This window comes from Flavobacterium kochi (assembly GCF_048286715.1).
In the GTDB taxonomy this organism is placed as follows: Bacteria; Bacteroidota; Bacteroidia; order Flavobacteriales; family Flavobacteriaceae; genus Flavobacterium.
In genome coordinates this window covers 1-55,499 of the sequence record NZ_JBLVPW010000024.1, presented here as the reverse complement: position 1 = coordinate 55,499, position 55,499 = coordinate 1, and the positions used below count along the sequence as shown (strand labels likewise).

Below are 55,499 nucleotides of genomic sequence, written 5' to 3'. Positions count from 1 at the left end.
AAAAAAAAGAAGTGGCTACCACAAATTACATCCCTTTTGGCGGCGATAAATCGTACCGAATTGTAGTTAGCCGTTCCCTAAGAAACGACCAGCAAATCGACATGTTGTCGGGATGTCCTTATACTTATTATGGTATTATGACTAATAATATTGCCTATTCCAACAAGGAAATCATCGAGTTCTATAACGACAGAGGAGATGCAGAAAATTCTAATCGTTATTTACTCAATGATTTTAATGTGCATCATTTGCCTTTTCCGGACATGGATATGAATACTGTTTTCATCTACCTTATGGCAATGTGTTCTGTTCTATTTGAATGGACAAAAAAGATTTTGGTACAAAACAAAACCAAATACATCAAGCTCAATATGCGTGTTAAAGCAATTTGTTTTAATTACATAACCATCGCTTCAACCTTTGTAAATCACGCAAGACAAAGAACGCTACAGATATTCTCTGAACACGACTATAAAATATTACAAATTTAGAACATGAAATTACTGAAGTTACTTAAAAAACTCTGTAGGGTAAGGGGGTATTATGAACGTTTATGATTAAAAATGAGCCTATCTTGAAAAAAACAAAAATCTTTATCAGAACAAAAAATCTTTTTACCCAATAGTTTTGTTGCGACTTTTGGGTATTAACTAAGATTATTTATTTATAATTAGTGTAAATAAAATTTAGCTATTACTTTTGTCTCCGTAGAATTAATCTAAATAAGGATAAAAAAAATAATATTTGCGGGCGTGCTACTATTTTCTGTAATTGGAACAGCGCAAGAAATAAGAAAAGATAAATCGACAGCTTTAGAAGAAGTTGTCGTTAAAGGATACAAAACCGTTAATGGAATTGGTCATTTGCAAGACAGTAAAAACGGAATTATTTATGCCGGCAAAAAGAACGAAATTATCTTAGCAGATAGTTTGGATGCCAATAAAGCGGTTAACAATACCCGACAAATTCTTGGAAGAATACCCGGATTAAATATAGTCGAAACAGAGAGTAGCGGTTTTACGGCAAACGGAATAGCCACCCGAGGGTTGAATCCCTCCCAAAGCATAGAAATGAACACACGTCAAAACGGATATAACATCAGCGCCGACATATATGGTTATAACGAATCTTATTACCTACCTCCTATGGAAGGGGTAAGTCGTATAGAAATGGTTAGAGGAGCATCCTCCCTGCAATTTGGCTCCCAATTTGGAGGTCTCGTAAACTATGTTACTAAAGACGCTCCTGCAGACAAACCTTTTGAATTTACAACTTCGCAAACCATAGGAAGTTATGGATTATACAATTCGTTTAATTCGGTGGGCGGGAATTACAAAAAAATAAGCTACTACGGCTTTTTGCAATACCGCTACATGGAGGGCTGCAGACCTAATAGTGAGCAATCGCAACTTTCGGGATTTGGTAAAATTCAATACAATCATTCCGAAAAACTTAATTTCGGGGTAGAATATTCCATATTACGCAATAAAATAAGAATGCCCGGCGGATTGACAGACGAACAATTTAATTCGGACGCCAGACAATCAACCCGAGCACGAAATTGGCTAAAAAGCCCATGGAATATCATCACGGCTTACGCCAATTATACGCCTTCCGAAAACAGTACGCTATGCATTAAATCCAGTTATTTATTTAGCAATCGTTCTTTGGTTTGGAGAAATGAAGACGGTGGCCCCGAGGCAAATGATAATATAGACCCTGCAACCAATGCCTTTGCCCCAAGAGAAGTTGGTGTCGAAGACATGCACAACAGCACAACGGAGATTCGATATTCGCAAAACTATCGATTGGGCAATCAGAAATCAACCATTGCTACTGGAATTCGTTACAGCTACGCTTGGTTCAAACGTCAAGGCGGTGGGGAAGGAAGTACAAATAGCGATTTCGACTTATCCATAAGCGGAGATTGGGGTTATGATTTGGATTTTACCACGACCAATATTGCACCATTTGTTGAAAATATTTTTAAAATTTCAAAAAACTTTACTGTTATACCCGGTTTCAGATTCGAATACCTCAGAAGCACTTCCAAAGGACATAAAGAAGTGGATGGAGACATTCAAATATCCAATGAAGCCAGAAACAGGACTTTTGCCTTAGTGGGTCTTGGTTTAGAACTAAAACCAAGCAAGAATACAAGTATATATGGAAACCTTAGTCAGGCGTATCGGCCAATTGATTACAGCCAGTTAGAACCATTTGGAGTAACTTCAAAAATTGACCCCAACCTGAAAGATTCTAAAGGTTTTAATTCCGATTTGGGTTATAGAGGAACCATCAGAAACTACCTTAATTTTGACATCGGCGCATTCTACATGGCCTATGACAAACGCATTGGCGTTACCCTTGAAGCGGACCCAATCACTGGCGATCTTTATTCCATAAGAAAAAACATTGCCAATAGCGTTCACCAAGGTATCGAAAGTTATGTGGAATTTAATTTCATAAAATACTTAAATCCACAATCAAACTATGGTTTGAGCATTTTTAATTCCTTTGCTTATATCGATGCAAAATATACTTCAGGGGAATTTAAAGGAAAAAGAGTCGAAGCTGCAGCCAAAACCATAAATCGAGTGGGTTTGATTTTTGGAGCCAATAAATTCTCGACTACATTACAAGTAAATTATGTAGGTGATGCCTTTGGAGATGCGTCAAATGAACAGGCAATCAACGACAGCCCTGTCGTTGGCTATATCCCAGCCTATACAGTTATGGATTGGAGTGCCACTTACAAACTTGACCGCTTTGCCCTTAAGGCAGGCGCCAATAATCTAACCGACAAATCCTACTTTACTCGTAGAACTGATGAATATCCGGGACCTGGAATCATTCCGGCGGTTGGGCGAAGTTTTTATTTAGGGTTCACCGCAAAATTCTAATAAAATTAAAAGTATTCAAAATAACAAAGGCTGCCTTTAAAAGGAGGCCACTGAAAAAGTCTTTTTTAAGAATTAATTGTTAATGAAAAGGAGTAGAAATCAAAGTTTTCTACTCCTTTTTTCGTATTTTTAACTGTAATAAAGAAAAATGCGCATACATCTGTTGGCATCATTTCCGCCTTTTTATATCCACAATTAGGACAGCTTAAGGTTGATTTTAGTTCTACTGATTTACCGTTGTATATGGTGCAAGTTTCGCAAGAACCATGTGATTTATTCCTGTAATAATTGACTCCAGTTGCAATTAACAAGCCAAACATACCGACAGATAAAGTAAAAATTACTACTAAAATAGTACCCATACAAAATGAGTATTGCACTTGGAATAGCAAACAATAGGGTATAAAGAGAACGATGTTTTTGATAAGAAATGATTAAACCTGTGATTAAGATTAAAATGGACTGGCTATTCTATCAATTTTAGGTCGTTCTCTAGTTATCCATTTCATCTATAATTGTTTACCAGGTTTTTTATATAATACACCTTTTGTTTTACAGCGGGCGGAGGGAAAAACTCCGGTTAGCTAAAAAAAATCACCAAAAGGGTATGCTACTTGTTTGTGTTTTTTCAAATGTTTAGTCGTAAAAAAACACCCTTTAAATCCATTAGAAATAAGGGGGTGTTTTAACGAAATTAATAATTTATGCGAATCAAGGGGTAAAAAAAGTATAAAAAACCTTCAAAAAGTTAGTTTAAAAGCCTGATAATCAGTATGTTTAAAGTATGTCTAACGTACTTTTGAACATATGATTAATCACTCTAAAGCACTAAAATTAGTAAAAATTTACTTTTCAATCTGTGAAAGATTTGAAAAAGATTTAAAATATTCTTGCCAACGTTTCAGTAGTAACCTTGAACAAGATTTAACAGACCAGGAAATTATGACTATTTTGGTTTCCCAAACTTGGTTCGTATTCAGCATTCAATAATAGATTGAATAACTTATCCAAGGCATTTAAGCGTTTGTTAAGCGCATTGTTTATTGAGTATTTTCCAAATAATTGTTTTCCAAACCAGAGTTTATTGGATTCAATGCCGATAATAACTTGCTCTGGAAAACGATTAGGAAAAGTAGCCAAAGACTTGACCGATAAAGGATATTGTTCCACAAAAAGTTTGTATTATTTCGAAGTGAAATTTCACGCTTTAGCTTTTAGAAGAGAAAAGACAATTCCTTTTCCTGAGGAAATATTAATAACTCCAGCTTCTGTAAATGATTTAACAGTTTTTAAGGAAGCTTGGACAAACAAAGAAAATAGATTCTTTTTTGGCGACAAAATCTATCACAATCAAGAATTCTTTTCCGACCTTGAAAAAGAAAACAATTCGATAATGATGACGCCGGTTAAAGCCATTAAGGGAGAATGTCAAGAAATTAGGAACAGGAATAAAGCGGCGAATGACTTGTTTTCAATAGCAGTATCAAGGGTTAGACAGCCAATTGAGTCTTTTTTTAATTGGCTTATCGAGAAAACGAATATTCAAAAAGCAAGCAAAGTGAGGTCAAGCACAGGACTCCTGATTCATATATTTGGTAAAATTGCAGCCGCCTTTATATATCTAATTTTTTAACCCTTGATTCACATAATTTATAGTTTTACATTTGTCAAACAAAAAAAATCTACAATGGAAATCGTATTCATAATTCTTGTTATCTTTTTATTGTTTTATGTTCCTCAATATTTTAGAAAACGTAAATAATAGTACTTGATTTTAAAAAATATTTTCTGTCCATACTGTAAATTTATGTTTTTTATTCTTCCACATTCTTCATTTTCATTAAAAGTGAATATGCCCCTTTTATCACAATAGTTGCCTCATTCAAATCTTCTGAAATAATTTCAGTAAATCCATTTTCTGTATTTCCTGTTGTAACTTCTTTCATTTCAAATTGTTTGTTTTGTTTGGCAACAAAAATATAATTCTTGTTTTCATAATTCACAATAGCATCAGATGGCAACACATTTGATTGCTGGCTTTTTAATTCTATTTCGGCATTCATATACATTCCCGGTAAAAGTTCTTTGTCATAATCTGTAAAATGGCAGTGTATTTCTGTGCTTCTGTTTTCTGAAAAATCTTTGCCTATCAGAATAATTTTGCAAGGATATTTTTTCTCTGGATTGGTGTTGGTATACGCTAAAAGCGATTGACCGATAGCCAATTTATTGATGTCTTTTTCAAAAACAGTCAATGCCAAATGAATATCAGATGGATTTACAATCTCGAATAAAATATCGCTTGGGTTTACATATTTGCCAATATTTACGTTTACTTTAGATACATAACCGCTTATTGGCGAATAAATATTGATGCTTTTTGAAATGTTCTTTGTAGAAACATTACTCGGATTTATCCCTGCGAATTTTAATTTTTCTCCATACGATTGTACCATTACCGATAGTGAATTGTATTCTGATTGTGCTTGTTGATACACTTTATCGCTGCTGGCTTTGCTTCGGTTGAGTTCTTTTTGTCTTTCGAATTCGGCTTTTGCGTACCCTATTTTTGCTTTAGCCAAAAGGTAATCTTCCTGCAGTTGAATGTATTGTTGGTCTTCTACGACGCACAAAACCTGCCCTTTGGTTACATACATTCCTTCTAAAAGTTTGGTGTATTTTAAATAACCACCCATCGGCACACTTATGGACACTAAGTTTTGAGGTGGTACATCTATTTTGCCATTTAATTTTAAGGTAGATGAAATTTCTTTTTGCTCGATTTTCCCAGTTTCAATACCTGCATTTTTTATTTGTGCGTCGGTAAGTGTTGTCGTGTTTTCGATAGTTGGAGTGGCTTCTGTTTCACTTTCTGTTTTCTTGTCTCCACACGAAGAAAGGAATACTATTGCCAGTATTGTAATGATTGTATTTTTACTCATGATTGTATTTTTATTTTGGTGTTCGTGAATCTGCGATTTCATTTTATTTGAATATTAAGTGTTTGTTATTTAAAATTTCATTGCCATTGATAATCGGTTAGGCATCAATCTTAACGCGAAGGAGTTTTATGGAATTAATAAAGACTAAAGTGTCAGGAAGCAAATGAATCGCTGCTGCTTCAATCGGTCCAATTATTTTAAGCAATACAAGGGTAATTCCAATCACATGAACGACGCCAACCCCTACAAAAATATTTTCACGAATGGTTCGATAGGCTCTTTTACTAATAGCACGAGCCTTGGCGATTTTTTCCAACTTATCCTGCATCAGAACGATATCAGCCGCTTCCATTGCTGCTTCGGTTCCCATAGCACCCATTGCTATACCTATATTTGCTTGGACTAAAGCAGGCGCATCATTAATGCCGTCGCCCACCATTGCAATCTTAGAACCGTCTTTTTGCAATTCTTTTATGATATTTATTTTGTCTTCGGGCAATAAATTGGCTCTGAAATCGCTAATTCCTATCTGATTGGCAACGTGCTTGGCAGTTTCAGCATTATCACCGGTAAGCATAATTATATTTTGAATTCCGCTTTTTCTTAAACCTTCAATCATTTCTTTTGCACCTTCACGTATCGCATCGGATATATAAAAGATACCCGCCAATTTATTGTCAACTGAAAGATAAATAGCAGTATCGGTACTATTTTCTGAGGATTTCGACACAGGTACTTTACTTTCTTCCATAAAGAGCTTGTTCCCTAATAAAACTGATTTGCCATCTATTTTTGCGGAAACCCCCCGTCCTTTTACTACCTCGAAATTTTCAGGCTCGCCATAGATAAGTTTTAATTTATCGGCATAGCTTAAGATTGCTTTTGCTAATGGATGGCTGGAACGACGATCGACAGAAGCAGCAAATTGAACCAATTGGTTTTCATTATAAGCAGGATCTATTATTTTAACGGTATTCACAATAGGACTTCCAACGGTTAATGTGCCTGTTTTATCAAAAACAATGGTAGTTACTTTAGCAAGCTCTTCTAAAAATAAACCTCCTTTTATCAAAATACCTTCTCTCGCAGCACGTGCTATTGCCGCAATGGTCACAAGCGGTGTTGCCAAACCTAATTCGGCGGGGGAAGTAAAAATCAGCAATGCAATCACCAGTTTGACATCACGGGTAAAAAAGTAAACTGTACCAACAAAAATAAAGACCACAGGAATAAGCCAAGCCGCTACTTTGTCCGTGAATTTTTCAATAGGTGCCTGCTGGCTTTCTGCCTCTTCCACTAAGGATATAATACGTGAGAAAACAGTATCTAATCCTGCTTTAGTCATTTCTATATCAAGCGCACCTAATTCCAGTATGGTTCCGGCAAATACTTCACTTCCTATAATTTTTTCCTGCGGAACACTTTCGCCGGTTATGGGGGCCTGGTTCGCAGAACCTGATCCGCCAATTACTTTACCATCAACGGGGATTTTTTCTCCGGCTTTTACCAGAACAATATCACCGATTTTTAAATCGCTTATTTGCACTATTAATTCGGAGTTGTTCTTTTTTACTATCGCAGTCTTTGGAACAGAACCAATCAACTCTTTTATAGATGCTCTTGCTTTTTCGGTACTTGCACTTGCGATATATTCTGCAATAAGGATGATCATAAGTACGACAGCACCAGCCAAATATTCCTTACCAAGAACTGAAATTATTACCGCTATGGTTATAAACAATTCGGTACCTATTTTTCTTTCTTTTATGATATCCAGTACTGCGGTTTTTACTAATGAGTAAAGACCGAAAGCCATTGCGACTATCAAAACGGGTAATGGAATAATTTCAAAATAAAATAATAAACAGGCCATTCCCACTGTTATGATCCGTACAATTTCCCAAAGGAACTGTCGCGAAAAAAAGGTTTGTGTATAATTCATAATTAAAATTATTTATTTTGAAAATTAAAATTTGGCTTAAAAATAAAAACACATAAAATGGCTAAAGACAAGGTTAGAATCCCACCATATAAAAAGTCCGTTTTAGGGAACTGCGAACCTAAAAACCCAGCTATCGGATAGGCTATTGCCCACCATAGATGCGAAAAAGCAAAGTGTGAACCATAAACTTTTCCCTGATTTTCGGATGAAATGGTTTCGGCAATCAATGTTTCTGAAGGCATTTCAGCGAGACTTTGGCCTAAACCCGCAAAGAGCCATAAAACAAGAAGTGTAGGATATCCAGAATAATTAACTAAACAAATTGAAATTCCTAACAATAATGCACCACTGATTAATGATGTACTTCGTGTTTTAGATTTGTCTAAACTACCTAAAATAAAAGCTGAGATGGCTGCGCCAATTCCGAAAGTTGCCATGGCCCAACCATAATATTTATCGTCAAGCAACAAATCATTTTTGATGTGACTTATGGTATTTACCAAAATCATTGCACCGGCAATTGCAGAAACAAATTCGATACTCAAAGCAAATTGTAATATTTTATTACCAAACAATAAGCGTATCCCTTTTATTACATCGTTCCAAGTACTATTGGATTTTTTGGCTTTGTCACGCACCCCTTTTTGAAGATCGGTGCCGGAAATAGAAAGAATTAATATTCCTGCAATAACAAATGAAATTGCATCTAAAAAAAATATTTGTCTTACGCCAAACCAAACGGCTACAACTCCCGCTAATGCAGGGCCTAAAATCCCCAGTAATTGAAATGTTGCTGTAGATAATCCAATAGCTTCACGGAAATATTTATTTTCAATAATTTGTGGAATTATAGCACGGTAGGTTGGGGTAAAAAAAGCATTAAACACATTTAATAAAAATACTAAAACATAAATTTGCCATGCGGAGGTTATAAAAGGAAAATAACAAACAAGCGCCATTCGTATAAAATGGGTTACATATAGAATTTTTTTTCGTTGTACCTTATCAGCTAGAACTCCTGCAAACGGAGAGAAAAGTATAAATGCAGTAACCCGTAAAGTTAATGCTGTTGCGAGAATTATTGGTGAATTTGCTGCGTCTATTTGATAAGCTAATAAAGCCAACCCAACCCATGAAAACGCATCACCCAAAAGACTGATAGTTTGAGCCGTATACAACTTAGCAAAGGTTTTGTTTTCTAATACTTTGAAAGGTTCAACCAATATTTGTTTTAATTTCATAATCAATTAGATAGGAAATTAAGTTCAACAACACTTATATTCAATTTTCTAACGGCTTCAATGTAATTATTTTGAATTTCTGTACTTTGATTAATAAGCATTACCCATTCCAGATAATTGATGTCTCCATTGATAAATTTATCATTAGCAGCTTTAGTTACCAAATCAACATTTTTCAAGGCCTGACTTTCAAAATAGGCAATAGTTTCTTTGTGTTTTTTATATTCTTGGACTAATTCCTGATTCTTGATTTCCAGTTTTAGTTTTTCATTATTTAAATTATTTTCGGCAATTTGGGTGTTTATCTCCAAAGCCTTTTTCCTGTTATTTATTGCTGTATTGAATAACGGAATTGCCACTCCAAATTGTCCGTAAACACCATTATAACTGTCTTGAAATGCAATGTTTGTTTTGAAAGTCTGGTAATAAACACCACCAATTAATTCTGGTAATTTTTTAGATTTTTCAAGTGAAATTTCCGCTTTGCTGCTATTTACTTCTTGCTCAAATAATTTTATACTGGGTTGATTGCCAATAGCACTTTTATTTGAATTTTCGGTAAAATCCATTTTGAATTTATCTGAAACAGGGATAAAGTCTTTATCAGTATTAAGTAAATACTTGAATTGCGATTGCATTATTTTATAATCACTTTGTAATTCCAGAAGTTGAATTTTTATTTGTCCAGATTGGTTTTCAGCGGTTGCCTTTTCTAATATATTACTTTCGCCTTTGTCAAAACGAAGCGCTGTTTTTCTTAAAAATTCGGAATAAATACTATCGCTTTTTAGCAACAATTTTTCCTTTTCTTTTAGATACATCATTTCGTAAAATACGATTGTAACCTGTCTGGTCAATTCCTTTCTTTGCAAAGCTTCGTTCCATTGCCCTTTTTTGGCTTCTTCTATTAAAAGTTGTTGCCGCCTTTTGTAAACGGTTGGAAATTTTATGCTTTGTGAAATACCAATTTTAACATCATTTAGATTGCTGTTAAACTGACCGTATTCGCCAATAATTCCCGTGTTGGAAATGTCATAGCCTGTTTTGGTCATTTTTTGCAAGTACTCTGAATTTAGTTTTTCATTTTTAATTTTGATATTATTTGAAAGAGCCGTTTCAATGGCTTTCTCAATTGAAATTTTTTCCTGAGCATCTGCACTTTGAAAAGAAAAAAACAGTCCCAATATCATGATTGTTGTAATTGATTTTATCTTTTTTGGTTTTAATTTAATCCCTTTTTCAAACATGATATATAAAATTGGTAAAACAAATAAGGTCAAGAATGTGGCAATCAATAGACCGCCAATTACCACAGTTGCCAATGGTTTTTGAACTTCTGCACCTGAACCGTTGCTTAACGCCATCGGTAAAAAACCTAATGATGCCACGAATGCAGTCATTAAAACGGGTCGCAAACGTATCCTAGTTCCTTGTAAAACAATAGCTTTTAAATCGGTTTCACCTGATTTTCGAATGCTATTAAATTCTGCAATTAATACCAATCCATTCAGAACCGCTACACCAAATAAAGCAATAAAACCAACTCCGGCACTGATGCTAAACGGCATTCCCCGCATCGCTAAAAAGAAAACGCCTCCAATTGCCGAAAGTGGAATTGCGGAATAAATCAATAGCCCTTGTTTTACGGAATTGAATGCAAAATAAAGTAAAATGAATATTAATAGTAATGAAACCGGAACCGCAATCATCAAACGGTTTTTGGCTTCGTTTAAGTTTTCAAAAGCACCGCCATACGTAGGATAGTAACCCGCAGGAAATTTAATTTGAGTTTCAACTTTGCCTTGTAATTCTTTTACAATACTTTGTACATCACGGCCTCGAACATTAAAACCAACCACAATTCTACGTTTGGCATCTTCCCTTTGTATCTGATTTGGGCCTTCGGTAATTTCTACTTTTGCTAATTGAGATAAAGGAATTTGTGAACCAGTGGATGTTGGTATTAATAAGTTTTGAACATCCGCCAAATCCTGACGTTTTTCACTTGTTAAACGAACGACTAAATCAAATCGTTTTTCACCTTCGTAAACAACCCCAGTGCTTTGTCCTGCAAATGCGGTGTTTACTATTCGATTGATATCCTGAATGTTCAATCCGTATTGTGCAATTGATGCTCTGTTGTAGTCAATTACTACTTGAGGCATTCCGGTAACGGTTTCTACATAAAGGTCGGAAGTTCCCTCTACTGTATTTACAATTTTACCTAATTTATTGGCGTACAAAGCCAGTGTGTCTAAATTTTCTCCAAATATTTTACAGACTACATCTTGCCTTGCACCAGTCATTAATTCATTAAAACGCATTTGTACCGGATATTGGAAACCATAGGAAACACCTGGAACGGCTTCCAATTCCTTTGCCATTTTTTCTGATAATTCGTCAAAAGTTTTGGCTGAAGTCCATTTGCTTTTTTCCTTTAAAATAATCATCATATCGCTGGCATCAATTGGCATTGGATCAGTTGGTACTTCGCTGCTTCCTGTTTTGCCTACAATTTTCTGCACTTCGGGAAATTTTTCTATTAGTATTTTTGCACCCTGGGAAATAGCTGTCATTGAAGTTTGTAAATTACTTCCCGGTAAAACCCTTGTTTCTACAGCAAAATCGCCTTCTTCCAATGAGGGCATAAATTCGCCACCCATAAACGAAAGTGTAATCAGCGCTAAAACAAATAAACCCAAAGTTGTAGCAATAATTGTTCGAGGAATTCCTAATGCTTTGTTCAGAAGGGGTTGATAGAAATTTTCTAATTTTTCCATCATTCTATCTGAAAAAGTTTTTTTGTGGGATATATTTTTATTCAAAAATAAAGCGGTCATCATTGGAACATAAGTCAGTGACAATATAAAAGCGCCAAATAATGCAAATGCAATAGTTTGTGCCATTGGTAGAAACATTTTTCCTTCAATACCACGCAAAGTAAAAATGGGAATGTATACTATCAATATAATTAACTCACCAAAAACGGATACATTACGCATTTTTATAGACGTTTTTAATACGGTGTTGTCCATTTCTTGCTGTGAGATTTGAGAAGCTTTCCTGCTGTGTAAACTAAACAAACAGGCTTCTACAATAATAACGGCACCGTCTACAATCAATCCAAAATCTAATGCTCCTAAACTCATTAAATTACCGCTCACACCAAACATATTCATCAATATGACTGCTATTAACATTGCTAAAGGAATAACTGAGGCAACAATTAATCCTGCTCTTATGTTTCCTAAAAAGAAAATTAAAACAAAGAGGACTATTAATGCTCCTTCTAATAAATTTTTTTCTACCGTTGAAATGGAATTATTCACCATTTTTGTTCGGTCTAAAAATGGTTCTACTATAACGCCTTCAGGTAAGGTTTTTTGGATTTGCTCAATACGCTCTTTGATTTTTTTGATAACTACATTGCTGTTGGCACCTTTTAACATCATCACTACTGCACCCGAAACTTCACCAGATTGCACTCCTTTTTTATTAAAAGTCATTGCGCCATATCGAATAGCACTACCAATGCGAACATCAGCTACATCACGAATAAATAAAGGACTACCACTATTAGTGTTTTTAATAGAAATGTCTTTTATATTTTCGATAGTACTAATTAATCCTTCACTTCGGATGTATAAAACTTTAGGCCCTTTTTCGATATAAGCACCACCCGTATTTTGATTGTTTTTTTCTAAAGCAGAAAAAACATCCGTAATTGTAATATTATACGATTGCAATTTATTGGGGTCTATGGCAATTTCAAATTGTTTCAATTTACCACCAAAACTGCTTACTTCCGCCACTCCTTCAACGTTTAGTAATTGACGTCGAACAATCCAATCTTGAATAGTTCTCAATTCAGTTACGTCGTATTTTTTTTCATAACCGGGTTTGGTTCGAACAGCATATTGATAAATTTCGCCTAGTCCTGTTGTTACTGGTGCAAGAAATGGATCTCCAATACCTTTGGGAATTTGCTCTTTAACAGCGCTTAATCGTTCGTTTACTTGTTGTCTTGCCCAATACACATCCGTTGCATCATTAAAAACAATGGTAACCACTGATAAACCAAAACGAGAGAAACTACGAATTTCTTTCAGTCCAGGAATATTACTATTGGCTTGTTCGATTGGAAAGGTAATGAGGCGCTCAATATCCGTTGCTCCAAGTGATGGTGCTGAAGTGATTACTTGAACCTGATTATCCGTAATGTCTGGTACAGCATCTATGGGTAGTTTTGTAAATTGATAGCTACCATATCCGATAAGGGCAAAGATAAAAAGCCCAATAATGAGTTTGTTTTTGATTGAAAACTCAATGATTTTATTTAACATAATTAGTAAGATTAATGAAATTATAACCAAAAGCAGTTTGCAAAAAGCAAATACTGTTAGTAAATGATAATGTAGTAATTAGGAAAATTTATAAAATTTCTAATTACTGATACTACATTAAAGAATCATTAAAATAATTTGGGTGGTTGCCAGATATTTGCAAAAGCAAAAGAAGAATAAAATTGTTGACAAAAGGGAATTTTAATTTTTGAAGTAATTAAAATTATTTTTCTAAACGAAAAAAAAGTTTGATTTTCAAAAGCAATAATAGTGTTAACCGAATGGCAACAGACTGTTTTAAATGGTAAGTTTTGGTGGTCGTGTTTATTATTGTCTGAATGATTTGTGTTTTTGTTGTAATGTATATTCAAAAAATCAACAAAAGAAATACTGTTATTGCTCTCTTCGTGTTCAATATAATGATGAATTAAGTTGGGTAGTTTCAACAATTGCCCCATTTCAGTGTTAGTACACAAAAAAATAAATAGGAGTGATATGGCAATTGATTTTTTCAAGATTGTAAAAGTAGTTTTTTTATTTATATAATTAAATAAAAGATGAAGCAGTATGCTGCATTTGAACGGAAAGGGGAAAACAGTATATATAAACGGCTTGCTATGTGTTTGTCCCTTGTTAAGTTTTTTATTTACGAACAATTTCTACAGAACATTTTGCATGTAATGCAACTGCATGCGAAACAGAACCTAAAACAAAACGCTCGATTGCTCCATATCCGTGTGAACCAACTATTATCAAATCGGCTTTAAATTTTTCGGCTTCGTCAAGTATTACGCTTTTTGGTGAACCTGCAACTACTTTTGTGGTTACTAACAGATTTGGATTTATATTTTCAAGAATTTCGGCTGCGCTTTTTGCATTTTTTTCTGCATTTTTAAATGCGTTTTCATCAAATTGTGCATAGTATTCGTGGGAAACGCCCATTGGTTCTAAAGTGTTTACGATGGGTGTAATTTCATAGGCGGCAAGAATGCACACTTCGGTTTTGGGCGGAAATAGTCTGTTGGCAATTTCATTAATTGCTGTTTTACTATATTTTGAACCATCGGTTGCTAGTAGAATTTTCATTCTTTTTTCTCTACTAAATTCATTCCGCATTTAGGACATTTTCCGGGTTTATCCGAAGTAACTTCAGGATGCATTGGGCAGGTGTACGTTTTTTGAGTTTCCATTTTTTTATATTTTAATGCGTTTGTATTATTTAGACATATCCATATTTTTATCCATTCCAGTCATTTTGTGTGATTGCATTTTTTTATCTTTCATCATATCCATCATTTTAGGATTATCTATCATCGATCTACACATTCCAGACATCATCGTAGTATCTGTTTTACATGCTTCCATCATTTCGGTCATCATTCCTTTCATCATATCAGGGTTATCCTTCATCATTTTCATCATATTTTCATGATTTGTCATCATCATTTTTCCTTTACTGTTGTTCATCATTGCTTGCATCATATCTTTAGACATATCGCTATTGTTGGCAATAGTATCCATAATTGCCTTTTTTGTATCTGAATTTGAAAGAATTTGATTTACATCAGTTTTAGATTGACACGCAAATAATGTTACAAAAGCAATACTTAAAATAAATTTTTGAATGGTTTTCATTTATTTAATATTTAGCTGTGAAGTAATTTTCACAATATAAAGATAACATAACTAATTTATTAAAACGTCATGTTATTTTAAATAGTAGTTACATAATTAACACGTTTTCATATATTTAAACAAAAAAAAGAAGATGCTTGGTGTAAAAACAAGCATCTTCAGCATTAACCTTAAATAAAAAATTTTAGTAATTCAAAGTGGCACCAAAACCAATTCCCATATCACTATCATAGTGCGTAGTTATTCCAAAGTTTCTTTTGATAATATAACGTAAGCCTGCCATATATTCTTTGTCGGTATTCCACATTAAACTCATTCGTAATCTTTTAGAAACTGGGATGTCTTTTCGTTCCAACTGTAAGCGTACATTTCCATCAGTGAATACTTCGACTTGTGCCATTATAAGCATTGGCAAAGTATAATTAACCCCTGCACTAAAAACAGCTCTTTTGTCTTTGGTATTTGTTTGCCCAAATAGATTTCTTTCTTGCTCGTCTATTCCCATTTTTCTATATCTCCAATCAAAACCTACAAAAGGCATAATCCATTGCATTTTGTCGATATATCGCCCAATATGAGTTTCGGTTTCGTAGCCGTGCATAGTTTTGTAACCCAGACGCCATTCTGTTCCTATGCTCCAACGTGTATTTTGATACATTGCTTCTCCATCGTTTCCGTTTGTTGCAAAATCATTTTCGGCCATAAAATGAAATTTTCTATCGTCTGCAAATAATTTGCGTTGTGCCAATTTAGGGTTTGGTATTTCGGGATTTGGTGTTTGATTTTCATAAGAGAAAACTCTTCCCATTCCGCTCATCATGTGGTACAAAATATGGCAATGAAAAAACCAATCGCCACTTGCATTTGCATTGAATTCTAAAGTATCGGTTTCCATTGGCATTATATCAATGATGTTTTTTAGTGGTGCGTAATCACCTTGTCCATTGATTACTCTAAAATCATGTCCGTGCAAATGCATTGGGTGTCGCATCATAGAATTGTTGTGTATAACGATACGCACATTTTCGCCTTTTTTTATTAAAATTTTATCGGCTTCTGAAACTACTTTGTTGTCTAAACTCCAAACATAACGATTCATATTTCCTGTGAGTTCAAATTTTAATTCTTTTATCGGTGCCTCTTTCGGAAGATTGGTTTTTGTTGGCGATTTGAGCATGGCATAATTTAATGTAGTAATATCAGAAAGTGCATTGGAATCATATTGATTGCCCATACCGTGCATTTTATGGTCGCCCATATTCATACTCTCTTTTTTCTCCTTGCCTTTCTCCTTGTCTTTCATCTTCATTCCATCCACTTTATCTCCCTCCATATTCATACCCCGCATATTATCGTCTCCATTTTTCTTTAGCTCACCTGTTATTTCCGGATACATAACTACATTCATATCCATTTGGTTGAGGCTCATCTGCATTCCCATATCGTCAAGATCTCCGTTCATTTTCATCATGTCGTTCATCATTTTCATTCCTTCAAAATATTTTAGTTTTGGCAAAGGGGATAGTAACTGTTTAATGCCTGTACCTACATATAATGATGCCGATTTTGTGCGATCTTCTGGTGTGGCAAGAAATTCATATGCTGTTTTGTCCGCTGGTATAGTGACCACAACATCATAAGTTTCAGAAACAGCAATTAGTAACCTGTCTACTTCAACAGGTTCTACGTCGTTTCCATCGTTTGCCACAACGGTAATTTTGCCACCATAATATGTCAACCAGAAATTGGTTGATGCGCCACCGTTTGCAGTTCGTAAACGGACTTTATCACCTGCTTTAAATTGTGCAAGTTGACTTTCGTTTTTTCCGTTTATTAAAAATTTATCGTAAAAGACATCACTCACATCCATTGCGTTCATTCTTTTCCATTCGTTTTTGAGTTTGGTTTTAAAATAGCCGCTTCTTATGGCTTCCGCATAACTTTGGGTTGTTCCCTTTTTAATAGCAAACCAATCGGAAGCATTATGCAGCATTCGATGTACATTATTGGGGTTCATATCAGTCCACTCACTTAAAACCAACGGAACGGTTGGCAAATCATCAATTCCTTTTCTGAAAGTGGGGTCATCTGTTTTTTTATTCATTACAAAAGAACCATACATGCCAATTTGTTCCTGCAATCCTGTATGACTATGGTACCAATGGGTTCCGTGTTGAATAATTGGAAAGGTATACAAATGCGTAGTGTGTGGCTTTATGGGCATTTGTGTAAGATTGGGTACGCCATCGTATCGGTTGGGTAACATTAGACCGTGCCAATGCAACGATGTTTCTTCGTCCAATTCATTGTGCACATAAATTTCAGCGGTGTCGCCTTCCGTAAACGTGAGTGTAGGCATAGGTATGTGTCCATTTACGGCGATGGCTCTTTTGGGTTTACCTGTGAAATTTACGATGGTGTCTCGCACATATAAATCGTATCGAACTGTTCTTGGCGGTGTGTTGTTTACAATTGTTTTTATGGGCTCTAGGTTTGCTTTTGGCACATCCATATTGCTCATATCATGATTTTGATGTGTGTCATTAGTATCAGTTTTCATATTGTCCATCCTGTCCTTCTTTTTAGAAATTTCTTTCATGTGCATTTGCATTTCATCCTGCTTTTTGACTACCGCTTTCTTAATCGCTTTCGTTTTTTCCTTTATTAATGTCATTCCACATTTAGGGCATTTCCCTGGCTTATCAGCATGAATTTCGGGATGCGTCACGCAGGTGTATGTTGCTGGCTGCACCTTTTGAGTATTTTCTTTTTTCTTCATATCCATCCCTTTCATATCCTGTGCTTGTGCAAAGGAATAAATAGCGAAAATGAATGTTAATAATATTATTCTTTTCATTTTTTTGATTTTAAATTGATTTACGAATTCTTATTGTATTATTTATATAATTCTTTAAGCTTTGTTTTTATTTGACCAATCTCATTAAATAGTATTAGCAACAACTTTCACCCGTCTGTATTGACGGACATTTTACAGTTCCATAACTGCAATAAACACAACAATCACCTTGTTTTGGTTTTAATATGACCTTACAATTCTCGCATTCATAAAAGAATTGGCAAGCATCTGAAGGCATTTTTTCGTCTTTTTTATGTCCACAATTGGGACAAGTCAAAGTTGATTTTAGTTCCACTTCCTTACCGTTGTAGATTACACAAGTGTTACAAGTATTGTACAATTTATTTCTATAATAATTTACTCCTGTTGCTATCAACAATCCAAACATACCTATATAAATAAAATAAGGGTTGCTGTTAAAATAGTATCCGTAATAAATTAATAAAACCGATGGTACCGCTATCAATAAAGGATAAACACTACGATGTTTGCGATAAGAAATGATTAATCCTATAATAGAAATTAAAACCATTACCAGAAATATCCACATTGTCCACCCACCAAACAACTCAAAACTACCAAATCGAAATGTTGATGCTCCGAATGCAAAAAGAGGAAAACAACAAGGCGAAAATAGTGCTGTAAAGAACAGACTGCCTGTACCTAATTGGTCGATGTTATTTATTAGTCTCATTTTTAAATTGATTTTGCAATTTTTTCCATTATTGAATAGTCTGAGCCAAATTTGCAAATCGCATCACATTGACTTCGCAATTCTGAAAACAGAATGTACTTGATATTCATTTTTGAATTTTTTATGACGGGTCTATTTAGTTGTTGAATTACATCTTTTTCGCGACTGTCCGGAATGATGATATAAAATACCTCTTCGCCGTTGGAAATACTAAAATATAAATCGGAAAGGCGTAATATGCCGGAATAAATACTGGTGCTTTTTTCGACTTCAAATGCACCGATGATACTGTTTGTTCCTTTCTTAAACCAAAGCACATCAATGAGTTTAATCGTATTTTGGGTGTCTTTATCTGTTGGTAATTCTGGAAATTTACTAATTGATATAAACGAAAAACTTTGACCATTGAATGCTTTGCTTTTGTCATTACTAGCTGGTGTAACATCATAACCTAATGAAACTCCAATTTTAAGCAAATGGTATTGCATTTCGTTATGAAGATTTTCTGCTAATTTTTCTTCCTGAATTTCTTTTTGTCGTTTTAAAATATTCTTTTCAAATCGAGTACGTTCGTCTTCGCTTAAATATTCATCATTACCAATTAACATTTTTTGGGTTCCAATTTCAAAGCATAAACCTGCAATCGCTCCTAAATCATTTGATAATTCAGATTTATGTTTGCTGTTGGTTTCTATTAATGTTTCTCGGATTTTCAGATATTCTGTCCAACTCCCTAACTTCTTTTTGTCTTTGAATAGAAAATTAAATCCGTTGAGAATTGCCGTATTGAATGGCGGAAACCAAGTAGGATGTAAAAAATATAAAATACTCGCTACCGCCGGACCTAAACCTTTTATTTTTATTTCATCCAATTTTACAATTTCTTTTACAACTTGTTCTTCAGTTTTTGCATTGATGCAGTTTTCGAGAAATTGTCCAAAAGCGATTTTATTATTTTGATTTTCGTAAATATCAGGAATTCTTAATTTTGGTTTCCAATAAAAAGGATGTGCAACTCCAACAAATATTTGTTTTTGTTCGGCAATACAACTCAACACAAATTCTAAGCTACTTTCTTTAAAATCGTTCGGAAAAGTTTTGTTTTTTATATCGTCAATGACTTGTAAAACACCTCTACGAATGGTTCGAAATGCTTTTAATCGTTGGTCATTATCGACAAACCAAGTACTGTAAACACTTTCGGTATCGGTTTTGTATTGTTGAATGATTTGAGTAAGGTTATTCATTTTAATTCATTATATAAATTTCTATTCTTATTTTCTAAAGTTTCAAACTTCTTAATCTTAACGCACTTACAATTACGGATACTGAACTAAAACTCATTGCCAAAGCTGCTATCATTGGCGAAAGCAAAACTCCAAAAAACGGATACAAAACCCCTGCAGCAATTGGAATTCCCAGTACATTATAGAAAAAGGCAAAAAACAAATTTTGTTTAATGTTACTCATTACTGCGTGGCTCAAATTTTTGGCTTTCACAATACCTTGTAAATCGCCTTTTACTAAAGTTATTTTAGCACTTTCTATAGCCACGTCAGTTCCGGTTCCCATGGCAATTCCTATATCTGACTGTGCTAATGCAGGGGCATCGTTGATACCGTCTCCTGCCATCGCGACAGTTTTGCCGAGGGATTGGAGGCGTTTTATTTCATTTAGTTTGTCTTCGGGGAGAGCTCCCGCGGTGAATGAACTGAGGCCGAGTTCGGCGGCAACGGCTTTTGCGGTGTTTTCATTGTCGCCCGTTATCATTATTACTTCAACACCCTGGCGTATCAGTTCTTTTATTGCTTCTTTGCTTGTTTCTTTTATCTTGTCTGCAATGGCAACAAAACCAATTGCAACTCCATCTACAGCAATATAGGAAACGGTTTTTCCAAGTTTTTGTTCGGCGATAATTTTATTTTCCAAGTCATCAGAAACTGTGGCGTTCACTTGTTCCATTAGTTTTTTATTTCCGAGTGCCACTTTTTTATTGGATACGGTTCCAATAACTCCTTTACCGGCAATAGCTTCAAAATCCTTTGCTTCAATTAATGAAATATTTTTAGTTTTCGCAAAATTGACTACGGCTTGCGCCAAAGGATGTTCACTGTACTGATTTAAGGAAGCGATGTTTTGCAATAAAGAATTTTCGTCATTTTGCATTGAAAATACTTTTTCAACAGAAGGTTTTCCTTCGGTAATGGTACCTGTTTTATCGGTTATCAGAACATTTACTTTATTCATATTCTCTAATGCTTCTGCATTTTTTATCAGCACACCAGATTGTGCGCCTTTGCCTACGCCGACCATTACCGACATTGGTGTGGCTAATCCCAAAGCACAAGGACAGGCAATTATTAATACAGCAATTGCATTGATAAAACCATAGACCAAGGCAGGTTCCGGTCCAAATTTGGCCCAAACAAAAAAGGTTATGGCAGAAATAACGACTACAATTGGAACAAAATATTTCGCAATGCTATCCGCGAGTTTTTGAATGGGTGCTTTTGAACGACTCGCATCATTTACCATCTTAACAATTTGCGAAAGCAAGGTTTCCGAACCTACTTTCTCGGCGATCATAACGAATGATTTGTTTCCGTTGATCGTTCCCGCTATAACTGAATCATCAATCTTTTTATCAACAGGAATAGGCTCTCCTGAAATCATAGATTCATCAATAGTACTTTCTCCAGCAGTAATTTTTCCATCAACGGGAATTTTATCTCCTGGTTTGACACGCAATAGATCTCCTTTTTTGATGTCGTGAATCGAGATTACTTTGTCACCTCCTTCGATAACCAAAGTAGCTTCGGTGGGTGCTAATTTCAATAATTCTTTTATCGCTCCACTGGTTTGACTGTGTGCTCTTGCTTCTAATAATTGGCCTAACAAAACCAAGGTTAATATGACCGTTGTTGCTTCAAAATAAAGTAACACTGTACCGCTTTCGGTTTTAAATTCTTCAGGGAAAATATCAGGAAAAAACATTCCAACCAAACTAAACAAGAAAGCTACTCCAGTACCAATTCCTATCAGCGTAAACATGTTGAGATTCCAGGTAATGATCGATTTCCAAGCACGAACAAAGAACATCCCACACGCATAAAAAACCACGGGAAGCGTCAATATCAATTGCACCCAATTCCAGTATGAAATGTCCATTATCTTTTCTAACGGATTATTGGACATCATTTCTATAGTAGCTATTGCGAAAACAGGAATTGTAAAGGCTGTTGCTACTTTCATTTTCTTAAGCAAATCATTGTAAACCTTGTTTTCCTCACTATCTGTAGGTTCCATTGGTACTAAATCCATTCCGCAAATTGGGCAGGAGCCAGGTTCTTCTTTGATTACCTCCGGGTGCATCGGACAGGAGTATAATTTTTTAACTGTACTCAATTCATGAACTTTTTCTAAATTCATTCCGCATACCGGACAACTCCCAGGCTTATCGTAAACCTTGTCTCCTTCACAATGCATCGGACAATAGTATTTGCCTTGAGCATTACTTAGTGAAGGTATTGTATCCTTGTTATCACTAGTTTTATTACTGCAACACGATTTTGTTATTGGCTCATTGACCGTTTTGTGAGTTGTATCGTTAGCGTTACTCATTTCTATAGTGTACTTTCCAACGGTTGTTAATGCCTCTCGCAATTGATCCAGTGGAATGTGTTTTTCCATTGTTATTGTTGCAATTGGAGGATCCAAAGTAACCTTTGCTTGAATTCCTTCAATTGCATTTAATGTTTTTTCCACTTTAGAACGACAGCTATCGCAAGTCATTCCGGTAATTTTATAGGTATGTGTCATCTATTTTTTAAAATAAAATTTACTCTTTCATTTGGTGTTAATAATGGAACAAAAATGACTGGGAAACATAATGAATTATAAACCTCGATAATTAATCTATGAATGGTTTTTTGTGCTTCTTCGTCTTCAGTTCTTGCATAGTCTTTTGTAAATGGTAATCGGTCTAGTATAAAAATCTTTTTATAAGATACCTTCTTAATGGCATTAAGTAATTTTTCGTCAAAATCAAGATTTAAAAATTGATAGTAAGCCATTGCATCAGGAATAGCTCTGTCGAGAAAAACAGTTTCAATAGGTGATAATTGTGCTTCTTGTTTAATTTGCATATCTAGCACAGCTAATTGAAATTTTCTTTTGTTTTCTCTTATTTCTTCTAGACTTTTACCTTCTTCCCTCATGCTATCAATATAATGCCTAGCGTGCTCAATAGTTGTTTTATAGCCCCTTTTAGATAATATATCAATTACTGTTGTTTTACCTGTACTGGGTCCGCCTGTAATAACATACCAATTGGTATCTGCTTTTTGATTATCCATTTTCGTCACTTTTAAAATTGCAAGTAGAATGTGCTTTATTCGTATTAGTTTTAATTCACTATTTATTTGTTATAGTTTCCAAGCTTTGTCAATGATTTTTACATGACGAAAACTGTACTATTTTTTTACATTGTATAGCGGCTAAGGGTGGATTTAAAGTAATTACCGCCACAATTTCATTACGTTTTTTATGATTTTAGAACCGCAGCCATCGCAAGACATCTCAGTAATGTTATAGGTATGCGTCATTTATTTTGGGTTTTTATTTTACATTTTCATTCCCTCCATGGGGTCACTTCCTTTGCGGAATTTATATTCACTGTTTATAGCATAGGCTCCAGTGATGACAACTTTTTTGTTTATATCCATTTCTGATTTAATTTCGATCATTCCATTGGTTTCCGCTCCTGTTTCTACCATTAGGCTTTCAAATACCCCTGGTCTTTTCTCAATCCAGATGTAAGAAGCATTTTCTTCTCTTATAACAGCATCAGTAGGTATGAACATCCCTTTTATATTAGATTGAGTCAGTTTTGCCATGGCCTGCATTCCGGGTTTTAATAACAAATTCGGATTGGGTATTTCTATCCGAATTAAAAGCAGTCTGGTATCTGGATTTATTTCAGGATTGATAAATGAAACTTTCGCATATACTGTTTTTTCAGGAAAATCGATAAATGAAACTTTTGCGTTTTGTCCAAGGCGCACGTTTTTTGCGTAGTTTACATTTACTTGTGTTTCAAGCCAGAGACTATTTAAATCCGCTAATTTAATGATAGCGGAACCTTCCATCATATAACTGCCTTCAGTGGTTAATATTTCAGAAATATAACCACTATAGGTGCTATAGAAAGTGGTGTAAGGCGAAACTTCATTAGTTGTTTTTAGAGCTTCAATTTGGGCGTTAGATAAACCAAAGAACATTAATTTTTGTTTGGCTGCATTAAGCATACTTTTTGCATTTTTACCAAAATCACCGGGCATGGCAAGTTGTTTGTAAGCTGTAAAATAATCTTGTTTGGCTATCGCAATTTCTTCACTATATAATAAATAAACGGGGTCGTTTTTCTTAATGTAATCCCCTGTGGTTTTGAAATATAATTTTTCAATCCGTCCCATTGCTCTTGCGGAAATAGTTTTAATTTTTTCCTGATTAACAGTCAAAACCCCTGTATAAGCCTGTTCTAAATTACTTTGAGTTTGTGCAATGGTTTGTGTGGTTATGTTTCCCAATTGTATTTGTTGCCTACTCAGGCTTATTTCATTAGCTTCCGTATCGTTGCTCTTTATTGGGGTTAAAGGCATATGACAAATGGGACATTTACCCGGTTTGTCTTCCTTTACCTGCGGATCCATAGAGCAAGTGTAGAAAATATTTTCTTTTGTTTGGCGCTTGCTATGATCCTCCTTGTTTTTAGTAGTACAAGCTATAAACATAGTAAATAGTAAAAATAGAAGCCCTGTTTTTTTAAATGCTTTCATGGCAATTGCGTTTTAATAAAGCTTTCGCTATCGATTAAATATTCGGCATTTTTGGCTATAGTATCTTCAACAGAAATGCCCTCTATAATTTGAATGAAATCATTGATTTCAATTCCTGTTTTTATTGCTGTTGCTTTAAAGCCATTATCCCTTTTTATAAAAACTATTTTTTTATTACCAATACTCACTAATGCTTGTTTTTGTAACCAAATGGCTTTTATCGGATTTGTTTTCAATATGCCTTGTAATCGGGTACCAATGGGTAATTTCAGTATGTTGTTGTTTAAATAAACTCTAATTCTATTGGATTTATCAGTTGGACTCAACTGTGTTTCTATAAAATTAACTTTAGCAGTAATAAATTCGTTTTCGTCTAACTCTGATGTGATAGCAATAGATTGATTTGTTTTGATTAGGTTGTTGTATCCTTGCAAGACATTAAAAACACCCCATACTTTATCGGTATTCACTAATTTAAAAACAATCTCCCCTTTTTTTATATAGTCCCCTTCTTTAATAGTTAAAAATTCTGTAGTTGCAGTAGCGTTTTGCATCGTTATATTTGCATTTCCGGTCCTATTTTCCGTTGCCTGAATAATTCCGTAGGCAGGGCTATAAATAGAAATCACTGGGTTTGCCCTTTTGGCTGAAGCCAGTGAATTTATTTGATTAACAGTCATTCCATAGAGTAATAATTTTTGCTTTGAGGCTTTAATAATAGACCTATTATCGGAATCATTGGAAATCAAATAGATAAAATTTTGCTGTTCAGTCAGTAATTCCGGGCTATACAAATCAAAAAGCTTTTGTCCTTTAGCTACTCTTTGGTACTTATAGTTTACATACATTTTTTCTATTCTGCCACTTATTCTTGCCGCAATGTTAACAGACGAATTTGGGTCATAGATGACTAGACCAGGTAAGTATATTTCACTACTGATGGTGGTGTCTTTCGGGGTTGTGGTTTGGTAATTACCCACTATAAAATTATTGGTTGGCTTTAAAAGGTTTTCAATTAAGTTGCTTTCCACAACATGATTTTGGATCGTTTTTTTTACCAATGCCATTCCGCAAATTGGGCAATTACCGGGTTTATCCCGGATAATTTGCGGATGCATGGGGCAGGTGTACAATTCTTTTTGCGGCTGATTATCTACCGGTTTATTTGACTTCATTGCAAATAAATATAGTACCAATCCAATAATTGAAATTGTTGTAACTACTAAACTATATTTTAAATATCTGTTCATAATTATTTGATTTCTAAATGTTTTTCAATTTCAACTTGTGCAATCAAAATAGCCTGTAACTTGTCTAAAGTGTCCATTTGAGCCATATTTAATGCTTCCCAAGCATCCAGAACAACAAACAAATCACCGGTGTTATTTTGCCAGGCAAGTATTGCAGTATCATAATTTTTTCGCAAAGCTGGAATAATACTCTTTTCAGCAATATCGTATTGCGCCTTGAGATTGGTAAGTTCGGTATTCATTCCTGAAACCATTCCGTGAGCTTCATTCAAAACCATTTGTTTTTGCCAATTAAGGCTTTCATTTTTTATTTTAAAGCTGTTGACATTTGCCTTACTCATTTTTGAAGCCCAGGGAGCAATGGGAATAGTAACCATAAGCATTAAAGTGAATTGTTGTGGTTGTTGCCCAAAAGCAAACATATGTTCGTAATTAATTCCAAATTCTGGTAATAGTTTTGCTTTTTCGGCTTCTATTTTCAATTGATTTACCGCCATTGTTTGTTCAATAGCCTTGACATCACTACGATTTTCTATATGTGATACTGTATGTAATTTTATCAAATCGAAAACTTTTATTTGATAGGTGGTATCTATTTCAAATGGGATATTACTATCTCTAGCCATCAAGGTATTGAGCATAATTCGTTTTTGAGAAATATCATTTTGTAGCATTACTATCATGCTTTGTAATGTGCTATATTGCGATTTTGCTTTGTAGTAGGTGGACAATTTATCCATATTGTATTGGTAGCGAATTCCCATACTTTTGATCATATAGTCCAGTAATAATAAATTATCGTTAGCAAGTTGCCTTTTTTTATTCAGTATCTGCCATTGGTAATAATTCGTTTTTGCTAAAGCATTTAGTTGATTAATCGTATAGTTTTTGTTTTCTTTCTCTACTGAAGACATCGCATTCATATAGTTGTAATCAGCCTTTAGTTTTGATGGATTAGGTATCATTTGTGTGATACCTAATGTATAAAAACCCATACCAAGGCTATTATCACCAGCTTTCCATAATTTGGTATTATAAGGAGTCATAAAGAAACCTGAATTTACTTGTGGCGGCATCCAGCTTTTTGCACCTTTTGCCGCTGCATCCATACTTTGTATATCAGCATCGTACATTTTTAACTGTGGATTATTCGTTTTGATAGTAGTCAAAACGGTATCCAACGAAAGTGTTTGTGCAAATACATTAGTAGTGCATAAAATCAAACAACTTACAACGAAATAATATTTAATGTTTTGCATCGATAAGATCTATTTTACCTTTTGTTCTTAATTCACGAAGTTTTGACATTTCGAAAACAACCGGTGTTACTAATAATACATAAATAGTCGAGGTGATTGTACCACCAATGAGAGGAACCGTGATAGGAAGCATCACATCAGCACCCGTCCCAGTTGCCCAAAGAATAGGTATTAATCCAAATAATGAAACGGAAACAGTCATTAGTTTTGGTCGCAATCTTTTGGCTGAACCATCAATAATATATTCTCTCAAAATATCTTCTGTAATTGTTGCTGCACTGTTCCCATGTTTTGCTACCATTTTGTTCATCGCCTCATTTAAATAAATGGTTATTAGCATAGCCGTTTCTACAGCCAAACCAAACAGTGCAATAAAACCAACGGCAACGGCTACCGATAAATTAATACCATAAAAATAGACCATAAAAATACCTCCAATTAAAGCAAACGGCACCGTTATCATAGTTATCAGAGCTTCTTTCATGGAACGATACGTAAAGTATAAAACAAGAAAAATAATGATAACTACTATAGGCAAAATCATACTTAAAGTTTTGTTGGCTCTAATTTGGTTTTCCCATTGTCCGCTCCATTCTATATAATACCCTTTTGGCATTTTAGTCATCATCGCATTCAGTTTTTTCTGAGCTTCTTTCACTGTGCTTCCTAAATCACGCTCCCGAACATTAAACAATACGCTGCCACGAAGCATTGCATTTTCACTGTTTATCATGGGCGGACCATCACTTATTTTTACATTCGCAACCGTTTCTAACGGAATTGGTCCAAATTGCATCGTTTGGACTTGCAGTTTTTTCAAGGCTTCCAAGCTGTTTCGATATTCTTGTGCATACCTTGCATTTACCGAAAAACGTTGTCTTCCTTCGATAGTTGTGGTGAGTTTCATTCCTCCAATAGCCGCTTCAACAACAGTATTGATATCGTCAATTGAAAGGCCGTATCTACCAATTACTTCACGTTTTGCTTCTATGTCAATGTATTTTCCTCCGGTTATGGGTTCGGAATATAAATCTTTTACTCCGGCTGTGCCTTCGAGTGCTTTTTTTATTTTTTGGGATAACGCGTTTATTGTATCTAAACTTGCTCCGTAAATTTTAATTCCAACATCGGTTCTGATACCTGTCGAAAGCATGTTGATGCGATTGATGATGGGTTGTGTGAAGCCATTAGTTACACCAGGAATTTGCAGTTTGTTGTTTATTTCATTAACAACATCATTTTTTGTTTTGCCTTCTCTCCATTCTTGTTGGGGTTTTAGTAAAACAATCGTTTCAATCATGCTTATCGGGCTGTTGTCGGTTGCTGTATTAGCGCGTCCGGCTTTTCCCAAAACGTGAGCCACTTCGGGTATCGATTTTATCAGCTTGTCCTGAATCTGCAAAATCCTTTTTACTTCAGAATTGGAAACATCAGGCAAGGTTACAGGCATGAACAATATGGAGCCTTCATCCAATGGTGGCATAAATTCGGAGCCTAGACGAGTAAACATCAATACACCAATCAGCAAAGCAATTATATTTATGCCCAATACTGTTTTTCGCCATTTTAAACATAGTGTTAGAATAGGAGTATAGATGCTTTCCAGTTTTCTATTAATTGGATTTTTTTCTTCCACTCGAAGTCTGCCTTTAAGTAAAAAACTAATTAGTACAGGCGTAAGTGTGATCGCAAAAAACGCATCAACAATAAGTATTAACGATTTTGTCCACGCCAATGGGCTAAAGAGTTTTCCCTCCATGCCTGTAAGGAGAAAGACTGGTAAAAAAGAGGTAATTATAATTACGGTTGAATAGAAAACACCCGGTCCAACTAATTTAGAAGAGGATTCAATTAGCTGCAATTTTTCTTCAGAAGATAATGGATCGTGTTGTTTTTTGACTATTTTTTTAAAAAAATTCCTCATCGCTACAAATTATTTGTTGTTATCCATTTCTTCTTGTTTCTCCGAAATTGTCCTATAAGCATTCTCTACCATCACAATTCCGTCATCAACAATAACACCTATTGCCAGCGCAATACCCGTCAGTGACATAATATTGGAAGATATTCCAAAAGCTTGTAGGAAGATAAATGCAACCGCAACGGATATTGGTATTTGGATCAAAATGATCAAGGCACTTCGCCAATGAAAAAGAAAAAGAAGAATTATTATAGAAACGGCAATCATTTCTTCGATTAAAGTTCCTTTAACCGATGCGATAGCTTTTTCAATCAATTCGCTTCTGTCATAAGAAGTTTTAAAAGTAACGCCTTCGGGTAATCCTTTTTCGACTTCTTTCATTTTTTCTTTTACCGCTGTGATTACTTTATCAGCATTTTCTCCATAACGCATCACTACAATTCCGCCCACCACTTCGCCAGTACCATTTTCATCAAAAATCCCTAATCTCAAATCGCCCCCCATTTGTATCGAACCAATGTCTTTTACCTTTATAGGAACGGAATTGTAGTTTTTAATGGCAATGTCTTCTACATCTTTTATGTTTTTTATGTAGCCCAATCCTCTAACAATATAGGCCATATCGCTCATTTCAAATTTCCGACCACCAACATCATTATTATTGGCCTTCACGGCATTCATCACTTCCATCATGCTTACGTTGTAGTACTGCATTTTTAAAGGGTCTAAAACCAATTGATATTGTTTTTCAAAACCTCCAAAGGAAGCCACTTCTGCCACACCGGGAACGGTTTGCAATGCAAATTTTACATACCAATCTTGTAAAGCTCTTTGCTCTCCCAAGTCCATACCATTAGCATTCAAATGATACCAAAAAACGTGACCAACACCTGTGCCATCTGGCCCTAATGTTGGGACAACATTTTGTGGCAACAATCGTTGTGCATAATTTAACCTTTCTAAAACCCGGGTTCTAGCCCAATAGATATCAACATCATCCTCAAAAACAATATACACGAAACTCATCCCAAACATAGATGCCCCACGTATGTTTTTAATTTTTGGTATTCCTTGCAGGTTAGAGACCAAAGGATAGGTTACTTGTGCTTCTATAACCTGCGGGCTTCTTCCCATCCATTCTGTAAAAACAATGACTTGATTTTCGGACAAATCCGGAATGGCATCTATAGGGTTTTGTTGCACGCTATAAATACCCCAGCCAAATAAACAGGCCGAAACAAGCAAGACTACAAATCGATTTCGTAGTGAGAATGTTATTAATTTTTCTACCATTATTTTTAGTTTTCTATTGAAAGGCTATCGGCGGTTTTTTGAATCCAATTAATTACTTCTTGTTTTTGACTACTAGAAAGTATTGCATTTTTATGAATGAAAGTATAAGAAGACAAAGGCATTTCATTAGACTTTATTTGTTTGCTAATTGCTTCTAATTTGCTTATTTGTTTTCGATTTGAGTAGTTTCCAAATTCACTAAAGTTCAAATCTTTCTTTCCATTTTTAATATGACTTTCCATCAACATTCGCACTGGCTGAATGTAGGAATGCCACGGATAATTAGTATTGTTGCTATGACAGTCGTAACACGAGGTTTGTAAAATGGTTCGCACATTGGCAGGCACATTATATATTTTTGTAAAGTGCGTAGGCAAAACCTGCCCGTTATCTGAATTATGGGCAGGTTGATACAATTGCATCAGCAAAAAAAGAATAAAACCCACGACAACTATTCTTTTGATGATTTTCATTCTACAATTCTTTTTTCATTGAGCCGCAGCTAAGCATTTTTTTGCCGTAATATGGGTTTTTGATGTCTTTGCTTTCACTAATCCAAATGGCGCCTTTACCATCATCGTACATTGGGCAATGGTCTTGATACAATTTTTGTTCTGTTCCAAAGGTTTTGATTAAATCATTTATGTCTTTACTCAACATGGCGAAATGTTCTCTTTGATGTTCGATTTTCCCTGCGTTATCACCAATATGTTCTGCGTGTTCTTTGGCATCATCGGCTATATCAAGATATTCCTTTTTCAATTTTGCATCTATTATTGTATTGGAATTTAGGTTATTGAAAGTTGCATATAATGCTTTACCTGCATTGGCTGCTCCTTTTGTATCATCTTTCGTTAATGCGTTTTTTAAAGTCAAATAATTACTCACAATCTCATTGATAGAAAATTTAGTTTGTGATACTGCCGCAACAGTTGTTTCGGCTTTTACTTCAGTTAGAGTGCTGGAAGCAGTTTTGGCAGCTTCATTTACCGGCTCTGTTAATTCCATACCACATCTAGAGCATTTCTCTCCCTTTTTTCCTGTAATTTCTGGATGCATAAGGCATGCATACAATTGTGAAGTGCTCTCTTTTGTTTCTGAATTAGTTGTGACCCCTTCTTTGTTTTTTTGGTTACAAGAAACCATTACGAATGCCATTGTAATGGCTGAAAGAATTATATTTTTCATTTTTTTTAAATTTTTTAATCATTAATAATTAGGTTACTATGGTACTATTTTATACTCAATATTTTTTTTGAAAATCCACTCTGTGTTTTTTTTACAGCACAATTAAATCATTTTATGCTTCAATTATAATCATAAGTGCACAGTCAATACATACATAAAAGTAAATCTAAAATTTACAGGAAAGGATTATTTTTTATCACCTTCTTTTTTAGTCATATCCATCCCACATTTCGGACATTTTCCTGGTTCATCGGAAGTTGTACCATCCATCGTACAAACATATTTTGTAACAATCTCACTGCTGGCTTGACTACCTTTAACAGCGTGGTTATATTTTCTAGTTTTAATCATTTTCATTCCGCATTTGCTACATCCACCTTCTATTAAACTCATTTCTTCCGGATGCATCGGACAGGTATAAGTTGTTTTATGAACTTCTCTTTGTACCATATCCATTCCGCATTTCGGACATTTTCCTGGTTCATCGGAAGTGGTGCCATCCATACTACAAACATATTTTGTAACAACCTCACTGCTTGCTTGACTTCCCTTTATAGCGTGATTGTATTTTCGTTCCGTGGTTTTTACCATTTTCATTCCGCATTTGCTACAGTCACCTTCTATTGAACTCACTTCTTCTGGATGCATTGGACAGCTGTAAGTTGTTTTTTGAACTTCTTTTTTTGTCATATCCATTCCGCATTTCGGACATTTTCCTGGTTCAGCGGAAGTGGTGCTATCCATACTACAAACATATTTTGTAACAACCTCACTGCTTGCTTGACTTCCCTTTACAGCGTGATTGAATTTTCGTTCCGTGGTTTTTACCATTTTCATTCCACATTTGCTACACCCTCCTGCTGTTAAACTCACTTCATCTGGATGCATCGGACAGCTGTAAGTTGTTTTTTGAGCCTCTTTTTTTGAGGGTTTGGTAACATTTTGAGCTGATGCTACTGTGCTAATTGCTAAGAATACGCTTAGTACGATAATTAATGTTTTCATCTTTATATTGTTTTTAAATATTACTTAATTATTTCAACTGTTTTACCACAGCTCAACATTTGTGAACCATAATAAGGGTTTTTAACTGCATTTTCTTTGCTTAACCAATTAGCATCTTGCATTGGGCAATACTGATAATAAACGGGTGCTGTTAATTTTGAAACTTTTATCAATTCATGCATATTTTTAGATAATGATTTGAAAAGTTCCCTTTGCTTCTTGATGTCTTGTGTTTCAGAAATATTTTTAGCACTAGCAGTTAAACTTTTCAAAACTTTCATCCAGACGGTATGCTCCGCTGTTTTTAAGTTTTCCATTTTTACAGAAGTGATCGCTATTAATAAGTCCTTTGACTTTACAGAAGCCGTTTTACCAGCTGTTTTTACCAAGGCATCTTTCAATAAGAAATAATTATCGAAAACTGGTTTCAATTGGTTCTCAGTTATTTGTTGTGTTTTAGTGTTTTTAATTTGCGCAGTGGAAACCACGACTGATAACAATAGAGTTATTGCCATCATTGTTTTTTTTAATGAGTTCATTGTAAGTAAATAATTTAGAATTGAATTAGCTAAATACCCAAACAATAGTATTTGAAACTATAGTTTAAATTATAATTAGCCGAAAAAATAAATGATTTTAAAGTAATAATTACTTTTAATTTGACACACTTATGGCTGTCAAAATTGAAATTTAGCTTATTTTAGGTATAAGCCAAAGAGAACAGAAACCGGAAGAAATAAAGGTTTCTGAATTATAAAAATTTTGTTTTTCGTATGAAAAATTAAAAATTTTGTTATTTAAATTCAATCCATTAATTGAAATTGAACTATTACATGAAGAAGTGCAACCACATTTTGAATGCCCGCATTTTCCACCACAACCTTCGTGATTTTTATTTTTAGAATGATTGCCATTTGAGCAACAACAATCGTCCTTATGAGTTTTTGACGAAATTTCTTTGTTACAAGAACCTTTCTTTGAATAATTTCCACAGGCAAAAGTTGGCGTTGGCGCCAAGAAGAAGCCAAGTACAATGATTAGTAAAATGTGGAACTTTTTCATCTTAGAAAAATAATAAATCAAAATTAGCTAAATTATAGTAATGTGTCACTAAAAATTTGTTAAAATCGTTAAAATTGCTTCCAGCAATAGTTTTGGCTCCCTCTTATAGCATAGGGCCCATGGCAACAATGCGATTCTTTTTACCCTTGCTCTGTCGGATGTGAACCATGCCTCGCTCGGTATCTGCACCGCCAATACACAGGTTTCGTACATCCGGACAACGCAAACCATAACCATAACACAAGTCCAATAGCAACCGATATTTGAGTAATTTGCAAACTTCCAGTAACCGTTTCACCTCGCTATTGTTGAGAACAGTAGGGAGTTTTTGAGCATGCTTGATTTCGGGAAGGCAAAATTGTTCGAAAGGCAAGCCACGCATTTTGTAGGCATATCGCATGTCGTAAACCGTAAATTTAAAGACAGTTACAAAATTCAAATGATCTAAAATTTGTTTGGAGTCTAATTTCGTAGGAAGTACGCTACAATGTAACGCCAAATGAGCTAGATGTCTGCCGTAACTAACAAACAAACTGGGGCTCTGGCCGGACGTATTAACAAAAATCGTTGTAAGTCTTGATAAAGTTCGGTGAAATTACTTACTTTGTTGCAAGGCTGTTGGACAATGGTTACAGAACTTGCTACCTTGTGAGAAGCATTTGTTTTTTTATGATATTGATTTTAAATTCATTGTAATATTACGATCCTTTGATACATCTTGTTCACGTAATGAACTACCGATAGGTTTAGTACAATAGCTAAGTTTTCGCTGCGTGCGTAACTGAACAATGAACAGTGAATGAATGAAAACACATATGAAAAGATGCAGTAGACATTTTTTATTTTATAGCGATATGGAATATTTGTCAATTTGGGATTAGAAGTTGTCAAAAACGGAGTTTTTGATTTCATGTTAAAACGGGAAATCTTATACCTTCTGTATTTGAGGTATGAAATAATATTGATAATAATTATTCCGGTAGGGGGTATATAAGAGGGAATAAAATGAGTCTATAATTGGAATAGGGGGTAAGGAATAAAAAAGATAGTGAGAAGTGCCTTTTTTATTTAAAGAATGGAAGAAATGGTTTTGTATGTTTGGTAAAGCATAGTAAAAAGCTATTTTATGGCACAAAGCCAACCTAAATTTGGGGAAATTGCAGCCATTTTGTGGCTGAGATATTTCAAGTTGTGAGCTTCGGCTATCCGAAAGACCGAAACATAAAACCAATAAAAATGGATCAGGAGGAATATAATAAAATATGTCTATTATATCAAGTATTAACAAAAAGATTTGATTTTAATCAAAACTACAATTATGATAAATGGTATAAATGTTATAATGCTGATTTTTATGGAGTTAAAAACGGATATCTTGAAGTTTTAAAGAGATTTGAAAATTTAACCCTTAGACATATATATACCCCGGAATATGTAAGTTCAGTTCCTTTTTCAGACGAATATTTAGACGATGTTCTTGTTAAAATAAGTGATGATAAGGTTCGCGTACTTTCTGAATTAGGATTAGTAACTTTGTATTTTTTAATTTATAGATTAGAAGAAGGAATAAATAATTTTTTGCAATTATTAGAAAGTATAAAAAAACAATATGTAGGTTTTATAAAAATAGATAATGATAATAGAATTTATAAAATGAAAGGTTACATATATGATGAATTGATACCACAATTTGAAAATATTAAAGATTTTAAATTAATGTTCCATTTATTCTCAAAAACTAATTCTAACTATATGTTATTGAATTGGAATAATGAAGTTGAGATTGACGTATTTAAGATAAATAAGACTTTAGACAGTTTACAAAATTTTAACTTTAAATATCTTGATGCGATTTTGGTTAAGTAAAGACTAGCTGACAATAACAAAGGCTTCGGCGGGTCTGAAAGACCAACCTTTAAGCCTTATATAGAACCGGAGGTGGTTTACTTATGGCATGTTAAATCAACCACCTCAATAAAATCAGTATGGAAAAGATTTTAAAAATAGTAATATAGGAAGACAATAAAAGTGATGTAGGATTAGTAATGCGTGAACTGAATAAATTGGCTACTGATTTTCACTTCGGAGATTGTTGAAACACATGAAGCTTTTGAAAATGCTCTGGATATTTTTGACCCTGATATCATATTATAATCTTCCTCCATTTGATGGAGCTGCCCTATCATTGCGAATGAGAAATAAACGATGACGCCGTTTGGACTAAAAAAAGGAAAGGAATGGCTGGACCTTGCAAGTTGGCCAAATTGCATTCATCTGATGACCACGACAGAGTTATGAACAGTATTGTCTATTTTTTTGAAAGCAAAGAAAATTTTTGGTCTAGTGAATGTCGTTATCTGGATAATAAAGGAAAAGTTTATTATTTTTCTGACAGCGGTTATTTAGTCCGCGACCAAGACGGAAAGCCCATCGGAACGGTGGGAGTAGTAGCTGATATTACCAGTCTAAAAGATCACATAATCGAGCTCAAAGCTCAAAGAAGATTTTTATGACTTCGCATAGAGTAAGACAATCTACTGTGAATATTTTAGGTCAATCAAATGCACTTGATGAGTCAATGCGTACTCTATTTTAATGATCAGGAACTTAATCAACAATCCAACTTAATTAGTTTATCCGCTTCTTATAGCCTCAAGTTGCCAATCATTTTCTCAAAGGATACACTCGCGCCATGAATCATCTGCTGTTGCATGATCACATAATCCTTTTTGCTTGCTTCGACAATTGTCGCAGGGCGGATTGGATTTATAACTCTGATTTGTGAAGGCTACAATCAATTCCGCCTATAGATGTAATAGTTCTTCTATGCTGTACTATTTCCTTATATAAACTTTGCTTTGCAATACTGTCGTGCCGTGAACAGATTCGTCCAATTCTTAATAGAACTACTTTTATAGTGTTGAAAATAAAAAGTAAGTAAGCTATTTATCTGGCTATGATGTTCGATTGAGAATACTTATAAGTTCTAAAAAATATTTTAATCATTATTAATACTTGGGAATAATTATTTTGGATTGGTTATGTTTGGATGAAGTATAAATTTCAATAGCTCGGTAACATCAACATCACCATTGTTGCCAATACTGAATTGTAAAGAATCGGTATTAGAAGTCATCTTCAAATAATCCAATTGAGTCTGGTCTAATTCTGCCCTGTAATTTCCGGGACGTAACCCAAGAAAACTAAAATGTCCATCGGATTTTGAAACTAACGAGGTAATAAAAATAGTGTCATCATCATAAATATTTATTTTAATTCCTCCAAGTTCGTATAAATCACCATTCATCTTCAGGGAAACCTCCCCGGTAGCTTCTTGCAAATTCATTCTCACCTCATTATAAAAAGGGATTATAAAAGCATTTTTAATTCCGCGATTCTGAAGGTCTCTTTTTATTTTTCTTATTTCTTCCAGCGTATTGGCTTCTCCCCAAGTGTATTTGTACAAACCTTCATGTTGATACATTTCAATTCCTTTTAATGCTTTAAATAACGAATTGGAAAAAGATTGTTTATGTTTTGAAGCCATTATCTGGATCTTGAAAACCAGGCCTTTTTGAGAAGTTATTTTATTGCCGTTAGATTTTTCATCAGGCGTTTGGTTTTTATTGTCTTTTGCTTCTAGGATAAATTCCAATTTAGCCTCAACATTCCCATTAATATTGGCTATATTGAATTTTTGAACAAGTGCTCTTGGTATCATTTGTGCTTTATCCAATTGTTCACCGTCTAATTGGGCAGTGTAATCTCCCGGTTTTAAGCCCAGAAGGGTAAAGGTTCCGTCGGCCTCTGAAAGGGTGGATGTAATTTTAGTATTATTGGAGTCATAGATAAATACTCTTATGCCGGCAATTCCATCTAAATTTTTACTTTTATAGAACACTACTCCGCTGATTTTACCGGAGTTAATTCTCTCATCGTTATAAAAAGGCACTACAAAAGCATTAGGAAATCCCTGAAAACGGAGCTTGTTTCGTATGTCGTTCGCTTCCGCTATCGATTTACTGGTACCCGTTGTGTATTTATACATTCCCTTATGTCTATACTCTTTAATGCCTTTAAGACCTTTGAAAATCGGATCAGATAATTCCATTTTCTTTTTTGAAGCTAAAAGCTGATTCTTGAAAACCAATCCGTCTTCAGGGCTATTTCCATATTGGTCTTCTATACTAGCATCAGTAACGGCAACACTGGGGTTGGCTTGGTCTAATTGTGATTTTTGAAAAGCGGCTTCCAGCAGATCAGCAGCATTCTTTTTATTGATTGCTTCGGCTTCTTGTATGCTTGTCCTCTTATTGTGATAAAAAGGCACTACAAAAGTCCCGAAGAACCCTTGGGAACGCAGTTTGTTTTTAATTTTGTTCGCTTTCTTTAGCGATTTACTGATCCCCATAGTGTATTTATATAATTTTTTATGCAGGTACTCTTTAATGCCTTTCAAACCTTTAAAAATCGGATCAGTTAATGCTAATTTCTTTTTTGAAGCCAAAAGTTGGGTCTTGAAAATTAATCCTTCTTCTGAACCGCTTCCATACTGTTCTGGTACACTTCCAGTGATAATGGGCGCGTATGGGATTGAAATCTCAGGCTGTAATTCTTGAGGAACAGTTACTAACGGAACAACCACCTTCTTTTTAATAATTGTTGTGACTTCTTGGGCATCTATTCTTTTATTGTCATTAAAGGGTACTACAAAAGCGCCAAAGAATCCATTGGAACGCAGCTTATTTTTAATCTTGTTCGCTTCGGCCATCGATTTATTTGTGCCAATAGTATATTTGTACAATCCCTTATGCAGGTATTCTTTAACGTCTTTCAAACCTTTGAAAAAAGAATCAGATAGTGCCACTTTCTTTTTTGAAGCTAAAAGCTGGGTCTTAAAAATTAATCCCTCTTCCAGAGTGCCTCCATATTGTTCTTCTATACTTACATTAATAAAGGAAGTGTTGGGGGTGGAGATTTCGGGTTGTGTTTTGCGAGAGGTGGCTGCTAACTGAATAGCGGCGTTCTTTTTGTCAATTGCCTTGGCTTCTTGCCTGCTGATCCTTTTGTGGTCATAAAATGGTACTACAAAAGCATCGTGATAGCCTTCCGAACGTAATTTATTTTTAATTTTGTTGGCTTCACTGCGTGAGGTGCTAGAGCCCCAAATATATTTGTAAACACCGTGATGTTCATATTCGACCATTTCGTTCTTGTTTTTGAACCATGGATGATTTAACGGAAGTTGTATTTTAGAGGACAGCAGTTGCACGCTATAAATGACTTCTTTGCTATATTCTATTTGATCAGTCGCGATTTCAGAAACTGCAACACCTACTGTTTTACTTGGATTGTTTAACGGAACAGTTTCAGTATCCGATTTTTCAATTTTTCCTTTATGCAATACAAATTCAATATTGTCCACAATGGCTCCATCCACTCCGTTGTTAATTTCAAAAGGTGCGTTGGCGGGTTCTGCCTTCATTTGTAGTTTTTGTAATTGCAGCGAATCTATTTTTGCGGAATACCTACCCGATTTTAAACCCAGGAAACTAAAATACCCGTCTGGTTCTGAAAGAATGGTTGTGGTAAGAACATTATCAATATCATAAATATTGATTTTCAAACCACCGGTTCCAATGAGTTTCCCATTTTCATTTCTGTTAACTGTTCCTCCCACTTCTCCTACTACAACAACAGGGATTTCAATTATTTTTAATTGATTGGGGTTTAGCGTAATGTTTAAGGTTTTGTTGATGACCTGCCATGCAATAGTATTGATACTATTGGTGTTGAGTTCTACATGATTTTTTATATATGGTTCTAATTCGGTAATTATAGTGGTTCCGTCTTTGGAATTGATCTGTCTGCCGCCACCATTCAATAGAATCTGCAGGCCAATTACGGGAGGTTCATTTGGGTCTCGTTTTCCATTGCCGTTGGCATCTAAAAAAGGAATGAATTTCATACTTGCCCTTCCTACACTGGTCTTATTGTTAAAATCGATAAAATCTGCTTTGGGCTCATAAATCAGGCTACCGCTGGCCGACTGGGAAAACGAAGCTTGATTTTTGGTAAAACTGCTTGAAAAACCTGTGCTTATCGTCTCGAAATCATATCGGAAACCCATTTGCAGGTAGCTGCTGCTGGTCTTGAAATTACGATCAAAAGACGCTTGAACACTCCCTTTGCGAAACAGTTGTTTTTTCAGTTCGGCTCTTAATGAAGTGATGCCGTCAGCATTGTATTCGTACCTTAGCTGAGGAATTAAAACAAAGCCTTTTGGGAGCCGGAGTGAAGTGGACAGGTTGCTGTAGATAAATGGTTTATTGGTATCGGTATAAAATAAATTGGTAGTAAAATTAAAGTTCAATCCATACCCCGTTCCCGATAATAAAGATTCGGCAATAGTGTATTTACTGGTATTATACACATTTTGCTGCAAGGACAATCGGGAATTACCCGAAAAATGAGCGGTATGTATAGGGAAGGACAGCGTCGCCTTGCGCGTTTCTGAATAATTGAAACGTATAGCCTGTTGGTACTTGTCATACTTTGTATAATCCAGCTCCAATCGGAGGTTGTTAAGAGCGGTATAGTTCAATATTCCGTTATACATAACCTTATGATAGTAGCCTCCAGAAATAAACAATTGAGACGATACACGCATGGACGAATTGAAAAAAGGGATGATTTTATTGTTTTTTAAAGACGAAAAGTATTCCATCCCGCCTCCAATAGTAATATAATTAGAAAGGCCATAGTTTACTTTTGCATTAGCAAAAAGACTGTTCTTGCCATCTTCTATAATCCCGGAACTCAGAACGTATTCTAATTTTTTTTTGGGAAGAAAATTAAAAGGAATCACAAATTGTTTGCCTGAAACCTGTTCTTCACCCCAGGGACCGTAATACCGCAGTGAAATTTCGGTGCGGCCATACATCAGCGGAACATTAAAGGAAAAAAAACCATTGGCATCCGCTTTGACGTAATCGACCAGCACATTGTTTATGTAGAGCTCCACCATCCAGTCGGGTTGGGTATGATCGCTTAAGGCATAGGTGCCGAAGGATTTTCTGATTTGGGTGGGCGCATTGGTGATTTGCCCTCCGACAACCGGATATAAAATAGTAGACGTTGACGACGCGCCTATTTTTCCCAGCGTGATTTGGCTTACGTATTTATCGTTGTCTTTGACATACCGCCAACGGTAATATTGGTTTTTTATTGAAAAAGGCTGGTTACTGCCATAGTTAATTGCGCTTGTCAATTCCCCTCCGGCAAGCATGCCTCCCAAATTTAAAAGCAGTCTTTCAGAACGGGTTCCATTGGTCTGCTGAGTAGCATTCACGGCCCAGTTGGCTGTTCCGAAATGAAACAGGGGTTTGTCTCTGATAAGGGTGGTATCGGCAGTAAATTCGTTTTTGATTTTGTTGATATTGGCCCGCATCTGTGCGATACGCGCTTCTTTTATGGCTGGTAGTTCCAATTTCGAGGACATCGAAACCGCCAAACTCCTAAAGCTAAAATTATTTTCAAGCTCAAAAACCGAATTAAAATAGATGGCTTTCAGGAACAAATTGGTATTGGTGCGGATTAAATCGCCCGCTTTCAGCGGAATTACCCGGCCTTTATAGGTGATCTGCCTGGCGTTTTCATCAATTTTGAAAGAGTTGTTCTGTTGGGTAAAATAACCTTCAATGGTGCTGTAAGTAGTATTAGTGGTGTTTTTAATCTGTAAAAAATCAAAAACAGCGGGCACCGAAAGATACACCTCCTCGCCACAGATTATCGAAGGCAGCTCGGTACTACCAATGTATTTCACCTGAAGCAACACCAGTACTTCATCGCAGTCGCGTTCTTGCGCGTTGGCAGAAGAATGCAAACTTGCTAATAGGATAATAAATAAATATAAAAGGGTGCCGGACTTGTTCATAAACAACCCGAGGAAAGCAGGCCACCTGCTGTTAAGTGGAATATGTTTTTTTTGGCTGCACTTACCCATTATATAGGTTAACAGGCCGTAAGCTATCCTCAGTAAGAAAGGCGGCGGCAATTAAGGAATCCATTCTAAGAACAGCTATTGTGGGCAGTAAAATAAATAAACGTACCTTTAAGGAATACATGGGTGATGTATTTTAGGATGTTATAAACGGAGGGTGGCTTCAGCATATTTAGTGCCTTTGTCTTGGGGAGAATAAATGACCTGAAGCTGGCCTTTGGTATAATCTGTCTTTTGGTCAGCACTCAGTTTTATTTTAGTTCTTCGTAAATTCCCCGGCATGTACACGGCAAAACCTTTTACGGTGGCTGCATTGGTGGTAATTCCTGCAGCAGAAATATGGTTGACCTGTATGTCGCCATAGCAGGACGTATTACCGGTCCGATTAAAATCCATGAAAAGCGCAATTCCCTCTTCGGTTCGTTGCACTGCCAAATTCGAAAGCCTCACGGCCGTGGTAGCTTCTCCTATGGTAATGATATTGGCAATTGAAATTCCAAAAACCGGCGTTATACTAATGCTCAAGCCTTCCTGCTTATGGGTGGAATCCTCTTTCTCTAAAACCTTGTTTTTAGGCACGGCACGGAAATAAAGATGGGAACGGTATTCCCCTTGCTGCAGTTCATTGGTTTTGATCAGCTGTATTTTTACTGTTTGCGATTCATTGGGAGCAAGAGTAACCATGCGGGGGTAAAACCGTAAATAAGGAGACGCAAAGCGCTGGCCGGGTTCCGGCTCTTCAATGGAAATAAATTTACCCTCCTGATCCATTTTTATCTCGCTGTACGACAGTTTATAGGTGGCGGTATCCTTCCCGACATTGGACAGGTTTATATTCTGCACTCTATTTTGGATGCCGTCAAAGGCGATGCGTTTTGGAAAAATCATCAGGTCCCCTTGTGCAATTAAGCGATTGGCAAAGGGTAAAAACAACAGTAACAGCAGTAAAATTTTCTCTTTCATGGGGAATCATTCAATATTTTAGCTTTCAATTTTAGTATTGACAGCAACGGTTTAAAGATTTGAAAAAAGGTATGTAAAATGGCCTTTTTGTACGTCTAATTATAATTTACAATCACTTCAAAACCTGCGGCATTGGTATACAAAGCTGCAGCTTGTGAGGCTCCGACATTTAGCGTTGCGCCAACAAGAACAGTTTCTGGACCACCGGTTAATGTACCGGTTGCAGAAGGTGTACTGGTGAAAGCATTAACAACCATTGTTGCAGGACCAGCTCCAGATTCATAAAGTATGAAATCAGCTATGGGTAACGTAATTGCATAGCTATAACCGGGCTCACCAGTTACCGTAAATTGCGCTGCACTAACAGTTCCGGTAAAGGAGGGCAGGATTAGCCCACCTGAAGGAGTTCTTGATCCGGAAGCAGGTAAAAGCACTGTGCCACCACCCGATGAAACCGCTATAGTACCAAAATTCATGTCCGTATTTTTCGAAATGGAGATGGAAACTTGCGCCATTAAAGAACCGGAAAAGGGTAAAAAATAGAGTAACAGCAGTAAAATTTTCTCTTTCATGGGAGTCCTTGTTTCATTCATTCCGTTTTGGGGCTTGCTTTTTTGGACAGGACAGTATAAAATAATAAATAAAGGGGTGCTGCCAAAACTGGCAGCACCCCTTTATTACTACTAGTTATAATTTACAGTCACTGCAAAACCTGTTGCATTCTCGTATAAACCAGCAACTTGTAAGGAGCTAACGTTTAAAGTTGCACCTACAAGAACAACTTCTGAACCAGCTGTTAAAGTTCCGGTTGGAGTAGGCGTGCTGGTGAAAGCATCAACAGTCATCGTTTCAAGAGTTGTAGCTTTAGTAATTGTAAGCGTCGTAGGTAACGTAATCGCATAAGTGTAACCGGCCTGACCGCTTACCGTAAATTGAGCCGCAGTCACAGTACCAGCTGTTACCGGGAGTGTTACTCCTCCTGTTTTAGTACGAGTACTAGCAGGAGCTAAAACTACCGTACCGGCAGTAGACGAAACGGCTACGTTTCCAAAACTCATGTTTGTGTTTTTCACAATGGAAATTGGAGTAACAATAGTTGCAGAAGTAGGCGCTGAAGCAGATACTTGTGCTGAAGTAGTTGTTGAAAAAGCAACAGATAAGATGACGATTGCAATAATTGAGGTAATTTTTTTCATGTAAAAAAAGATTTGGGGTTAAAATGAATTATTTTGCAAATAGAAAGGAATAAATTTTAAATATAAAGCAAGAAGTGATAAGTGGGCAGCAGTAGTGATAACTGTTATTTGTAGAAATACAAAGGAAAATGATAAACAAATATAAAATGTTAAATTATTATTATTTTATTCAATTAAATGTGTTAATTTGATATTTAGAAATTAAAATGAGCAAAAACAAATTGTATTCTTAGTTGTTATTGATTTAAAAAAATAAACAAATTATATTTTTTATTCTCAAAAATACCCTGGTTTATTTCAATTATATAATATGGCTCTGTGGCAATATAAATTTAGTTGTACGATATAATTGGGTACTATTAGATTGAAAAAGTCGTATTTCGAATTGGAAAGATAAAATGCTTTTGATGTTTTTGTCTATATGATACCAATAAAAAAGATTGAAGATCAATTTTTACTAAACACGATTTTTTTTCTAATAAGAAAAAAGGCATATGTAATTTCTGTGAGAATCATTGGATTAGATATAAATCAGTGCTTTGGGCAGGCAGTTTTTCTAAACATGAGGTGGTGGACTGGATTAGCCATTTATGATAATAGTAGTAGTGCAAAATAATACTAATAAGATTATTTAAATGGAATAAAATTGCTGTGCTTTTTTCATGATTGAGGTTAAGATTCACTTTGGGAATTTTGTCTAAGAATTGTATTTTTTAATAAAAACTGAAAAGTATGGCGCACTGTATTAGATGAAACCTATCATTATTATTTTAATCCTCTTTCAATAATCTAGATTGCATTGACTAATAATTAATTTTTACTAGGCATTAGTGGTACTTAAAATAGTTTTGCAAGGAGAAATAGTAACAATGACCATCATGATAAATTGGAAATTTTGCAAAATTTTCTGTTGGGTATAGAAAATAAAAAATCTAAAAATGTAAAGATCAAAATAGATGCTTAAATTTTTAGATTTTAATTGATGAAAAGTTACTCAGTCTGCAATAATCCGGTCAAGGAATTCTTTGGTAATGGGTTTTAATTGAAAGGAAACTACATTTTTGTCGTTGCGCGCGCACGCGATGTCAGCATCATTAATGGTGGAGGAAAGAATATACAGCCTGCAATGATTTTTTAAAGCAGGGGGGAGCTTATCATACGCCTCCAGAAATTCAAAACCTGAGAATAGGGGCATGTATATGTCTATAAAAATTATCTGCGGCAGCATGGAAATATTATTTTGATTTTCCTGTAAATATTTTAGAGCCTTATCTGCAGCCGAATACTCTAATACTTTCTTTCCAAAATGGTTTTTAGTAATTATACGCGATGTGATATAAAGGTCAATGGCAATGTCGTCAATAATCATTACCGTTTCAAATTTCGGTTGTAAATCTGCTATCATGGTTTTAAATTTTTTAGTGTAATAATAAAGGCACTTCCGCTTCCTAACTCAGACTCGACGTGAACAGATCCCCCTAGTTTCTCGGTGATATCCTTTACGATATATAAGCCGATGCCGGAACCATCTGTTTTTCCGGAGAGACGAAAAAACATATCAAATATTTTATTATGATACGTTGGCGCAATTCCGATACCATTATCGGATATGCTGAGTCTAAGCTTTTCATTGTCGGTATATCCTGTTATTTTTATAAATCTGCCGGATTCATTTTTTTTATGGTGTTTTATGGCATTGGAAATAAGATTTTCAAGTATAGTATTAAAACGCAGGCTGTCGGAATGGAAAGGCTGGTGTTCCTTAATGTCAATTTCAAAATGAATTCCTTTTGCCATTTCGATATTGCGAAGCGAATCTACTATGGCGGTTGTTGTTTCCTGAATTAAAATTTTTTCTACTTCGACTGTGAGGCGGCTGTTCCGAGAGTAGCTCAGAATGTTTTTGATGAATTCATCCAGGCGGTTGATGCTGATGCGTATCATTGCTGCATGTTCTAAAGTATCTGTCTCCCGGCTTTCTTCTTCGATAAAAGAAAGTAGTCCGAGGATGGACGTAAGTGGGGAGCGCAAATCATGAGAGACACTATATACAAAGCGGTCGAGTTCCGCATTGATTTTGACGAGCTCTATATTTTGCTTTTCGAGATGTCGTTCTGCTTTTTTTCTTTCGGTAATATCAGTAACCATAGCCAAAGCGCCTTTATAGATCCCATCTGAATTAAAAATAGGGTTTGTAGAAATATGAGTCCAAACTTCTATTCCCGTTTTAGATATAAATTTGAAGTTCAAATGACCGGAATAATCCGCTTTATTCTTTTTCATTAACTCGAGGGCAATATTTATTCCCTTCTCATTCATAAAATAAAAAATCTCTTTTTCCATTATTTCTTCCAGGGTATATTCAAGTATCTCGCACATTTTTGTATTCACAAAGGTAGTTTTGTGATTTTCATCGATCATCCATATTCCTTCCTGAGCAGTTTCAACAATCTGCCGGTATTTTTTTTCACTTTCCTTCATGGCTAGCCGTGCCATTTTACTTTCAGTGATATCAGCCATCACATTAACCGCTCCTGTTACCTTATTTTGAATATCAATAAAAGGTACTGAGTACGTTAACACATTTCTCTTATCGCCGTTGGGACGTCCGATGATTATTTCTTCACCGACCAATGATTTCCTGTCCTTTAGTGCTATCGCCGTTGGATATAAATCAAAAGTAAGTCGCTTGCCATCCCTATTATAAACATTTAATGAGCCACACCACATATCTTTTTCAATTTCAGGTTCTCTGCCCCATAAGGCAGCTGCAGCTTTATTGTATATCATTATGCGTCCTTTGGCGTCGCAGGAGTAGGTCGCCACTGGTAAGTTCTGTATGAGTTCCCAATAACGCTTTTCACTTTCTTCTATTTTTTTTCGTGAGGCTACCTGTTCTGTTACATCATTAGCAAAGAGAACAATGCCATCGATAGTACCGTCAACGTTTCTATGCGCCTGATAGATAAAATTCAAATAGGTATTCACTAATTTCCCAGTTCCATGGTGGTTATATTTTACAAGCATTTCATTCGCTGAAAAAGTTTCACCTGTTTGATATACCCTATCCAAAAAATCAAAAATTCCCTGTGCTTCGAGTTCCGGCAATACTTCTTTTACTGTCTTGCCAATGATATTTTTTTTACCGATTAACTTTAAATAATGGGGGTTTACCATTTCATAAATATAGTTTGGTCCCTTTAATATTCCTATACAAATAGGCGCCTGTAAGCATAAATCGATGAATTGCTTTTTCTCAATTTCAAAAGCATTCTCTAAGCTTTTTTTTTCAGTTACATTTTTAGCAATGCAATAGCTCAATTTGTAGTTGTCATCCCATATTGCAGACCAAAGCATCGAGACAATAGTTCCATTTTTATGTATATATCGATTTTCAAACATAATTGCGGGCTCACCGTTTCTCATATCGTTAGCTGCATTTATTGTGTTTTCAGCGTCTTCAGGATAAACCAAATCCATATATCTCTTACCAATTAATTCGAGGGGTTTGTATCCCCAAATGGATTCCGATGCATTATTTACCTGAACAAACCTTCCTTTTTCATTAAATGAACAAATTATATCTAACGAGGAATCTAATATTTTATTATTATCATTTAATGACTTTTGTAATGCATTAGTTGCTATGGAAAGTTTTTGTTCCGCCATTTTATGCTTTGATATATCATGATGTTCAATCAGTACCATAGTTTCCAAGCGCTCAATTTTTTTTACTCTCATGTAGAACCATTTTTCGTCAACCAGACGATGACAAGGGTATTCTAGATAAAATTCATTTAATGTACTATTAAATACTTTTTTTATTCCTTGTCGCGCTTTTAATGCATAGTCATCTCCAATATCACTTTGATTATTCCATACATCAAAATAGTTTGCACCCTCACTATATTTTTCTAAATTGATACCGCTATTATGCAGGGCAGTTGTTTTCCAAGGTTTATTTACTTTAAGAATGGTTCCTGTTGCATTTATCACAACGATTTGAGAACTAATTGTGTCAAGGATATTTTTGCTAAAGATGTCACTTTCTTTAAAAATCGCTTCGGTAAGTTTATGTTCTTTTGCTGTGGGTACAATCCTCGAAATTATTTCTTTTCCGTTAGGGGCTTTAAACACTGGCCCATTGAGTTGATCAACAAACAGGGTCTCTTCTTTATGAACCACTGCCTTTTCTTCTTTCGTCCGGCAGTTAGGTTTATGTTCGTCTAAAATTTTTTCTGATTGTGGCGCTGTATGATCAACAATACCGGACAATTCCAAAGGAACAATATTTTGAGTTGTTTGAGGAATTTTAAAATCGATAGGATTAGCAACATGAATTTGTTCGTCGTTTATTGTAAACGGCGTACTATCCCTACTGTTTTCAAAAAAAGTTTGGAATTTTGTGTGCGGATCCTCTACTTCTTCCAACTGATTAAGTGAGATATTTAATGCAGTCTCTTTTAAAGCTCGGTGTATTTTAGTCGCTAGGGTGCTGAGTTTCTCTTTTTGGACAAAATCGGTAACTCCAATTTTAATAAGTGCTATGACAGTATCAATGTCAATGATTTTTGTAACAAAAATAAATGGTGCTTGTGGTGCAAGTTTTTGTTTCAACTTAAAAACAGTCAAAGCGTTAAAACATGGCGAACTATAATTGGAAAGTATAAGGTCAGGTTTGAAATTATGTAGCGCTATTTCATACTCTTTTTCTGATTGTGCAATTGTTGTTAAACAGTTGAGATGGCTTCTCTTTAATTCGTGTTGAATAGACTTAATATCATTAGTGTCGTGTTCGACTATTAATATTTTGGTTACCATTGGTATCATTTTATTTTAATGTAGTTTTTCGGAATAATACAAATATTTGCGTAATTGTTTTAAATTTGGTTTAGTATAAATGGACTAGTATGGTCGACTTATATCAGAGCCATAGATGAATCAGCCCCCTATACTCTTTAACTATAAATAAATATATATTTATCGAGGGCTTATAAGGTCAAGAAATTGTTTCGTAATAGGTTTTACCTGAAAACAAACTACGTTTTTATTTCTCTTGGCACGAGCGATGTCTTCATTGTCAATGGTTGAGGAAACTATGTATGCCCTGCAATTTTTTTTTAAAGCAGGAGACAGTTTATCATAAGCCTCCAGAAATTCAAAACCCGACATCAGGGGCATATATATGTCTACAAAAATTACCTGTGGAAGCTCGGCAATATTCTCCTGATTGTCCTGCAAATATTTTAGTGCTTCTTTTGCATCGGAATACTCCAGCACTTTTTTTCCAAAATAGTTTTTAATAATCAAGCGTGAGGAGATATATAAATCAATGGTATTATCATCGATAAGCATTACGGTTTCAAATTTCGATTGTAATTCTGTTATCATGGTTTTAAATTTTTTAGTGTAACAATAAAAGTGGTTCCAGTCCCTTTTTCAGACTGGATTTCAATGGAACCTTGCAATATTTCAACGGCATCCTTTACGATATATAGCCCGATGCCCGAACCATCTGTTTTACCCGACAGGCGAAAAAACATGTCAAATATTTTTTGATGATACTTTAGTGCAATTCCAATCCCGTTATCGGCTATGGTGAGCTGCAATTTTTCGTAGTCTGACCGTCCGGTAATTTTTATATATCTGCCAGATAGGTCTTTCTTATGGTGTTTTATAGCATTAGAAATAAGATTTTCCAGAATGGTATTAAAACGCAGCCTGTCCGTATAAAAAGGCTGTTGTTCTTTAATATCAATTTCAAAATGAATTTCTTTTGCTTCTTTCAGGCTTTGAAGCGTATGTACGATAGCAAGGACCTTTTCCTGTACCGAAATCTTTTCTATTTCAAGCCCGGTGCGATTGTTTCGCGAATAACTAAGAATATTTTTAATGAATTCATCCAGACGATTGATACTATTACGTATCATCTTAGCATGTTCAAGGGTATCGGTCTCGAGGCTTTCTGTTTCAATAAAAGAAAGTAAGCCAAGAATGGAGGTTAGGGGGGAACGTAAATCATGGGATACGCTGTATACAAAGCGATCCAGTTCTGAATTGGTTTTGATAAGTTCTTTATTGCGTCTTTCTAGATTTAGTTCTGCTTTTCTGCGATCGGTGATGTCATTTGAAAGTATAAACCGTGCCGGAACTCCTTCATAAATTATTTCATGTGCAATGATTTCGACCGGAATAATGGTTCGGTCTTTCTTCAGATGGTTCCATATTCCCCTATTAAAATTTGTTGCGTTAATTTCTGAAGAATTATTTGATTTTATGAAATGATCTTTATCCTGGTCTGGTCTTATATCCAAAGCAGTCATAGAAAGGAATTCCTCTCGGCTATATCCATATTGCAGGATTGCCATTTTATTTACATCTAGAAATTTAAAAGTAATTAAATCAATAACCCACATTGGCATTGGATTGTTGTCAAAGAGATACCGATATTTTTTTTCATTTTCCTTGAGGGTTTGTTGTGCTTTTTTAATTTCTGTAATATCGGTAACCATTGCCATACTTCCTTCATAAATCCCACTTTCACTTATAAATGGATTGGCAGCAACATTTGCCCATATTTCTTTACCAGACTTAGAGATATATTTAAAATGTCTTTGATTGGAGTGACCTTCCTTTTTCTTCTTCATTAATTTGGCCACGATCTGCGGCCCCTCATCGTCCATAAAAAAATAAATTTCTTTTCCCATCATTTCTTTTTGGGTGTATTCTAATATTTCGCACATTTTGTTATTAACAAAAGTGGTTTTGTGATTTTCGTCAATCAGCCATATCCCTTCCTGGGCGGTTTCTACGATTTGACGGTATTTTTTTTCACTTTCCATTACGGTCTGCTGTGCTTTTTTATGTTCGCTGACATCACGGACAAAGAGAAGCATATTACCATCTTTCAGTATTTTTGCAGACAGCTCCACGTCAATTAAGGTGCCGTCTTTTGTTAGGATTTTTCGTTCGCCTCTGACGGTATTTCCTCCTTTTAAGGGATCAATTTTTATAGGGTTTGCCTTAAGGTCTTCCTTTAAAAAGAAGTCTGCTGCAGAAAGCTGTAAAATCTCCGCTTTCGAATAGCCTAATTTCTCGCATGCGTAGTGGTTTACCTCAATGATTTTCATGGAGGCATCCATAAAACAAATAGCATCGCTTGCTTGTTCGATGAGGGAAGTATAGCGCAGTAAGCTATCCTCTATTTTTTTGCGAGATAATACCTGCTCAGTTACATCATTAGCAAAGAAAAGAATACCGTCAATATTGCCGTCCGCATCTCTGTGGGCCTGGTATATGAAATTCAGGTAAGTATCCACCAGCTTTCCGTTTCCATTATGATCAAATTTGACAAGCATTTCATTGGCTGAAAAAGTTTCCCCAGTTTTATATACGGTATCTAAAAATTTAAAAATTCCTTGTGCTTCGAGTTCCGGTAAGACTTCTTTTACGGTTTTGCCAATGATATCTTTTTTATCGATTAACTGTAAATATAAATTGTTGGCCAATTCATAAACATGGTTGGATCCTTTTAAAATTCCCATGCAGGAAGGAGCCTGCAAATACAAATCGTGAAACCGCTGTCTTTCAATTTCAAACGCTTTTTCTAAGTTTTTTTTATCGGTGACATCTTTGGCCATGCAATAGCTCATTTTGTACTCATCGTCCCATACTGCAGACCAAAGCAAGGGAACAATACTTCCGTTTTTATGTATAAACCGATTTTCAAACATAGTTAACTGCACGCCACTTCTAATATCAATAGCTGCCATTCTGGTATTTTCAGCATCATCATGAAATATGAAGTCCATATATTTCTTGCCTATTAATTCCTGGGGTTTGTAGCCCAAAATGCGTTCTGACGCTGCATTCATATGTACAAACCTTCCTTCTTCATTATAGGAACAAATCAGATCCAATGAGAAATCTAAGATTTTATTATTATCATTTAAAGACTTCTGTAGCGCTTTAGTTGTTATAGAAAGTTTTTGTTCCGCCATCTTACGTTCAGATATATCATGATGTTCAATCAATACCATAGTTTCAGAGCTTTCAAATTTATTTACCCTCATGTTAAACCATCTTTCTGTTACAGGAGAATGACAAGGATATTCTAAATAAAATTCATTTATGATGCCATTAAGAACGTCTTTTATTCCTTTCAACGCCTTAGAAGCAAGGTCGTCTGTAGCATTGTTTCGACTACTGCATGCATCAAAATAGTTGGCTCCTTCACCATATTTTTCGGTAGATGTACCGTTATTATTTTGCGCAAATGTATTCCATGACTTGTTTACTTTAAGAATGGTTCCTAGTGAATTTATAACAGCGATGTGAGACGTTAATGAATCAAGGATTCCTTTGCTGAAAGATTCACTTGCTTTCAAAGCCTGTTCAGCGTTTTTTCGTTCAGATATATCACGAATAATCATGGAGGTTCGTTCTTCTCCATAGGCATCTTTAAATAGTGCCAAAGTAAATTTTCCGAGAAACCTGCTGCTGTCTTTACGAACAAATGTAAGCTTTCCTTTTGTCCGGCCTGTAAGTTGAACGTCGTCTAACAGTATTTTTAGCACTGAATCTGGAGCATCTATAAGGTCAAATATTCCAACATCAATAATTTCCTTTTCAGTCATTTGAAAAATGTCACAGGCAGCAGGATCAGCCGCTAAAATCTCACCATCGCTTCTAGTAAGAAGGACACCATCGATATTGGTTTCAAATAAGCCTCGAAACTTAGCTTCATTTTGTCCCAATTCTTTCAAGTGAATTTCTTCCGATTGCTTAAATTTCGCAATCAATTTGCTTATTTCAGCTTCTTTTAGTGCACGGTTCACTTTATTGGTTAAAGTGAAAAGTCTTTCTTTTAATACAAAATCGGTAACACCGTTTTTAATCAGTTCAATAGCATTTTCTTCACCAATAGTTTTAGAAACAAAAATTAACGGAGTTTGTGGTGCCAGCTTTTGCTTTATTTTAAATGCAGTAAGTCCGTCAAAGCATGGAAGAGTGTAATTGGAAAGTATGAGATCCGGTTTGAACTGATGGAGCGCCTTTTCAAACTCTTTTGCGGACTGCACTATTTCTGTTATACAATTGACATGGCCTATTTTCAGCACATGTTGAATCGCAGTAATAGCAGCAAGGTCGTGTTCAATTATTAGTATTTTAGTTTTCATAGATGTCTATACTCTTTATAAAAAGGCAAGCAGTTTCAAGGTGCTATTTTGAATGTATTACTCTTTAAGCTTTATAAATTTGTTAAAATCCTCCTGCCTTCTTTTAGCCACCGGTAAAATAATTCCATTTGAAAATTCACAGAAATAGCCATCCTTTTTGGAGATTTTTGATATGTGTCGCAGATTAATAATATAGGAATGATGGATTCTGAAAAAATAGTTATTATCCAGCAGCGTACTGTATTCTCCTAAATTTCTGCTGGACATGATCTTTTTACCATTTAAGAGGAAAAAATTAGTGTATTTTCCATCAGCCTGACAGAATATAATTTCCGACATCAGAATTAGTTCTATTTTATCTAAGGATGCAATGGCAACATAGTCATTTGACTGATTAAAAGAGTTCAAAATATTAATGTTATTAATTTTTTGATTCTGATAACTGCGTTCCATTTCAGTTCTTTTGATTACTTTATAAACGGCTAAAATAATAGCATTAAAATCAATTGGTTTTAAGATAAAATCAATTGCATTGTGTTAAAATGCTTTGACGGCAATATTTTCATGCGCCGAGATGAATACCAGTTTTGGGATACTAAATTCTAATTGTTTGAGCATTTCAAAAAAAAGATCATCCTTAAAAAGGAAATCTAAGAAAATGACATCCGGTTTTTTTGATTTTATTATTGCGATTCCCTCAGTTATAGAATCTGCATCACCGATTATTTTTATAATCATAAAGTTCTCTTCTTCAAATTTTTTTAAAATTAATAAAGTGTCTTTTTCTTCAGTTATGATTATGGCGTTAATAGGCGTCATAGGTTTTGTATTGGTAGTTAATGATATTTATATTAAATTATTAATATAAACAGATGATTTATTATATTGATTTTTAGTTTTTTATGTAAATAGTAAACATTAAATTAATAAAGATATAATGTATGATATTAACTAATAACGAGGTGAAATAGTATATTATTTATATAGTTAAAAGTAATAAGTGTTCTACAAATTAGTATAAGTGAAGCAAAAAGGGCCTGCTTGTGGAATTAGCGTAGCTATTCCAGTGATATTGGTTCTTCGTCAATTTTGGTGAAAACACAAATAATAATTACTCATTTATTTTTCAATAGATCCCTTCCTTTTACAAATTACAAAGAACACTAATTTTATCGGATAGATTATATACTTGTCTACTTCAAATGCCTTTTAAACTTTTTTATTCAAAGAAAAACAAAGAAGCTAAAAAAAGATTTGTATTATTCTTCGATAATAATATAAAAACGCTTTCACTTGCGTGAACTGCCGAGAAAAGGCAAGTTCTGCGAAAGGGAAAGTAGCGCTTAAAACGCCCCGGAATTGGACTGACGCAGGAAGTGCAATTGCGGGGCGGCGGGCATTAGCCTACCGGTATTGGCATTAGCCTGAAATCCCCTAAATTCAAAAAGAAGCCCCTATACTCGGTCATGCCTTCACGGAATAGCTTCCACAATAATGATGCTCCCATACTGGCTAGGGTGGCATTGATGAACAAATCCTGTTTTTGCAATGCTTCGGCAAGAGAACAACTCGGCTCGATGTTATCGGTCTGTGCTTCGAGCAGTTCTCTAAATTCTTCTGTAACCATAGGAAGATTAGGTACAGTCCTGTATAGTTTGGAACTGGGCTGTTTGATTTTACCTATAGTGGACAGTAGAGCCTGTCCTGTATTTTGGCTATTTCCAATATCGAGCCAGTACAAGGATTTGTTGCGTTCCCAATTACTGTAACCTGTGCCGTCCTGTAATGTATTTGCGATGTCAAAACGTGCCGATACGGTATCCACACAACTGATATAGATGTTTGTCTTGACGAGATTGGGAAGGGATTTGAGATTGGCGGTAGAGAACTGCTCTGTTATGGCTTTCCAGTTCGTTCCGAAAAAGCGATTGGTTCGGTTGATAAGTGCTACGGATTTACATAAGCCGACTTCGGCATCGGCAAAAAGCTGTCGTCCCTGATTGGCTGTAGTTTATATCATCATCGTAGAGATTTACTTGTAGTCCGGTATGTCCTAATGCTATCAGACTATGGTTCATCCTTGCGAGTTCTGTAAGCATTCGGCTTCCCGTACCTCCTGCACCGTAAGGTTCACGGTTATGGGATTGGTTGGGTTTATCAGGTAATTATCGGTGTAATGCATAGCTTTTAGCGTGTTCATGATAGTAGTGTTTTAATTGTCAGACCATTTTTTAGCAGGGATTTTATCTGAAACTGTTTTCTGCTTCCCACAAGACTTTGCCAAAGGGGTATGATATTTCCCTTTATGGGACTTTTATCCCCGATGAGGTCTGAAATAGCTATTGAAGAAATACTGTTCCCATAGGGCTATAAATTCTTCCAAGAGGCAATCCGATTTGATAGTGACTGCTACTGTACCCATACAGACCCTGCCATCTTGATAAAGGTTGAAAAATGGCGGTTTTATCGTGCTTTTCATTGTCTAAATGAGCATCGAAGTCAGCTTCAAGCATGTGTTTCACTGCTCGTTTGTGCATCGTTTTGAAGAATGAGGTAAATGATCTGCATTCTTGAAGGATTGTAGAAATCCTTGTTGTTTAATAATTCGCCTTTGTCACTCCAACACTTCGGTAAATAATCGCTTATTTCACTAAAAACCAATAAGATAATTGGTTAAAAATTTGGCAATACCCGTAGATTTTCATATATTGTAAGATTATTCCGTAATTATACAATTTTGAATCCACAGGCAAGCCAAAATATTAAATCATTGATAATGATGTTATT

General features: G+C 35.2%; 36 protein-coding genes and 7 pseudogenes. 5 read left to right on the top strand and 38 right to left on the bottom strand.

Annotated elements, in window-relative coordinates; genetic code table 11:
• On the top strand, positions 1 to 491 hold a 491-nt coding region (locus tag ACNQGH_RS17980; RefSeq protein WP_417957390.1), incomplete at its 5' end, for a transposase.
• Between the two features lie 261 nt (positions 492 to 752).
• Positions 753 to 2,903, top strand: a complete 2,151-nt coding sequence (locus ACNQGH_RS17975; RefSeq protein ID WP_417957389.1) for a TonB-dependent receptor family protein — start codon at positions 753 to 755, stop codon at positions 2,901 to 2,903.
• A 65-nt stretch (positions 2,904 to 2,968) separates the two neighbouring features.
• Here the strand turns inward: ACNQGH_RS17975 and ACNQGH_RS17970 are convergent, their stop codons facing one another.
• Complete coding sequence (locus ACNQGH_RS17970; RefSeq protein WP_417957388.1) at positions 2,969 to 3,265, bottom strand: hypothetical protein; 297 nt, start codon at positions 3,263 to 3,265, stop codon at positions 2,969 to 2,971.
• 731 nt (positions 3,266 to 3,996) lie between these two features.
• Between ACNQGH_RS17970 and ACNQGH_RS17965 the strand changes: the two genes are divergently transcribed.
• Positions 3,997 to 4,536, top strand: a complete 540-nt coding sequence (locus ACNQGH_RS17965; protein WP_417957387.1) for a transposase — start codon at positions 3,997 to 3,999, stop codon at positions 4,534 to 4,536.
• 181 nt (positions 4,537 to 4,717) lie between these two features.
• Here ACNQGH_RS17965 and ACNQGH_RS17960 read toward each other — a convergent pair whose 3' ends face one another.
• The 24 genes and pseudogenes from ACNQGH_RS17960 to ACNQGH_RS17845 form a co-directional block, all read right to left on the bottom strand.
• A complete protein-coding gene (locus tag ACNQGH_RS17960) occupies positions 4,718 to 5,845 on the bottom strand; it encodes an efflux RND transporter periplasmic adaptor subunit (RefSeq protein WP_417957386.1) in 1,128 nt (375 codons plus the stop codon).
• 97 nt (positions 5,846 to 5,942) lie between these two features.
• A complete protein-coding gene (locus tag ACNQGH_RS17955; RefSeq protein ID WP_417957385.1) occupies positions 5,943 to 7,787 on the bottom strand; it encodes a heavy metal translocating P-type ATPase in 1,845 nt (614 codons plus the stop codon).
• An 8-nt stretch (positions 7,788 to 7,795) separates the two neighbouring features.
• Entirely contained in the window at positions 7,796 to 9,028 is a 1,233-nt protein-coding gene (locus ACNQGH_RS17950) for an MFS transporter (protein ID WP_417957384.1), read from the bottom strand.
• Positions 9,029 to 9,030: 2 nt separating this feature from the next.
• A complete protein-coding gene (locus ACNQGH_RS17945; protein WP_417957383.1) occupies positions 9,031 to 13,371 on the bottom strand; it encodes a CusA/CzcA family heavy metal efflux RND transporter in 4,341 nt (1,446 codons plus the stop codon).
• Between the two features lie 642 nt (positions 13,372 to 14,013).
• Entirely contained in the window at positions 14,014 to 14,457 is a 444-nt protein-coding gene (locus tag ACNQGH_RS17940; RefSeq protein WP_417957382.1) for a universal stress protein, read from the bottom strand.
• Positions 14,457 to 14,549: pseudogene (locus ACNQGH_RS17935) on the bottom strand (heavy metal-binding domain-containing protein); the annotation flags it as partial. The pseudogene ACNQGH_RS17935 and the gene ACNQGH_RS17940, both read right to left, overlap by 1 nt.
• Positions 14,550 to 14,586: 37 nt before the next feature.
• Positions 14,587 to 15,006, bottom strand: coding sequence for a hypothetical protein (locus ACNQGH_RS17930; protein ID WP_417957381.1), 420 nt, complete (start codon positions 15,004 to 15,006; stop codon positions 14,587 to 14,589).
• Between the two features lie 184 nt (positions 15,007 to 15,190).
• Entirely contained in the window at positions 15,191 to 17,863 is a 2,673-nt protein-coding gene (locus ACNQGH_RS17925; RefSeq protein WP_417957380.1) for a multicopper oxidase domain-containing protein, read from the bottom strand.
• 94 nt (positions 17,864 to 17,957) lie between these two features.
• Positions 17,958 to 18,176 carry a GDCCVxC domain-containing (seleno)protein gene (locus tag ACNQGH_RS17920; RefSeq protein WP_417957392.1) on the bottom strand — a complete coding sequence of 73 codons (219 nt, stop codon included), beginning with the start codon at positions 18,174 to 18,176 and terminating at the stop codon, positions 17,958 to 17,960.
• A gap of 51 nt (positions 18,177 to 18,227) precedes the next feature.
• Positions 18,228 to 18,557 (bottom strand): annotated as a pseudogene (locus tag ACNQGH_RS17915) (MerC domain-containing protein); the annotation flags it as partial.
• A 2-nt stretch (positions 18,558 to 18,559) separates the two neighbouring features.
• The gene (locus ACNQGH_RS17910; RefSeq protein ID WP_417957379.1) at positions 18,560 to 19,804 is read right to left on the bottom strand and encodes a hypothetical protein; all 1,245 of its coding nucleotides are present in this window, start codon (positions 19,802 to 19,804) and stop codon (positions 18,560 to 18,562) included.
• A 34-nt stretch (positions 19,805 to 19,838) separates the two neighbouring features.
• Positions 19,839 to 22,376, bottom strand: a complete 2,538-nt coding sequence (locus tag ACNQGH_RS17905) for a heavy metal translocating P-type ATPase (RefSeq protein WP_417957378.1) — start codon at positions 22,374 to 22,376, stop codon at positions 19,839 to 19,841.
• Positions 22,373 to 22,912: an AAA family ATPase gene (locus ACNQGH_RS17900; protein ID WP_417957377.1), complete on the bottom strand. Its 540-nt coding sequence runs from the start codon at positions 22,910 to 22,912 to the stop codon at positions 22,373 to 22,375. The genes ACNQGH_RS17905 and ACNQGH_RS17900 overlap by 4 nt, the downstream gene beginning before the upstream one ends.
• 267 nt (positions 22,913 to 23,179) lie before the next feature.
• Positions 23,180 to 24,394 (bottom strand): efflux RND transporter periplasmic adaptor subunit, encoded by a 1,215-nt coding sequence (locus tag ACNQGH_RS17895; protein ID WP_417957376.1) that lies wholly within the window; start codon positions 24,392 to 24,394, stop codon positions 23,180 to 23,182.
• Positions 24,391 to 24,585: pseudogene (locus ACNQGH_RS21915) on the bottom strand (efflux RND transporter periplasmic adaptor subunit); the annotation flags it as partial. The pseudogene ACNQGH_RS21915 and the gene ACNQGH_RS17895, both read right to left, overlap by 4 nt.
• Before the next feature lie 387 nt (positions 24,586 to 24,972).
• Positions 24,973 to 25,512 (bottom strand): annotated as a pseudogene (locus tag ACNQGH_RS21910) (heavy metal-binding domain-containing protein); the annotation flags it as partial.
• Positions 25,513 to 25,646: 134 nt separating this feature from the next.
• A complete protein-coding gene (locus ACNQGH_RS17880) occupies positions 25,647 to 26,903 on the bottom strand; it encodes a TolC family protein (protein ID WP_417957375.1) in 1,257 nt (418 codons plus the stop codon).
• A pseudogene (locus ACNQGH_RS17875) lies at positions 26,890 to 30,117 on the bottom strand (efflux RND transporter permease subunit). The gene ACNQGH_RS17880 and the pseudogene ACNQGH_RS17875 overlap by 14 nt, the downstream one beginning before the upstream one ends.
• Positions 30,118 to 30,122: 5 nt before the next feature.
• Complete coding sequence (locus ACNQGH_RS17870; RefSeq protein ID WP_417957374.1) at positions 30,123 to 30,590, bottom strand: heme-binding domain-containing protein; 468 nt, start codon at positions 30,588 to 30,590, stop codon at positions 30,123 to 30,125.
• A 1-nt stretch (position 30,591) separates the two neighbouring features.
• Complete coding sequence (locus tag ACNQGH_RS17865; RefSeq protein ID WP_417957373.1) at positions 30,592 to 31,305, bottom strand: DUF3347 domain-containing protein; 714 nt, start codon at positions 31,303 to 31,305, stop codon at positions 30,592 to 30,594.
• A 186-nt stretch (positions 31,306 to 31,491) separates the two neighbouring features.
• Positions 31,492 to 32,310, bottom strand: coding sequence for a heavy metal-binding domain-containing protein (locus tag ACNQGH_RS17860; RefSeq protein ID WP_417957372.1), 819 nt, complete (start codon positions 32,308 to 32,310; stop codon positions 31,492 to 31,494).
• A 20-nt stretch (positions 32,311 to 32,330) separates the two neighbouring features.
• On the bottom strand, positions 32,331 to 32,849 hold the full coding sequence (locus ACNQGH_RS17855; protein ID WP_417957371.1) for a DUF3347 domain-containing protein: 519 nt from the start codon (positions 32,847 to 32,849) through the stop codon (positions 32,331 to 32,333).
• Positions 32,850 to 33,113: 264 nt separating this feature from the next.
• Entirely contained in the window at positions 33,114 to 33,338 is a 225-nt protein-coding gene (locus ACNQGH_RS17850) for a hypothetical protein (RefSeq protein WP_417957370.1), read from the bottom strand.
• A gap of 137 nt (positions 33,339 to 33,475) precedes the next feature.
• Entirely contained in the window at positions 33,476 to 33,871 is a 396-nt protein-coding gene (locus ACNQGH_RS17845) for a tyrosine-type recombinase/integrase (protein ID WP_417957369.1), read from the bottom strand.
• Positions 33,872 to 34,608: 737 nt separating this feature from the next.
• On the opposite strand from ACNQGH_RS17845, the gene ACNQGH_RS17840 reads away from it, so the two are divergent.
• Positions 34,609 to 35,238, top strand: a complete 630-nt coding sequence (locus ACNQGH_RS17840; protein ID WP_417957368.1) for a hypothetical protein — start codon at positions 34,609 to 34,611, stop codon at positions 35,236 to 35,238.
• A 371-nt stretch (positions 35,239 to 35,609) separates the two neighbouring features.
• Positions 35,610 to 35,885: a PAS domain-containing protein gene (locus ACNQGH_RS17835; protein ID WP_417957367.1), complete on the top strand. Its 276-nt coding sequence runs from the start codon at positions 35,610 to 35,612 to the stop codon at positions 35,883 to 35,885.
• Positions 35,886 to 36,397: 512 nt separating this feature from the next.
• Here ACNQGH_RS17835 and ACNQGH_RS17830 read toward each other — a convergent pair.
• From ACNQGH_RS17830 to ACNQGH_RS17770, 13 genes and pseudogenes are all read right to left on the bottom strand, one after another.
• Positions 36,398 to 41,308 carry a hypothetical protein gene (locus ACNQGH_RS17830; protein WP_417957366.1) on the bottom strand — a complete coding sequence of 1,637 codons (4,911 nt, stop codon included), beginning with the start codon at positions 41,306 to 41,308 and terminating at the stop codon, positions 36,398 to 36,400.
• A 210-nt stretch (positions 41,309 to 41,518) separates the two neighbouring features.
• Positions 41,519 to 42,337: a fimbrial biogenesis chaperone gene (locus ACNQGH_RS17825; RefSeq protein ID WP_417957365.1), complete on the bottom strand. Its 819-nt coding sequence runs from the start codon at positions 42,335 to 42,337 to the stop codon at positions 41,519 to 41,521.
• 95 nt (positions 42,338 to 42,432) lie between these two features.
• Complete coding sequence (locus ACNQGH_RS17820; protein WP_417957364.1) at positions 42,433 to 42,909, bottom strand: DUF4402 domain-containing protein; 477 nt, start codon at positions 42,907 to 42,909, stop codon at positions 42,433 to 42,435.
• Positions 42,910 to 43,020: 111 nt separating this feature from the next.
• Complete coding sequence (locus ACNQGH_RS17815; RefSeq protein ID WP_417957363.1) at positions 43,021 to 43,533, bottom strand: DUF4402 domain-containing protein; 513 nt, start codon at positions 43,531 to 43,533, stop codon at positions 43,021 to 43,023.
• Between the two features lie 994 nt (positions 43,534 to 44,527).
• Entirely contained in the window at positions 44,528 to 44,938 is a 411-nt protein-coding gene (locus ACNQGH_RS17810) for a response regulator (protein WP_417957362.1), read from the bottom strand.
• A complete protein-coding gene (locus ACNQGH_RS17805) occupies positions 44,935 to 48,354 on the bottom strand; it encodes a PAS domain S-box protein (protein WP_417957361.1) in 3,420 nt (1,139 codons plus the stop codon). Before ACNQGH_RS17805 ends, ACNQGH_RS17810 begins: the two co-directional genes overlap by 4 nt.
• Positions 48,355 to 48,513: 159 nt before the next feature.
• On the bottom strand, positions 48,514 to 48,924 hold the full coding sequence (locus ACNQGH_RS17800) for a response regulator (RefSeq protein WP_417957360.1): 411 nt from the start codon (positions 48,922 to 48,924) through the stop codon (positions 48,514 to 48,516).
• Positions 48,921 to 52,712, bottom strand: a complete 3,792-nt coding sequence (locus ACNQGH_RS17795; protein WP_417957359.1) for a PAS domain S-box protein — start codon at positions 52,710 to 52,712, stop codon at positions 48,921 to 48,923. The genes ACNQGH_RS17800 and ACNQGH_RS17795 overlap by 4 nt, the downstream gene beginning before the upstream one ends.
• A 57-nt stretch (positions 52,713 to 52,769) precedes the next feature.
• Positions 52,770 to 53,165: a LytR/AlgR family response regulator transcription factor gene (locus ACNQGH_RS17790; protein ID WP_417957358.1), complete on the bottom strand. Its 396-nt coding sequence runs from the start codon at positions 53,163 to 53,165 to the stop codon at positions 52,770 to 52,772.
• 84 nt (positions 53,166 to 53,249) lie between these two features.
• On the bottom strand, positions 53,250 to 53,531 hold the full coding sequence (locus ACNQGH_RS17785; RefSeq protein ID WP_417957357.1) for a hypothetical protein: 282 nt from the start codon (positions 53,529 to 53,531) through the stop codon (positions 53,250 to 53,252).
• 580 nt (positions 53,532 to 54,111) lie between these two features.
• Positions 54,112 to 54,912: pseudogene (locus tag ACNQGH_RS17780) on the bottom strand (PRTRC system ThiF family protein).
• A 114-nt stretch (positions 54,913 to 55,026) separates the two neighbouring features.
• Positions 55,027 to 55,134 (bottom strand): hypothetical protein, encoded by a 108-nt coding sequence (locus ACNQGH_RS17775; RefSeq protein WP_417957356.1) that lies wholly within the window; start codon positions 55,132 to 55,134, stop codon positions 55,027 to 55,029.
• Between the two features lie 37 nt (positions 55,135 to 55,171).
• A pseudogene (locus ACNQGH_RS17770) lies at positions 55,172 to 55,358 on the bottom strand (hypothetical protein); the annotation flags it as partial.
• Positions 55,359 to 55,499 lie beyond the last annotated feature (141 nt).

Bases quoted from the DNA above. Each gene is read 5' to 3' on its own strand.
- ACNQGH_RS17825 (WP_417957365.1), bottom strand. From the start codon at position 42,337: ATGAAAGAGAAAATTTTACTGCTGTTACTGTTGTTTTTACCCTTTGCC.
- ACNQGH_RS17860 (WP_417957372.1), bottom strand. From the start codon at position 32,310: ATGAAAACATTAATTATCGTACTAAGCGTATTCTTAGCAATTAGCACA.
- ACNQGH_RS17810 (WP_417957362.1), bottom strand. From the start codon at position 44,938: ATGATAGCAGATTTACAACCGAAATTTGAAACGGTAATGATTATTGAC.
- ACNQGH_RS17945 (WP_417957383.1), bottom strand. From the start codon at position 13,371: ATGTTAAATAAAATCATTGAGTTTTCAATCAAAAACAAACTCATTATT.
- ACNQGH_RS17925 (WP_417957380.1), bottom strand. From the start codon at position 17,863: ATGAAAAGAATAATATTATTAACATTCATTTTCGCTATTTATTCCTTT.
- ACNQGH_RS17880 (WP_417957375.1), bottom strand. From the start codon at position 26,903: ATGCAAAACATTAAATATTATTTCGTTGTAAGTTGTTTGATTTTATGC.
- ACNQGH_RS17820 (WP_417957364.1), bottom strand. From the start codon at position 42,909: ATGAAAGAGAAAATTTTACTGCTGTTACTCTATTTTTTACCCTTTTCC.
- ACNQGH_RS17865 (WP_417957373.1), bottom strand. From the start codon at position 31,305: ATGAAAAATATAATTCTTTCAGCCATTACAATGGCATTCGTAATGGTT.
- ACNQGH_RS17910 (WP_417957379.1), bottom strand. From the start codon at position 19,804: ATGAATAACCTTACTCAAATCATTCAACAATACAAAACCGATACCGAA.
- ACNQGH_RS17840 (WP_417957368.1), top strand. From the start codon at position 34,609: ATGGATCAGGAGGAATATAATAAAATATGTCTATTATATCAAGTATTA.
- ACNQGH_RS17805 (WP_417957361.1), bottom strand. From the start codon at position 48,354: ATGGTAACCAAAATATTAATAGTCGAACACGACACTAATGATATTAAG.
- ACNQGH_RS17905 (WP_417957378.1), bottom strand. From the start codon at position 22,376: ATGACACATACCTATAAAATTACCGGAATGACTTGCGATAGCTGTCGT.
- ACNQGH_RS17965 (WP_417957387.1), top strand. From the start codon at position 3,997: ATGCCGATAATAACTTGCTCTGGAAAACGATTAGGAAAAGTAGCCAAA.
- ACNQGH_RS17775 (WP_417957356.1), bottom strand. From the start codon at position 55,134: ATGGGTACAGTAGCAGTCACTATCAAATCGGATTGCCTCTTGGAAGAA.
- ACNQGH_RS17815 (WP_417957363.1), bottom strand. From the start codon at position 43,533: ATGAAAAAAATTACCTCAATTATTGCAATCGTCATCTTATCTGTTGCT.
- ACNQGH_RS17790 (WP_417957358.1), bottom strand. From the start codon at position 53,165: ATGGAACGCAGTTATCAGAATCAAAAAATTAATAACATTAATATTTTG.
- ACNQGH_RS17870 (WP_417957374.1), bottom strand. From the start codon at position 30,590: ATGAAAATCATCAAAAGAATAGTTGTCGTGGGTTTTATTCTTTTTTTG.
- ACNQGH_RS17795 (WP_417957359.1), bottom strand. From the start codon at position 52,712: ATGAAAACTAAAATACTAATAATTGAACACGACCTTGCTGCTATTACT.
- ACNQGH_RS17950 (WP_417957384.1), bottom strand. From the start codon at position 9,028: ATGAAATTAAAACAAATATTGGTTGAACCTTTCAAAGTATTAGAAAAC.
- ACNQGH_RS17800 (WP_417957360.1), bottom strand. From the start codon at position 48,924: ATGATAACAGAATTACAATCGAAATTTGAAACCGTAATGCTTATCGAT.
- ACNQGH_RS17940 (WP_417957382.1), bottom strand. From the start codon at position 14,457: ATGAAAATTCTACTAGCAACCGATGGTTCAAAATATAGTAAAACAGCA.
- ACNQGH_RS17895 (WP_417957376.1), bottom strand. From the start codon at position 24,394: ATGAAAGCATTTAAAAAAACAGGGCTTCTATTTTTACTATTTACTATG.
- ACNQGH_RS17785 (WP_417957357.1), bottom strand. From the start codon at position 53,531: ATGACGCCTATTAACGCCATAATCATAACTGAAGAAAAAGACACTTTA.
- ACNQGH_RS17955 (WP_417957385.1), bottom strand. From the start codon at position 7,787: ATGAATTATACACAAACCTTTTTTTCGCGACAGTTCCTTTGGGAAATT.
- ACNQGH_RS17970 (WP_417957388.1), bottom strand. From the start codon at position 3,265: ATGGGTACTATTTTAGTAGTAATTTTTACTTTATCTGTCGGTATGTTT.
- ACNQGH_RS17900 (WP_417957377.1), bottom strand. From the start codon at position 22,912: ATGGATAATCAAAAAGCAGATACCAATTGGTATGTTATTACAGGCGGA.
- ACNQGH_RS17930 (WP_417957381.1), bottom strand. From the start codon at position 15,006: ATGAAAACCATTCAAAAATTTATTTTAAGTATTGCTTTTGTAACATTA.
- ACNQGH_RS17960 (WP_417957386.1), bottom strand. From the start codon at position 5,845: ATGAGTAAAAATACAATCATTACAATACTGGCAATAGTATTCCTTTCT.
- ACNQGH_RS17835 (WP_417957367.1), top strand. From the start codon at position 35,610: ATGGCTGGACCTTGCAAGTTGGCCAAATTGCATTCATCTGATGACCAC.
- ACNQGH_RS17830 (WP_417957366.1), bottom strand. From the start codon at position 41,308: ATGAACAAGTCCGGCACCCTTTTATATTTATTTATTATCCTATTAGCA.
- ACNQGH_RS17855 (WP_417957371.1), bottom strand. From the start codon at position 32,849: ATGAACTCATTAAAAAAAACAATGATGGCAATAACTCTATTGTTATCA.